The sequence below is a fragment of the Bartonella occidentalis genome (assembly GCF_037070875.1).
Taxonomy (GTDB): Bacteria; Pseudomonadota; Alphaproteobacteria; order Rhizobiales; family Rhizobiaceae; genus Bartonella.
This window is the reverse complement of record NZ_JAYMZJ010000001.1, coordinates 420,951-478,621: the sequence shown is the minus strand read 5'-3', so window position 1 is coordinate 478,621 and position 57,671 is coordinate 420,951. Positions and strand designations below refer to the sequence as shown.

Sequence of the window (57,671 nt, the reverse complement as noted above, 5' to 3'; positions counted from 1 at the left end):
CATCACGACGGGATGCAACACCAGCACGTGCTAACCTTTTAGCAATCCGTTCACTTTCATTATTTTTATTCATTTGCTTTTCACACCAATCTCTTACAGTACGTTCAGCAAATTTTTCACATATACCATACCGCTTATTATAAAAAGGGAAGTAACATAATCAGTTATCATTTTCTATCCTTTAGCAGCAATAATGTATCTGTTTACTTTCAAATTGATTTTAAATACTTTTTACAAAACAATAGCATTACTTCATTATAAAAGTGGAGTAACTTTACTTACCTCGCAGCATGCCGCTATAGATAAAAACCCTTGCTCTCTCTATTGTTCAGGAAAAAGGAAACATGACTCTGACTCCCATGGAAATAGCTCTTTTAGAAGCGCAACTGGCTCAAAAAAAAGGCGAGGTTCCCGTAGGCGCAGTTATCACACGTGAGAAAACAATTATTGCACGTGCTGGTAATTATATAAAGTCCGCATATGATCCTACAGGGCATGCAGAAATGCGTGTTATCCGTATGGCTTGCGAAACATTCCAAAGCGAAAGGCTTCCTGATTGCAATATTTATGTAACACTTGAGCCTTGTGCTATGTGTGCTGCAGCTATTTCATTCACACGTATACGACGTCTCTACTATGCAACAGGTGATCCCAAAGGAGGAGCCGTTGAACATGGACCACGTCTTTATAAGCAATCAACCTGTCATCATAGGCCTGATGTCTATTCTGGTTTTAAGGAACAAGAAGCAGCTCAACTGCTTAAAGATTTTTTTGCACAAAAGCGATATTAAGAATAATTCCTCTGCTTACACACAGCTATCCACCAATTATATTAGTCTTTTTCAAAAAGACCTCCTACCCCTTTTACAACCCTCTTTTTGCAGCACTTTTTCTTTCACGCTCCTTTAATGCTTCATCTTTACCGCGTTGCCCAATAGGTGCAGTCCTAGCTGGCTGACGATAATTTAAAGGCGGCTCAATGAGGAAGGACTTCTTCTTTACACTTCGTTCTTTCTGAAGACGCAAATACTCCTGTCTATGTTTTGCATTTAACCGTACAAAACCCTTTGGATCATTATTACCAGTATACTCATTAACTGAGAGGGATTTTTTTGATACAACAGAAACTCTGCTATTTCTCAGATAACGCCTTCGTGTTGCTGTGCCACTAAAAACTCTATACCCTGTTACATCTTTCTGAGGCTGTGGCAAAGTTATGTGCGAACCCAGTTTAGGTAACACCAGTTTTGGATGAGATTTCATAACAAACTGATCATGATTGTTTTTAGATCTTAGTGAAACAGCGTTAGCAATATCTCTCAAAAACTGTATCGAAACTGCTCTTCCTGTACCATAGGTGGGTGCAGACAAACTACATCCGGTTAAAATAGAACATACACCTAAAATGCTTATCGAAAATATTTTTAACTCACGCTTTTCCACTGCTCATCCATTTTCCAAAATATATGGCTGATTGTTTCCGCGATTCATTAAAAACCAGCCCCACGTAAAAACACCCCCCCATAAACAAAGCAATGGGACTTGTGGTGGGTAGGTACCATAAAAAGCTATACTCATCAATGAAAGAATTTAAATAACAACAATGATATTTAACAACTCTACATTTCTTCCTCTGATAAAAAACTTTTAAATCTTGCCGAGTATTTTTAATTCCTGTAAAGCGGCTGCATCACGAGCAGATACATCAGGAAACTCTGGATCGCTACCAACATCCTGTGTATAACGCCACGATCGAGCACACTTTGTCCCCAAGGCCTTATCTGGATACACACCAACTCCTTCAACATCACTTAGAGTAAAAGCATCTAAAGGCGGTACATCCCGGGAAATTGTTAAAGCACTTGTAATACAAATCTCTGCCATATCCAAGTTATCCAACGCTTCCAGTAAAACTGGATTAGAAATAAAAACGATAGGCGCTGCTTCCAAAGACGATCCAATATGCTTATTAGCTCGCTCAAGCTCTAAAGCACCCGTCACAACTTTACGAATCTGCCGAACTTTTTTCCAACGTTCTGCCAAAGGTTCGTTGAGCCATTCTTTTCGCACAGGATAAAATTGTTCCAAATGCACCGAATGACATTCTGGATAGCGCTCCAACCAAGCTTCTTCCATTGTGAAAGGCAACATAGGAGCAAGCCATGTTACCATTCTATCAAAAACTTCACGTATCACCTGCAAAGAAGCCTTACGCTTTTTTGATGAAGGAGCATCACAATAAAGAGAATCCTTACGAATATCGAAATAAAATGCAGATAACTCAGTAATTGAAAAATCTAGTAACGCGCGCATAATCTTTTTAAAATCAAACTCGTTATAAGCTTTACCAATCAACTGATCGAGTTCAAAAATCCGATGTAATATAAATTTTTCAAGATCTGGCAGTTCACAGTAAGAAACTTCTTCTCCCTCATCGTGCGCTAAAGTTCCAAGCATCCAACGAACTGCATTACGCAATTTACGATATGAATCCACATTTGTCTGAAGAATTTTTTTTCCTAAACGCTGATCTTCCCAATAATCAGTTGTCATAACCCAGAGACGAAAAATATCAGCACCAGATGTTTTAATAATCTCTTGTGGAACAACTGTATTCCCTAAGGACTTAGACATTTTCTTGCCATTTTCATCTAAAGTAAAGCCATGTGTAATCACTGCCTTATAAGGTGCACAAGCACGCGTACCACAACTTTCCAAAAGAGAAGACTGAAACCAACCACGATGTTGATCAGACCCTTCAAAATAAACATCAGCAGGCCATTTTAAATCATCCCGATCTTCTAAGACAAAACTATGACTTGCTCCAGAATCAAACCACACATCAAGAATATCACGAACCTGAACCCAGGGTTCATGAGCACGTTCGCCTAAAAAACGTTCACGCGCTCCTTCAGCAAACCATGCATCTGCTCCTTCTGCTTCAAAAGCTTGTAAAATACGCTCATTTACTTGCTCATCTTTGAGAATAGTACCATCCTCATCCACGAAAATACAAATCGGAACACCCCAAGCACGTTGGCGAGAAAGAACCCAATCAGGGCGATCTGCAATCATAGAAGCTAGACGGTTTTGGCCAGAAGCAGGTACAAAATGCGTCACAGAAACAGCTTCCAAAGCTCGTCTGCGTAAAGTTGAGCCATCTCCAAGATCTTTATCCATAAAAATAAACCATTGTGGTGTATTACGGAAAATGACTGGTTTTTTTGAACGCCAACTGTGGGGATAGGGATGTCTTAAACGACCACGTGCAAATAACCTATCTGCTTCAATCAAAGCGTTAATAACCTCTTTATTGGCATCACCCATTTTTCCATTATCATCGATAACACGTACAGCTCCTTCTTTACGATCTGGACCAAATCCAGGAACATCTTTTGTATAAAAACCAGCATCATCAACCGGAAAAGGTATAGTTGAATCAATACCTTCTCGTTCTAACATAGGCTTATATGCATTCCAAATTTCAAAGTCTTCACGCCCATGGCTGGGTGCAGTATGAACAAAACCTGTACCAGCACTATCTGTTACGTGCGAGCCATCAAGCATCGCAATCTTATAATTATAACCTCCAGCTAAACCTTTTAATGGATGAGAAAGAAAAAGAGCTTTTAATTCATCAGCAGAAATAACACGCAAGTGCTTTAACACAAGCTTTGCTTTTTCTGCACAACTCAGCGCTAACGCGTCAGCAAAGAGAAGCTTTTCTCCAACTTGAGGACCAAAATCATTCTCTGTACTTTCAACAGAATAAACACTATATGAAATCTGCGAAGAATAACTCACTGCACGATTACTAGGAATTGTCCATGGAGTCGTCGTCCAAATCACAACATAGGCATCATAGAGATCATCAGAACTTGCTTTTAAAATAGGAAACTTGACCCAGATGACTTCTGATTCATGATCGTGATATTCAATCTCTGCTTCTGCCAAAGCTGTACGCTCAACAACAGACCACATAACAGGCTTTGAACCTCGATACATCTGATCTGACATCGAAAATTTCATCAATTCACCTGCAATGCGTGCTTCTGTATGAAAATCCATTGTAGTGTAAGGATTATCGAAATTTCCAATAACACCAAGCCGCTTAAACTCTTCACTTTGAACATTTATCCAATGTTGTGCAAATTCACGGCATTCTTGGCGAAATTCATTAAGGGGTACATCATCCTTACTTTTTCCTTGTGCACGATATTTTTCTTCGATTTTCCACTCGATCGGCAATCCATGACAGTCCCAGCCAGGAACATAATTTGCATTAAAACCACGCATTTGGAATGAACGAATAATCACATCCTTTAAAACTTTATTTAAAGCATGCCCCACATGAATATGGCCATTTGCATAAGGCGGACCATCGTGAAGAATGTAAGGTGGGCGGTCTTTCGCTTGCTGACGTAATTTATCATAAAGCCCTATACTTTTCCACTGTGCTAACAATTCAAGTTCTTTTTGTGGCAGACCTGCACGCATAGGAAAATTTGTTTGTGGTAAATAAAGAGTTTTCGAATAATCTGTTGTTTCATTTTTCACAGTCATTGTGAAATCTTCCCGTCCACTTTTATGATTTAATTTTTGCATAACTTTCTTGAACTCTGCAACTCTAGTTTTTACCTATAGGGGAAAACTGAGCTATCATTTTAAGCAGCGATCAAGAAAACATATCAGTACGTTTATGGACTTATCATGAAACTATTAAAAAAGAAAATACCAAAGTGATCTCGTCAAAAATAAAGGCTCCGCATTTATCGGAGCCTCTTGGGGATTTTATCTTATTACAAATTAGAATTTGTAAGCTACGCCCACACGGAAATCATTTGTTTTGTAGTTAATTTCCAATTTTTCTTTTGCAAATTTCTTTTTACCAAAGTCAGAGTAACGATATTCTGCACGCAAGATAACATTGTCAACAACCGCAAAGTCAATACCACCACCAAGAGTATAACCAACCATTGTTTTTGTCTCATCCGCTAAATTTTTAGAGGAAAGAACTTTTCCCTCTGATTCCTGAAATGACAATGAGACAGTATCTTGGAGCTGCGTATAAGCAATTCCGCCAGCAACATAAGGCATAATGCGATCAGCAGCAAAACCAATACGCACCCTTGTGGTTCCAGCCCAATTCTGTTTTAAAGTATGACTTAGATCTTTAACTCTATTCTCTTGAGCAAGACCAAAAGAAAGAACCATACTCCTAATTTGTTCTACACCGTATGAGCTATCACCTCTGTTATCAGCATTCTGTGCATTTTGCATAGCACGCCCAGCTCCATGAGATGCACCATGTGGATGAGGACTAGGTGAACCAGCACTATGTGGATGAGCATGAGATCCACCTCCATTAGATCCACCTCCATTAGATCCACCCCCATTAGATCCACCCCCATTAGATCCACCCCCATGAGATACACCTCCATTAGATCCACCCCCATACGAATGATAATTATATCCAGCCCCATTAACACCATGTGATCCTGCACCGTGTCCAGCTACAGTTGCTGGCGGTTTTGCTGGTGCTGCTGCTGGTGCTAGTGCTGCTGCTGGTGCTGCTGCTGCTGGTGCTGCCGACCTGCGCGTTCTCCCAATTACATTTTCAATTTCAGAATTATGAGATGTATCTAGAATGACCGTTTTTGTATGCTTTTTTCCAGACCAAATAAAATCCGTATCGATCCCCAAAAAGAAATTATCTCCAAGATCAACATTAGAGCCTGCATAAAGACCACCTACAAAACCTGAAAGCTTAGGCAACAAATCTTTATTTAGCGGTACAGTAGTATCCCCATCAATAATATTCATATCAACTTTACTTGAAAAACCACCAGCCTGAGCACCCAAATAGAAGCCCGCCCACGTAAAAGTAGGAACTACAACAGCTGATGGAGAAACAGTCGGTGCTGGCTGATTAGGAATCATCACATCGGCTGCCTGCGCTGTAGAAGCAGAAATTAAAGCAAAAATAGACGCTTTTACTAAACATTTCGTGTTCATAAATTATCTCCAAATATCCAAAACGACGCCAATATAAGATATCTTAATTGAAATATCTGTAGTAAAAATATCACACTCACAAAAAATAAAGACCCCGTAAAAAACGGAGTCTCTTGATAATTTAATTTTTGCTAATTATTCTTTGCTGTTTTAAAATTTGTAAGCTACACCAACACGGAAATCATTGGTTTTGTAAGAAACTTCGTATTTATCGTTCGAGAATTTCTTTTTACCAAAGTCAGAGTAACGATATTCTGCACGCAAAATAACATTATCAACAATCGCAAAATCAACACCAGCACCAAGAGTATAACCAACTAATGATTTTGTTTCATCAGAAACAGCACCAGAAGCGATCACTTCACCATCATCCCCAGCTTTTTTTACTGCTATCGAATCAACACCTTTGAGTTGTGTATAAGCAACACCCCCAGCAACATACGGCAAAAGGCGATCAGCAGCAAAACCAATACGAACACGTGTAGCACCAGACCACTTTTCTTTTAAACCCAAACTATCAGTGCGCAAATCATTTTGTGCAACTTCTTTTCCATTTACAACGGTGATGTGAGAATCCGCTAGAATCTTCTTAACAGGCTCTACATCGCCAACTGCAATCACTGTTGGTTTAAAGGCTTTACTATCATCTTTATCAGCCCAAACGATATCTGTATCAACACCCAAAATAAGGCCATTGTTAAGATCAACGTTGGAACCTGCATACAAACCACCCATAAAGCCTGATAGCTTAGGCAAAAACTCTTTATCAATAGCGGATTTGTCGCCACCATTAAGAACATCGGCTTTAGTTTTACCAGAAAAACTACCAATCTGGCCACCAAGGTAAAAACCTGTCCAAGAGAAAGTGGGAGCAACAATAACTGGTGCTGCTGCTACGGATTCACGAGAGACAATAACATCTGCTGCCTGCACTGCAGAAGCCGAAACCAAAGCAATAACAGACGTCGTCACTAAACATTTTATATTCATAGATTTGCTCCTAATTAATTATGCGCGCACTTTATATGAAACAGCAAAAAAAATCTGTAGCAAAAATGATACAAATTAAAAAATAACCCCCCTATAGTAAAATATTTTCACGATTTATTGCTATGAAATAGTTATTAGCTCTACATGTATATAAATCATTAACCTTATTTAGACTTAGCTTTTACATGTTTCTTTTTACAAAAATCCGTTATAACTACTAAAGGCTCTATCAAAGACAGAGCCTTTCATAATTTAAACTTATGATATCTTAAAATTTGTACGCTATACCAACACGGAAATCATTCGTTTTGTAAGATATATCATAAGTATCCTTATAATCCTGATCATTATCAGCAGCATCCCTGAAATTCTTTTTACCAAAATCTGAGTAACGATATTCTGCACGCAAAATAACCCTATCAGAGACCGCAAAATCAACACCAGCACCAAAAGTATAACCAACCAAGAGCTCTGTAGCATCAGACACAACACCAGAAAAAAGTACATTATTCCCACCAGCTTTTCTTACTGACAGCGCGTAAACATTTTCGAATTGTGTATAAGCAACACCCCCAGAAACATAAGGTAAAATGCGACCAGAACCAAAACCGAGACGTAAACGTGTAGCACCAGACCACTTTTCTTTCACAGTGAAACCCTTAGTTAAGATATCATTTCCCTCGATCCCATCTGATCCCTGGAAGGCAATCCCAGAGCTTTCTAGCAGAAGCCCAACAGAATTTATATCATCTTGATCTGCAATCGTTACATCCACACTTTTACTGTTATCTTTATCAGCTCGAACAATATCTGTATCAACACCCAAAATAATGTTATTGCCAAGATCAATGTTAAAACCAGCATAAAAACCACTCATAAAGCCTGATAGTTTAGGAAAAAGATCTTTACCAACAGAAAATTTATCATCACCATTAAGAGTATCGATTTTAGTTTCACCAGAAAAACCGCCAATCTGGGCACCAAAATAAAGACCTGACCAAGAGAGAGGTGGAGCAATAACAACTGGCGATACTGCCAAAGATTCACTAGAAACGGTAGCATCTGTTGATGCCTGTACTGCAGAAATTGAAGCCAAAGCAATAACAGACGTCGTCGCTAAACACTTTATATTCATAAATTTATTTCCCCAATTAACTTTTATGCAGTCTGATTTATATAATTACGCAAAAATTCGTTGTATAAATGTTGCAATATATAAACAACATATTACTGAAGGCTCTACCAAAGACGGAGCCTATCATAATTTAAACTTATGATATCTTAAAATTTGTACGCTATACCAACACGGAAATCATTGGTTTTGTAAGAAATACCATAAGTATCCTTATAATCCTGATCATTATCAGTGGTACCTCTAAAGTTCTTTTTACCAAAATCCGAATAACGATATTCTGCACGCAAAATAACATTATCAACAATTGCAAAATCAACACCAGCACCAAGAGTATAACCAAGCAACCACTTTGTGTCATCAGACAGGGTAGAAACAGCTGTATCACCCATATCCTTCTCTGATACCGTGTGAACACTTCTGAGTTGTGTATAAGCAACACCCCCAGCAACATAAGGCAAAAAGCGATCAGCAGCAAAACCAATACGGACACGTGTAGCACCAGACCACTTTTCTTTTAAACTGAGACTCTCACGTAGTGCAATATTTGCTGCTACTTCTTTTCCAACCCTAGAAACAAGAAAACCTTTTTGCAACCGCGTATCAGAATCTACATTGTCACCTGCAATCACTGTTACTTTTTTACTGTTATCTTCATCAGCCCAAACAATATCCGTATCAACACCTAAAATAAGACCATTGTTAAGATCAACGTTGGAACCTGCATACAAACCACCTATAAAGCCAGATAGTTTAGGAAAAGACTCTTTATCAAAAGCAGATTTGTCACCACCACTAAGAACATCGACTTTAGTATTACCAGAAAAACTACCAATCTGGCCACCAAGGTAAAAACCTGTCCAAGAGAAAGTGGGGGCAACAATAACTGGTGCTGCTGCTACGGATTTACGAGAAACAATAACATCTGATGCCTGCACTGCAGAAGCTGAAACCAAAGCAATAACAGACGTCATCACTAAACATTTTATATCCATAATTTGCTCCTAAATAACTTTTGCACAATCCCATATAACTATGCAAAAAAGATCTGTAGCAAAAACGATACAAATATAAAAATAAAAAACACTCTACAGCGAAATCTTTTTGTAACTTATCGCTATATTGCTCTACATATACAGGGGTTATTGCTTTATTTAAATTTAGACTTCATCTTTACATATCTCTTTTTATAAAAACTTATAATTTTGTACAAACACTATCATCTCTAATAAAACTCCTGAAGACAGAGCCTATTAATAATTAAGTTTACAATACTTTAAAACTTGTAAGCTACACCAACGCGAAAATCATTGGTTTTGTACGAAACCTCATATTTATCCTTCCCAAATTTCTTTTTACCAAAATCCGAGTAACGGTATTCTGCACGCACCATAACATTATCGGTTATCGCAAAATCAACACCAGCACCAAGAGTATAACCAACCAATGACTTTGTTTCATCAGAAACAGTACCAGAAGCGATTATTTGATAATTCTCATCTTTTCCTGCTATTGATACCGTGTGAACACTTCTAAGTTGTGTGTAAGCAATACCCCCAGCAACATAGGGCAAAAAGCGATCAGCAGCAAAACCAATACGAACACGTGTAGCACCAGTCCACTTTTCTTTAACTGAATAACCATCAGTGCGTCTATCGCCTTCTCCGACTTCCACGCCATCCTTAATTTTAATTCCAGCATCTATAAGCATATAATGGGTATTAGCTATTTGAACGGCAGTCTTAATAGTTGTTGTTTCAAGCTTTTTAATCTCTTTATTAGCCCAAATAATATCTGTATCAACACCCATAACAAGGCCATTGCCAAAATCAACATTGGAACCTGCATATAAACCACCCACAAAACCCGACAATTCAGGTAAGTGAACTTCATGAACAGAGGTTGTGTTGTCACCATCAAGAACATCCATTCTAGTTTTACTAGAAAAGCCACCTATTTGGCCACCAAGGTATAAACCTGTCCAAGAAAAAGTAGGGATAGTAATAATTGGTGCAACCGATACAGATTCACGAGAAACGATAACATCTGCTGCTTGCACTGCAGAAGCCGAAATCGTAATAATAACAGAAGTTGTTATTAAATATTTTATACCCATAAATTTGCTCCTAACAATACGAGACGCACTTGGTTTTATGTGGATTAGCAAAAGATCACTGCAACTGATACAAACATAAAAAATAAAAGCTTATACAAAATCTTTTAGCAAGTTAGAAAGTTATTGCCGTATTAAAACTTTTTAGCTCCACGCATTGGAAACTATTAGCTTTATTCAAATTTCGACTTATTTTCCACATGCCTCTTTTTATAAAAACCTGAACAACAGCGTTATAAATTTTGTTATCATGTGATAGTGTATTACTAAGGCTCGACCCAAGGATAGAGCCTATAGTAATTTATGTTTTATACCTTAAAATTTATAAGCTACACCAACACGAAAATCATTGGTTTTATAAGAAAAATCATATTTATCATTCACAAATTTCTTTTTACCAAAATCCGAGTAACGATATTCTGCACGCACGATAGCATGATCGGTCATTGCAAAATCAATACCGGCACCAAGCGTATAACCAACCAATGACTTTGTTTCATCAGATATGGTACCAGAAGCAATTACTTTATTCGTATCTTTATCTGCTATCGATACTGAGCCAACCCCTTGAAGCTGTGTATAAGCAACACCCCCAGCAATATATGGCAATATGCGATCAGCAGCAAAACCAATACGGACACGTGTAGCACCAGACCATTTTTCTTTAAAGTTCAAACTGCTAGTTCGTGTATCATCAAGTTTGATTTGAGCTCTTTCTTGAACTTTAATTCCATGCTCTCTTAGTAACCCATTAAGGTGAGCGATCTGCTCTTGCTTAATTTTGCGTGTTTTAGACGTTTTACTGTCGCTTTTATTAGCCCAAGCAATATCCGTATCAACACCTAAGACAAAACCATTGCCCAAATCAACATTGGAACCTGCATACAAACCACCGATAAAGCCTGACATTTTGGGTACAAAATTTTTATGAATAGGAACTTTCTTACCACTGCGAAGATTATCCATTTCACTTTTGCTAGAAAAGCTACCAATCTGGCCACCAAGGTAAAAACCTGTCCAAGAAAAAGTGGGAGCAGCAACAACTGTTGCAGTTGCAGTGGCTACAGGTTCGTGGGTAACGATAACATCTGCTGCTTGCGCTGTAGAAACTGAAACAAGAGCAAAAGCAGATGCTGTTATTAACCATTTCATATTCATTAAATTTATCTCCATAGCTGATATTTGAACACGCAGGCTCATATAGAGCTCCCTCTCTATATGTCTGTAGTAAAAATGATACACTCGCAAAAACAAACACTCTGTTTAAGTTTAAGTACCCACCATTTGCTTTTATGCTGCAGTAAATTCAAATTCGTAAACTATGGCTAAAGTAAAAATCATCTCTCCTACCATTTAATACACTCTGATTTTGCTTAATCTAAAATTTAGGCAACAATACTCTGCATAAAAAGTAGTACTTTTAAGCACTATTCGAACGTGTAATATCAACACTAAATGTAAATGAAGTATCGTTATCTTTATAATTGCGACAAAAACTATTTTTTACCTACCCCGATTCCCCATATCACAATTTAAAAAACATGTTAAAAAACATGATATCGCGACGTGCCCAGCACACAAAAAATCGCAACAACTAAAAATACAAACATACAAAATCTCCTCCCTAAAACTCTTAAATGATCCAAATAATTCCTCTTCACACTTTACCAACTATCAAAAAACAAAACCGCACATCCAAACACTGCTCTCTTTGCTTGTTAACAATACATCTGGCTTCTTATAAAGAAATTTTTCCGTCTGCTTCTTACTCTAAAAGCTCCTGGACTTTTTTTGTTTTTAGTCAAAGATGACACAGGTACCAATTTAACAACTGATCTCCACTTATTAGTATCAATGTAAGAAAACTTCACTCGAATAGCTCCAGTCAAATAACTACTTACTTCTTTACTAAAAAAAGAATTTCTAGAAGAAAGCTCTTCGGGCACTTGAACAATCATAAGATCAAATCCCTGAGCCTCAGAAACTGAAGCAAAAGCAAAAGTTGCAACCAAATATTTCATGTACATAGATATATCTCCATATCAATTATCCGTAATGTATTCTACATAGCGGTCACGTTTTAAATTTCTATAGAGAAGTGAAAATTATACATGATAAAAAAAATCTATTTAAAAACAGATTCTTGTTATAATTTTCTTGTTAAAAATTGGAATTTTTAAGCTACACCAATCAAAAAAATTGCTAATATTGCGATTAATAAAATACAATACGCAATAAACTGTAAAATCTACTTCAATGAGGGAATACAAGCTTATCTCTTTTAGCAAAAAGACTTTATCTTGCTATTTTCCAAAGCAATCCTTGCAATATTTTAGTACTAAGTTGTTCGTACAGCATTTATTTCCCATATTTTATCTCGCTGACAGACCCTGTAAAATTATTAATTAATTTGTTTTTGTTTAACTTTAAAACAAAAATAATTACAGACACATAAACAGCACATTCAAAAATGTGCTGTTTGTTGTGCTACCTTTAAATTACAGCATCCATTACAAAAAATTTTATATAGATGGCAGCAAATAAATTAAACAAAAATACAAAATAACCAACACCCTACGCAAACACACTGTTTAGTTACGTTAACAATAGTTCCTGCTTTAGTTTTAACAGCAATTTTTTATTCAGCTGTGCGCAAAAATATCAACCTCTGGCCATCCTAAAAGATCGAGTTTTGCCCTCATAGGCAAAAATTGAAAACATGCTTTCGCAACATTTTCACGCTCTTCACGTCTTAAACGTTCTTCAAATATATCTTTCAAACGATGCAAATATAAAACATCTGATGCAGCATATTCAATTTGTGCGCGTGACAAAGTTTCTGCTGCCCAATCAGAAGATTGTTGCTGTTTAGAAATATTTACATTCAACAATTCACTACAAATTTCCTTTAATCCATGACGATCTGTATAAGTACGAGTGAGTTTTGAAGCAATTTTTGTACAAAAAACAGCCTCCGGCATAACACCAAACGTATGCGCTAAAATAGCAAGATCAAAGCGTCCAAAATGGAATATTTTGGTGACAGCTTGATCCTCAAGCAATTTTACCAAATTGGGAGCACTCTTCTGCCCTTTTTCAATCTGTATAACATCGGCAGTACCATCTCCAGAAGAAAGCTGTACAACACATAAACGATCACGATGTGGTTGTAACCCTAAAGTTTCAGTATCAATTGCAACCGCATCAACTTTATAATTATCTAGATTTGGTAAATCACCTCGATGAACACGAATCTCCGTCATCTATTCTCCTATTTCTTTTCTGCTAAATTTGCAAGGATACGCGCCCAAGACCGCTGTCCCTTATGAAATGATTTTAGATTATACTTTTCATTAGGAGAGTGAATACGGTCATCATCTAACGCAAATCCAACCAAAACGGTTTCCATACCAAGAATTGACTGAAAGTCTCCAACAACTGGGATCGAACCGCCCATGGCAGTTAATAAAGCTGGGTTGCTCCACTCTTTTGATAACGCATCCTTCGCTGCCCTAATAAAAGGTGAATCATAAGGAAGCTGAATCGCTGGAGAAGCACCATGCTCTTTAAATGCGACTTTACAGTCTGCTGGAATTAAGCTGCACACATAATCACGAAAAACTTGACGTATTTTTTCCGGATCTTGCTTATGCACTAAGCGAAAAGAAACTTTTGCACTTGCTTGAGAAGCAATAACTGTTTTAAACCCCTCCCCCTCATAGCCACCACTAATACCATTGATTTCTGCTGTAGGACGAGCCCATATTTGTTCTAAAATACTCCGCCCCTTCTCGCCGGCGGGAATAGAAAGACCCACAGGATCTAAAAACGTTTCAGCATTACACTCAAGCTCATTCCATGATTGCAAAATATGTGGAGGTGTTTCTTCTACCCCATCATAAAACCCAGGAAGTGTCACCCGACCATTGTTGTCATGAAGCCCTGCTAAAATCTTAGCTAAAATACGAATAGGGTTAGCGGCAGCTCCTCCAAAAGAACCAGAATGTAAGTCACGATTAGCCGCTGTAATAGTAACCTCTTCTCCTAAAACGCCCCGAAGACCAACAGCAATTGACGGCGTATTTGCATCCCACATTGCTGTATCACAAACCAACGCGCAATCAGTTTTCAATTCATCAATATTTGCTTTTAAAAAAGGAACCAGAGAAGGAGATCCGCTCTCTTCTTCTCCTTCAAATAAAACGGTCACCTTAACAGGAAGTTTTCCTGTTTCCTTTTTAAAGGCACGACATGCTTCAATGAAAGTCATAAGCTGACCTTTATCATCTGAAGCACCGCGAGCATAAATAACCTTCTCTCCACCTTTCTCTTTTAAAGAAGGCTCAAATGGATCGTCTTCCCATAAATTTAGTGGATCAACTGGTTGCACATCATAATGTCCATAAAAAAGCACATGCAAACAATCCTCTGATGCTCCTGGATGATGCCCAACAACCATTGGATGGCCAGGAGTATCACGACGTGAAGCATTAAAGCCTATACTTTTTAAATCTTCCACCAACCAATCAGCTGTTTCACGACATATATCCTTATAAGAAGGATCTGTCGAAATTGATTGGAAACGTAAAAGAGAAAAAAGGCGTTCAAGGCTCTTTTCTATGTTATCATCAAGATGTGTCAGTACTTTATTCAGCATAAAACCCTCTTAAGCCGCGCATAATTGCATATGTGACTTTAAGCCTCTTGTCCAATTTTGCAAGACATCTTATTCATTTTTGACACTGTGGACAGTAAAAACTCGAGCGCCCTGATTGCAAAATACGCACAATGGGCACTTCACATTGCAAACATTTTTTTCCTTCTCGTCCATAAACCGAAAAAGCATGTTGAAAATAACCAAGAGAACCATCAACGTGCTTATAATCCCGTAAAGAAGATCCACCAGATAAAATCGCTTCAGCAATCACATTACGTATATTCTGTGCTAAAGAATCCGCAAACTCACGTGCATGTACAGTTTCCAAGGCTAATGTTGATGCGCTGCGCTGCGGAGACAAGCGACTGCGCCAAAGTGCTTCGCAAACATAAATATTTCCGAGACCTGCAACAATAGACTGATCAAGCAAAACTCCTTTAAGAGATATTTTCTTGTTAATAAAGGCCTTTTGTAAATAACTACCAGAAAATGCATGACTCATAGGTTCAAGACCTAGCTTCTTTAAAAGTGGATGCTCATAAAGCTTTTTTGTATCTACTAAAAGCATAAATCCAAAACGACGAGAATCATTATAAGTAAGGCGATAAATTTTGCCATTCCTTGCCTGAACATCCATTATAAAGTGATCATGCGCGACCAATTTACCTGCAAGAGAGCACTCCTTCTTCAAAGTTTTATCTTCTATCCGCCACGATCCCGACATTCCTAAATGACTTAAAATTGTTTCATCTTGCGAAAGATGAAACAATAAATATTTTGCGCGTCGACCAAGTTCTAAAATAACCCTTCCCACAAGCCGCTCAGAAAATGCTTCTGGAAAAGGAAACCGCAAATTTTGACGATTAAGTGTAACAGACATAATCTTTGCACTAGTCAAGACTGGTTTAAGTCCACAGCGAACCGTTTCTACCTCAGGAAGCTCAGGCATCTATTTCCCTATGATTTAAGCATTTACAAACAACGTATTGTTGAAAGCACAAAATATTAAGCCCACTCACCTTTACGAAATACAGGAACTCTCGTGCCTGCCTGTGTAATACCATCTATATTTATTTCACCTGATCCAATCATCCAATCAATATGAATCATACTTTTATTCCCACCACGTGCTGTAATTTCTTCTTCTGTCAACGATGATCCATTTATAAAGCACTGAGAATAACATTGCCCTAAAGCAATATGACATGCAGCATTTTCATCAAATAATGTATTATAAAAGAGAAAACCGCTCTTAGAAATTGGTGAAGAATGCGGAACAAGAGCAACTTCACCTAACCGACTTGCACCATCATCACTTTGCAAAATCTGTTGCAAAACTTTCTGATTTGTCGAAGCGCGTGCATCAATAATGCGCCCCGCTTCAAAACACATTTCAATGTCATGGATTAGTGCTCCCTGGTAAGAAAGTGGCTTCGTTGAACGAACAAAACCTTCAATTTTATGAGCATGAGGAGTAGTGAACACTTCTTCTGTTGGAATATTAGGATTGCACACAACTCCATTTTTAGCAATTGATGCACCACCATGCCATTCATGATCATCTGCTAAACCAACTGTTAAATCTGTACCTGATCCTGTAAAATGCAAAGCAGAAAAACGTTGTTCATTAAGCCAAGATGACCGTTGTTTTAAAGTTGCATTATGTATATTCCATGCGCTCACTGGATCATCTTCTGTAACACGTGAAGCAGCAAAAATTGCATCAGCTAATTTCTTAACCGCTTCATTAAGTGATAATGAAGGAAACATCGCTGCAGCCCACGCTGCTGTTGGATAAGCAACAATTGACCAGTTTATGAAAAAGTCCGATATTTTTTTAAGAGCGGGTCGATAAGCCACTGAAGTGGCTTTATTCAAACACGCCATTTTATTCAAATCTTGATTGGAAAGCAGTAAAGGATCATCACCAACAATAGCTAAACGAGCAGCTCCATTTTCAAAAGCCTTCGCCATTCCCTCATACAGCCAAGAAGGTGCACAATTAAAACTGGCAGGGTGCGCATTTTCAAAGCGCGTAAGCAATAATAAATCATCACTAAACAACGGTGTAACCACACCAGCTCCAGCCTTATAAGCATGATATGCAATATGCCGAACCAAAGGTAAAGCTGAAACTGGAGCAGTCAAAACAAGATCTTGCCCTTCTTGTAGATTAACCCCCACTTTTACCGCAACTTCTGCAAGATGACTCAGCAGTTCAGGTGAAACCGCCTCATAAACATCACAGTACATTACCAATACCTCTTTCCATAACAAAGAATTATCGACTTCTATACCGTTCTTCTAACATTGCAACAATTGCATTTAATTGATCTGATGAAGGTATAGCATACGCTATAACTGGTTTCATTTCCCCTTTATAACCTGTACGATCAGGTGCATATTTAGGAATAGGAATCTTATCAAGTTGAGCAACAACAGAAGGCGTAGCATGCTCTGTATTTTTTTGTACGGTATTTATTGCAAGAGGTAAGTTTTGTTTTATTTCCCTACTTGCTAAACTTGTATCCATAAAACTGGGAGAACTTCCTGAGCGCTCTTGGGCATAAGCAAAAGCAACATCATAAGGACGATTGTTGGCAGGAACCAGACGAGATCCATCACGCGCGCGCCTTTCATAAAAGGCATTACCTCCCGCTACACGTACATAATGCATATTTTTATAAGGAAAAGATAAACCCGCTGTATGAAAAAACATAGCATCTTTAACTTTCTTATCCCGCTTACCACGTAAAACAGCATCAGCTGCCTCTTTAACACGGGCAACAGAAGCAGGCTCAGTCATAGGACGCGTTAAAACACCGGGAGCAAATTGTTTATGCTGACCAACAACACCACAAATCGTCTTTGGATAAGCACTTGAATTCACACGATTCATCACAACTGTTCCAACTGCAATCATTCCTTCACGGCTTGTACGATTTGATTCAAAATACATTGCTCGCATAAGACATTGACGCTCTGTTAGTGGATAAGCCACTGTTTTCATTTTTTTGTTATCATTTACTTTTCTAAAGTCGAAATGATTTGAAGCACACCCCCCAATAATTAATGACGCTACACAGCAAGTAACAAAAACAATCCAACGATCTTTTCTCATTTTATGCAACATATTTCCATGATTTTGAAATATTTTAAATTCAAAATTTAAATAAATTTTAAATATACAATTAACTATCATCCACTCATACATTTTTAATATCAGGATAATATCCAAGACATTTATGCGAAAAAAAATAAAAAACTCTTAATTAAAAATACAACTCATTTCGCAAATGTACAAATTTTGTTAAGCACAATGAACTAACTTAATGCGACATCTAAAAATTTCTGATATGTACAGCTAGAATGTAAAATCACTCTCCCTAGTCAATATAAAGCAAAATCACGTATTTTATTAAAAAATTGGATACAGAAACTGCAAGCGTTTGTATTGGATTTACCAATAAAAATATCTTTTTCACTGCAAATTTTAAAAATGATTAGAAATAAGCTCCCTTACTGACTAAAATATAATCGGGAACACTATCCCATATCCAAATATGCCATACCAAAATCAAAAAATTCTCAATATTAGCTTTTCAAAACCTCTTTTCTTCTTCACTCATTGCACATAAATGCCACATTCATATCCTCTTTTTTTGCTTGTAGTTAAAAGGTATAAAATCTTTTACTTTCGGTGATAAAATTATTTGCATACGTCTAAAATTACAGCTTTTTAGTTCGTTTTCTTTTCCTCTACGCCAACCTTGTATGTAAGATCATCGCGAGGACGATCAAAAGACATATGATAACCTGTTATGATATAATGCAGCGTTTCAGCAATATTGGTAACATGATCACCAATTCGTTCAATATTTTTTAGACAAAAAAGTAAATGCGTGCAAACTGTAATACTGTCCACATCTTCCGTCATATAGGTTAAAATCTCACGAAAAAGAGAAGTATACAAAGCATCAATTTTATCATCACGTTCGCGTATCGCATCAATATGATGTAATAAGCGACTCGTATAAGCATTCAAGACTTCCCTTAATTGATTGAGTGCCAAAGCTGTAATTTTTTCAAACCCAGAATAAAAAGCTGCAGATTGGCGTATCTCTGAAATAGCACCCATCCGCTTAGCAATGTTTTTAGCCATATCTCCAATCCGCTCAAGATCAGAAGAAATGCGAATGGCACCAACTATTTCACGTAAATCAACAGCCATCGGTTGGCGCCTACAAATAATTGTAATCGCTTTTTCATCTATGTCGCGTTCTGCTTCATCCAAAAATAAATCATCAGCAATCACTGTAGTGGCGAGCTGAAGATCATTACACACTATTGATGCTACAGCTCGTTCAATCATGCTTTCAGCATGACCACCCATTTCCATAATCTTTTTTTCTAAATATTTTAATTCTGCATCATAAGAACGAACAGTATGGTTCATAGACATATCCTATACTCCTCAACGTAGCTACCCAAAACGCCCTGTAATATAATCTTGCGTACGCTGTTCTTTTGGTGAGGTGAACATCATTTCAGTTTTACCAACTTCCACCAAATGTCCCAAATGAAACATAGCAGTATATTGAGAAACACGCGCAGCCTGCTGCATTGAATGCGTTACAATGACGATTGTATAATCTTTTCGTAGCTCATCAATAAGCTCTTCGATACGCGCCGTTGCGACTGGATCAAGAGCAGAACAGGGCTCATCCATCAAAATAACTTCAGGGCTCACTGCAATAGCGCGGGCAATACATAAGCGCTGTTGCTGTCCGCCCGATAAACTGGTTCCTGCCTCATGAAGACGATCTTTTACTTCTTCAAATAAACCTGCCTGCCTCAAACTTCTTTCAACCATATCATGCAACTCAGCACGCGATTTAGCTAAACCGTGAAGACGTGGCCCATAAGCAACATTCTCAAAAATGGATTTTGGAAAAGGGCTAGGCTTCTGAAAGACCATACCAACACGTGCACGCAATTCTACGACATCAATCCGTGAATTATAAATATCATCCCCATCTAGGGTAATAAGACCTGTTATTTTGACTCCTCCAATCATATCATTCATACGATTAAAACAACGCAAAAAAGTTGATTTTCCGCAACCTGAAGGACCAATCAAAGCAGTGACTTGATGTTCCGGTATATCAAGAGTAATACCATGAAGTGCTTCCTTCTCTCCATAAAAGACCTTTACATCCTGGCCTCGCATTTTAATCTTCATTGTCAAACTTACCTTACTTGAAGACACAAATTTTATAGAAATGTTACTAATGCCGTTCAAATCGTCGTCGCAAAAAAACAGCAAAAATATTCATAACAACAAGAAAAATCATTAATACAAGAATAGCGCCTGATGCCTTTTCAACAAAAGCGCGTTCAGCTTCACCTGCCCACATAAAAATTTGAATAGGTAAAGCTGTAGCTGGATCCATTGGTGTAACAGGAATATTCGCAACAAAAGCAACCATTCCAATTAAAAGCAGAGGAGCAGTCTCACCTAGTGCCTGAGCCATACCAATAATCGCTCCAGTCAAAATACCAGGCGCAGCTAAAGGAACAACATGATGAAAAACCATCTGTGTTTTAGATGCCCCCAATCCTAAAGCTGCCATGCGAATAGAAGGAGGAACAGCTCGCAAAGCAGAACGTGTCGCAATAATAATCGTTGGTAAAGTCATAAGAGCCAATACAAGTCCACCAACCAAAGATGCTGAACGAGGTAACCCAAAAAAATTAATAAAAATGGAAAGTCCTAAGAGACCAAATACAATTGAAGGAACAGCTGCAAGATTATTGATATTAACTTCAATAAAATCTGTAAATTTATTTTTGCATGAATATTCTTCAAGATAAAGAGCCGTTGCTATCCCTATTGGTAACGAAACCAATAAAACTATCAGCATCATGTAAAAAGAGCCTATTATTGCAACGCCTAACCCCGCAACCTCAGCACGACTTGAATCACCAAATGTAAAAAAACCAACATTAAATGCTTTATAAAGTGTACCATCATAAGCCAAACGTCTCATCCACTCCACTTGACGATTAGAAATTTTGCGGTTTTTTTCTGCTACATGCAAATCAATTTGCCCTTTATAGGCGGAATCAATGTCTGCTGCTGCCAAGACTGTAACCTTTTGCGTTGTTCCAATTAGCTTCGGATTCTTTGTCACCATTTCACGCAATTGAACGCGTACACTACTGGAAAACATGCGGTTCACATCCCGCAATAATGTCTGATCATTTTTATCTAAATCAAGCCTTTTCACTAAAGCATTACGTACAAGAAGCGGATAATTCGCAGTTATTAACACTTGTGGATTTATCTTACGTTGACCACTCGGATCAATTACTTCTTCATCCAAATAAACCGATAATGTCATTTTGCTTTGAAAAAAAGCTGGATATCCCTGACTGATGACAGACCAGAAAAGAGAAAATAAAAAAAATAAACCAATAAAAATAGCAATCAAACCATATGCGCGAAAACGACGTTCAGCCCAGTATCGACGTTTGAGGCCAATATTGCGACGATTCAAAAGAAAAGCCTCTCTCATTCGTATTGTTCCCGATATTTACGCACAATGTAAAGAGCAAGGATATTCATCAAAAGAGTGAAAATAAAAAGTGTCATACCCAAAGCGAAAGCTACAAGAGTCTGTGGAGAATTAAATTCAAAATCACCAGTCAATTGATTAACAATCTTAACTGTCATTGTGGTCATTGCCTCAAATGGATTAAAAGTTAAATTTGCGGCGACACCTGCTGCCAAAACTACGATCATTGTCTCCCCAATTGCGCGCGATGCTGTCAACAACACTGCCCCTATAATTCCTGGAAGTGCTGCCGGTATAACTACCTTTTTAATTGTTTCTGACTGTGTTGCTCCTAAACCATAAGATCCTTCGCGCAAAAAACGTGGAACAGCCATAATAACATCATCAGACAAAGAAGAAACAAAAGGAATCAACATAATTCCCATCACAGATCCAGCTGTCAAAACACTCTGAGCCATTATAAAACCAACACCACCAGAAAGAGAAACAGAGAGATCACGTAAAAATGGGCCTACAACCATCAAAGCAAAAAAACCATACACAATGGTTGGAATACCAGAAAGCACTTCCAACAATGGCTTTACAACTGATCGCACTTGAGCAGAAGCATATTCCGCCATATAAAGAGCTGAAAATAACCCTATTGGAACAGCAAAAAGCATTGCTACAAACGCAATATAAAGTGTGCCAGCAAGAAGTGGTATTAAGCCAAATTGTCCCACTTCGTCTCCTGAACCGCTGGCTGAAAAACGCGGATCCCAAACCGTTCCCCAAAAAAAGTCCGAAAATGATACAAACTGAAAAAAATTTATCGTCTGAAAAAGCATAGAAAGCGCAATGCCTATTGTCGTCAAAACCGCAATTATAGATGCACAAACCAACCCAATAACAATCAAACATTCAACTTTATTACGTGCACGCTGACGTGGAGCAACTTGTATAACCCCCAAAATAAAGCTACACAGCGAAATTATAAAGAATAAACTATAACCAATAAATTGTAGCTTTTTAGAAGAAGAATACCATAACTGTGCTATTCTTAACACATCATTTGGAACCTCCTTAAGAAAAATAAACCCTTTCGCGAACAATTGCATTCGCACCTCTCCGTATGAAGCGGTAGCAATATCTCCTTCAAAATGATGAATAATTTTAACTAAATCGCGGATAGTTTCAAAAATAAAGTCAAAATTCATGACTTCTGTTGTGCGTGCCATATAGGTCTTAACTTCTTGCGAAGCACTATATTCTAGATAAATTTCACTCCCGCCATCCCACAAAATTAAAAACACAGCAGCTGGGATAACAGTCACCAAAAATGTCCACCAACCATAATGAGATGCACGAGAATGCATCTTACATTGTGCATATTCCAAATAGCGTGCTCGCATATAAGAAATATAAAAACCAACAAAACCAAAAACTAATAGTAAAAAAATAACGAAAAAAACGTGCATATTATTTTTCAATTTTCGCAAAAATCAACATAGAAAACTTCTACACTGCAAATTCAGGCAATTATTTTAAAGTCATCATACGACCAGAAGCAAAAGCAGAACGTTGCGCCTGTCTCTCCTTTTCAGACGCAACAACCAAACCATATTCAGCCAATGGGCTATCGGAACCGATCATCTGATCAGAAAGAAAAAAGTTAACATATTCCCGTAAGCCTGAAATTATATCTAAGTGCGCTTTTTTAACATAGAAAAAAAGTGGACGGAAAATTGGATATTTGCCACTAGAAATTGTTTCAACAGTTGGTGTAAAGTTGTTAATATCTGCTACCTTTAGCTTATCAGCGTTATTTTCATAAAAAGACAAACTAAAAACACCAACCCCTGTTTTGTTAGAAATTAGACGTGCAAAAGTTTCAGAATAATCACCATCAATATTCACAACTTTTCCATCTCTACGTACAGCAACACAAGCAGCATTAATTTCTTTATCATCCATACCCAAAGATTTCATAACTTCAACTGCTCCACTAGCCTTACATCCCACAGCGAGCAACTTTTCTTCAAAAACTTCACGCGTTCCATGCTTCTCTCCAGGAATATAAGCTGCTATCGTCCAATCAGGAAGCACATTACTCACTTCATTCCACTTTGAAATTTTATTTGGCTGCAGTTTTCCATTGACAACAATTTGAGCAGCTAGAGCTCTATAGACATCCACTGGCTGCAATTTCCAATCAGGACCATTTATGTTTGTTGCAAAAACAATGCCATCATACCCGATGAGTATTTCTTCAACATCTTTCACACCAGCGTCAAAACAAGCCTGTAATTCATTTGGCTTCATTGCTCGCGAAGCGTTAACTATGTCAATTTCTCTTTGTCCAATGCCATGGCAAAATTCCTTAATCCCGGCACCTGAACCACCTGATTCGATAACCGGAATCTTAAAATTAGGGTAAACTTCTCCGAATATCTCAGCAACAATTTTTTGATAAGGTAAAACTGTAGATGAACCAGCAATCCGAATTTGATCACGTGCATTCGCGATATTGACGGATGATAGAACTGCAACAACCAGTCCCATTCCAACTGATAACAATCTGCCCATTCACAAACTCCTGACAATGTAAATCAAAACCTTTTATTCTCTTATACGATACCCCGAGTTCTCACTCATGCTTTTAGCATGAAAAATATAAAAAAGCGATGTTCACAATTTTCTGATAAGGCTATGTTTTAGCTCTTTTCCAAACAAATTTAATTTGAACGTTTAAATTCAATGATATCCCAGAAAAGATCAGCAATATCCACGCCACCAAAGCGTTTAATTTCACGAATTCCAGTGGGAGATGTAACATTAATTTCTGTTATATAATCTCCAATCACATCAATTCCTACAAGAACAAGACCGCGTTCTCGCAAAATTGAACCAATGCGTTCACAAATTTCATAATCACGTTTTGTTAAATCAACATTTTCTGCTCGACCTCCAACATGCATATTAGAGCGGACATCCATTTTTGCCGAAATCCGATTAATAGCTCCAACAGGCCTCCCATCAAGCAACATAATCCGTTTATCTCCCTCTTGCACCTCATTCAAATAACGCTGAATAATAAAAGGTTCACGATAAATTTGTGTAAACATCTCCAAAAGTGATGCCAAATTGCGATCATCTTTTTTCAAATGAAAAACACCTGCTCCCCCATTGCCATAAAGTGGTTTCAGAATAATATCACCAAACGCAGCTCTAAAAGCTGTTATTTCTTGAATATCTTTCGTAATTAACGTTTCTGGCATCAAATCAGAAAATTCAGTAACAAAAATTTTTTCTGGACTATTGCGCACCCATACTGGATCATTCACAACAAGCGTCTTAGGATGAATGCGCTCTAACAAATGAGTCGCAGTAATGTAATTTAAATCAAAAGGAGGGTCTTGGCGTAAAAGAATCACATCCATATCCGTTAACTCTGTGTGTACAGGTTCGCCTAACTGATAATGGTGTCCTTCTTCGTCACGTACTATCAATGGCTCTAATTTTGCAGTTACACAACCATCGCGCATCGATAAACGATCTGGTGTATAATGGAAAAGTGAATGTCCACGTTCTTGCGCGGACAAAGCAAGTGCAAATGTAGTATCTCCATGAATGAGAATTGTTGAAATATGATCCATCTGAATAGCAATTTTCATAAATAAAAACCTTTCTATAACTGAAAGCGAGCTGTCGACTATCCAATACGCCACAAACTTAATAAATAATAAATGAACTGTGACAAGAGAAAACCTATGATACAAGAATCTACTACAAAATTAAGCAATGAGGAAATTGAACGCTACGCACGGCATGTCATTTTGCCTGAAATTGGAGGGATGGGACAACAAAAACTCAAAGCTGCACGAGTTCTTGTCATCGGTGCAGGTGGCCTTGGTGCTCCTGTTCTAACCTATCTAGCTGCAGCAGGCGTTGGCACCCTTGGTATTGTTGATGATGACGTCGTTTCGCTTTCTAATTTACAACGCCAAGTTATTCATAAAACAAGCACAATTAACCAATGCAAAACCGACAGTGCTAAAGCTACTATAAAAGCCATAAACCCTCATGTTACAGTTGAAACACACAGCTTACGTTTAAATAAAAGCAATGTAGATAACTTATTAAACGCCTATCACATCATTGTTGATGGCAGTGATAATTTTACTACACGTTATCTGCTTGCTGATCACGCCGCCCAATGTGTAAAACCTTTAATAAGTGGTGCTGTGGAACGCTTCAATGGCTCACTAACAGTCTTCATGCCTTATAAAGACAATAATCCTCATTATCGCGATTTATTCCCTACTCCTCCAGCTTCTGGCACTATCCCAACATGTGCTGAAGCAGGAATCATTGGCGCTTTACCTGGAGTCATTGGAACACTACAAGCAATGGAAGCTATTAAACTTATCACAAACATTGGTGAACCCTTAGTCGGAAAAATGCTCCTCTATAATGGATTGTCAGCGCAATTTAATATCATTACCTACAAGCGATCAGATTACAATGCGAATGTGGAAGCCATCAAGGCTTGCGTATAAGAATTTTGCGGACAAGAAAAAATACGATTAACAGAACCATATTCAACCATTTCTCCATTGTGCATCACAATCACTTCATGTGCCAGTGCTTTAATAACCTTCAAATTATGACTAATAACCAGATAACCCAAATGATATTTGCGTTGTAAACAGTGTAAAAGGTCAATGATTTGCGCTTGTACACTGACATCAAGAGAAGACGTCGGTTCATCAAGCATAATGAAGCGCGGCTTGAGGATGATTGCACGTGCAAGGGCAATCCTCTGCCTCTGCCCACCAGAAAACTCATGCGGATAACGATGACGGCTAGAAGGATCGAGATCAACTTCACGCAAAGCCTCAATAACGCATTCGTCGCGTTCAGAATAAGAAATCTGTGGTTTATGAATTGATAACCCCTCAGCAATAATTTCACCCACAGACATACGCGGAGAAAGTGAACTTAAAGGATTTTGGAAAACAATCTGAATATAACGACGCAAGGGACGCATCTTCCTAAAAGTAAAATCACTAATATCAATATCATCAAAAATGATTTGACCCTTGGAAGATAACATCCGTATCAGCGCAAGTCCTAGTGTTGTTTTCCCGGATCCAGATTCACCAACAACACCAAGTGTTTGCCCAACGCGAATTGTAATATCTATATCCTGGACAGCCTTTACATAATCTACTGTCTGTCTCAATAAACCTTTTTTAATTGGGAACCAAACACGGATTTTCTTACCTTGCATCAAAATAGGTGCACTGTCATCAGCTTGAAGGGGATGGCCTTTAGGTTCTGCTTCTAACAACTGTTTCGTGTAGGATTGTTGAGGATTTGTGAATAATTCATGTGTTGAACCACTTTCAACGATTTTTCCTTTTCTCATAACATAGACACGATCCGCAATACGGCGTACAAGAGTTAAATCATGGGTAATAAAAAGCATTGACATATTATTGCGTTTTTTAAGCCGCACTAAGAGCTCAAGAATTTTCGCTTGAACGGTCACATCGAGAGCTGTTGTCGGCTCATCAGCAATCAATAACCTTGGGCTATTAGCAAGAGCCATCGCAATCATGACCCGTTGTTGTTGTCCACCTGACAATTGATGAGGAAATGAGCTTAAACGTTTTTGCGGCTCATGAATTTCAACTTGTGTCAATAAATCAATAACACGCGTACGCAATAATTGGTCTGATATGCCTGTATGCATTTTGAGAACTTCACCTATTTGGCGTTCTACATTATGTAAAGGATTAAGAGCAGTCATCGGCTCTTGAAAAATCATAGCAATATCTTTACCACGAACTTTCCGTAAATCTTCTTCTTTTTGCTTTAATAAATCCGTACCGTTAAAGAAAATTTCGCCTGATTGATCCAATCTCTTCAAAAAAGGTAATAACTGCAAAATAGACAGCGCTGTCACCGATTTTCCAGAACCAGATTCCCCCACAAGAGCAATAATTTCCCCTTCTTTAATCTCGAAAGAAATTTGTTCAATGATATATTTTTTTTCTTCCGCTTGACGAAATGCAACTGAAAGATTGCGAACCGAAAGTAAATTTGTCATTATGATATCTTTCGAGGGTCAAAAGCATCTCGCGCAGCTTCCCCAATAAATGCTAGCAATGATAACATAACAGCAATAACAACAAACCCGGTAATACCAATCCAAGGAGCGTTTAAATTAATAGTGGCTTGTCGCATCAATTCACCCAAAGAAGCATACCCAGGAGGAAGACCAAATCCCAAATAATCAAGTGATGTAAGTAATGAAACTCCTGATGTTAATAAAAAAGGCATATAAGTTAGAGCAGCAACCATAGCATTTGGTAATAAGTGTCTTACCATAATAATACCATTAGGGACTCCTAAGGCGCGTGCAGCAGTGACATAAGTAAAATTACGTGCACGCAAAAATTCTGCTCGCACCACACCAACCAATGTTACCCATTGAAAAAGAATCATAACTCCCAGTAATACCCAAAATCCTTGAGCCAAAACCGCTGCCATAATAATAACTAAATAAAGTGATGGTACAGAAGACCATATTTCGATTACGCGCTGAAAGATTAAATCAACCCAACCCCCAAAATAGCCCTGTATAGCTCCTATTATAACACCAATAATGGTGGAAATGACTGTTAAAAAAATACTAAAAATTATCGATACTCGAAAACCATATAAAACTCGTGCAAAGATATCACGTGTCAGATCGTCTGTCCCAAGCCAATTCCACCGACTTATTGTACACTCCGGATCAGCGCTTCCCTGTGTGTAATTGACACAACGTTCCTCTTTACTTTGAATCCAAAAAGGGGGAGCCAACGCTACAGTTTTATTACCTACTATCGTATTATAAGAATAATGCACCAGCGGCCATAATGCCCAACCATGTTTCGCAATCTCACTTTGAATGAAAGGATCACGAAAATCTGCTATAGCTAAATTTCCACCAAACTTTTCATCAGAGTAATCAAAAAAAATAGGGAAAAGAAACTCTCCTTTATAAGAGGCAACAATTGGGCGATCATTTGCAATAAACTCTGCTGAAAAAGAACAAAAACATAAAAATAAAAAAATCCATAATGACCACCAACCACGTCGATTTTGTTTAAAATTGTGCCAACGACGCGCATTCAATGAAGAAAAATATAGGTCTTGCCGCAACTTAGAATTATGTGAGCTATCTTGTCTTGCTTCTTGCATCACAAATCCTTTTTATCAAAATCAATACGTGGATCAATTATCATATAAATGATATCGGAAATAAGGCTGATAATCAGACCAATTAGCGAAAAAATATAAAGGGAAGCAAAAACAACAGAATAGTCACGATTAACAATAGATGTATAACTCAAAAGCCCTATACCATCTAATGAATAGAGCATTTCAATCAATAGCGATCCGCTAAAAAATGATGCCATAAAAGTTGTAGAAAAACTGGCAATAATAATTAAAATTGCATTGCGAAAAACATGACGATACAGAATTGATCGCTCGCTTAAACCCTTAGCTCGTGCTGTGATTACATACTGCTGACGAATTTCTTCTAAAAAACAATTTCTTGTTAACAAAGTCGTTGTAGCAAAAGAAGAAATAATCATTGTCGTTAATGGAAGAATTAAATGGTAAAGGTAATCTAATATTTTACCACCGAGGGATAATTGATCAAAATTATCGGATGTTAAATGGCTTAACGGAAACCAATTTAAAAAAGATCCTCCAGCAAAGAAAACCATTAAAAAAATACCAAAGAGAAAACTTGGAATGGCATAGCCAATAATGATAAAAGCACTTGTCCATATATCAAAGGCTTCCCCCTCTTTAAGAGCTTTACGGATTCCCAGCGGTATAGAAATAGAGTAAGAAATCAGTAATTGCCAAAACCCAAGTGAAAGAGAGACAGGTAAAGCATTCTTAATAAGCTCAATAACTGAACAGCCCTGTATATAAGAATCTCCAAAATCAAAACGTAAATAACGACCTATCATTGTCAAATAACGCTCTAAGGGTGGTTTATCAAACCCAAATTGCTTTTCAAGTTTGGCAATAAATTCTGGATCTAATCCTTGCGCACCCCGATATTTAAAGACTTTAGAAGAAGATTCAACATGAGCGCCATCTAAAATAACATCAGAAGAAAGTCCAAGATCGCTCTCGCCCCCTATTCTTCCTAAAGCATCGCCTCCTGTCCCTTGTAACTGAGCAATGATATTTTCAATAGGCCCACCGGGCGTAAATTGAACAATAATAAACGTTACCGTTAAGATACCAATCAATGTCGGTATCATGAGTAAAAGACGCCGAAAAATATAGGCTGCCATTCTTGACTTTCACCTTCCAGAACAACTGCACCGAATCAATCTTAAGTAATGCATCAATAACGATCACTCATAGAGTGCATAAAGGTTTTTAAATAAAATAATTAAATCTAAATTGCAAATATTATGCTTTCAAAAAATAAGTTCCTATAGCATAATTTAGCCTGGATTGCCTTTTTTATTGCTATTGCTCGTTGGCAAGGTAACTGGATTATCAGACAAACTGCGTAAATAAAGTAAAAGATCAGCTCGATCTTGATTATTTTCAATACCACGAAAAGACATTATTGTCCCTGGAAATACTTCACGCGGAGCTTGCAAAAAACGATCCAAAGTCACAAAATCCCATTTCTGATCAGAATTCTCACGAAACACCCGTGAATAAGGAAAATCTGCTACATTTGCTAAAGGGCGATTAACTATCTCCCAAAGAGATGGACCAACGCGGCGAGAACCATTGCGTTCAGAGGTATGACATATAGCACAATGACGAAAAATTTTACGTCCATTTTCAAGACTTGCCTGTTGAAGACGCTCATTCAATGATAAAGAACTTTCAAGCGTCTGCTGCTTCTCTTTATTATTTGTACCCTTATGAGAATGTGTCACCAATGCAAAATTATTATAAACCATATCACTGATTGTGGAAATTCCCATCCAAATGATCAGCAAAAATAAGCAAGCACAAAAAAAACAAGCGATTATTAAACGATTCATGATAAACTTTAAACATTCGTATTTTCGTGACTGCTTTTAGTTTAAGCTTTTTCCTTAGAATATACAACATTATAAACATATCACACAACAGTATTAGGACTTTTGCGATGACGATTGAACCAATTATTTTCATTCCCTCTCGTATAGGCTCAACTCGATTACCCAAAAAAGCTTTGGCTGAAATTGCTGGAAAACCAATGATTGTTCGCGTTGCTGAACAAGCAAAAAAAGCTGCATTAGGACGTGTTATCGTTGCAACAGATCATAATGATATTGCCAAAGCCGTTACAGCTTACGGACACGAATGTATTATAACAGGCAGCCATCATAAATCTGGATCTGATCGCATTTATGAGGCTTTGACTAAGATTGATCCTGAACGACACTACAATGCCATTTTGAATATACAAGGTGATTTGCCAACGATAACCCCCGATGAAATCATCAGCTCTTTGCGACCTTTAGAAAATAGCTTAACTGATATTGCAACCTTGGGTGCAAAAATAGTTGAGGACGATGAAAAAATAGATCCGAATATCGTAAAAATTATTGGTACACCGCTTTCTCAAAACCGCCTCCGCGCACTCTATTTCACACGCGCAACAGCACCTTATGGAGACGGTTCTTTTTACCATCATATTGGTATATATGCCTATCAACGCAAAGCACTTGAAAAATTTGTAGCTCTCCAACCATCTACACTTGAAAAACGCGAAAGTCTTGAACAATTACGGGCATTAGAATACAATATGCGGATTGATGTAGAAATAATTGACACAATTCCTTTAGGGGTAGATACACAACGTGATCTTGATAAAGTACGTAAAGTTTTAGCATGAAAACAATTCAAAAAAACCAATAAAATCTCTTTTCAAAGAGAATACGGTGCTAATTTTCATATTGCTTGCTCCAATATGTTTCCTAATATGGGCGCCATTCCTTCCTACCACTTTTGAAAACTCACTTAGCTTAGTTGAAAATGGGAAAGCTGATCTTACTATGGTTCTTGTTGAAAACACTCTTTCTGGATGTGTTGCCGATATTCATTACCTTTTACCACAGCCATCTCTCTATATGTTGATGAATACTTTTTACCTATCCGTTTCCAATTAATAATCCTACCTAGCGTTACAGATGAAAAAACTGAAACCGTACACAGAGCCACCCTCACGCTTTCGCACAACGCCGTAAAATCATACTTAACAATGGCTAGAGCTCTGTAATTCCTGCTGATACAGCTAGAGCCATAAAATTTATTAAAAAAATAAGAAGCCTTAACACCTTTGTTCGCCGCAAAACTTCATGATCTTGATATTCTTGAACAAAATGTTGAAGTTAGCCCCCATAATATTACCCGTTTTATTATCCTTTCACGCTCTCAACGGCATGTTTCCAAACCTCAAAACGGTGCAACAATTATCATTGGCCTTCTTTCTCGAGTTTGCAATGTTCCCGCAACCCTTTATAAAGCTATGGGAAAACTTACAACAAATGATATCAATATTGAAAAAACTAGAAAACTACCAAATTGGTGGAAACTTCAACGCAACACAATTTTTCTTCGATATCGAAGACATCCTGAATACTCAATGGCAAGACTCGCCTTGGAACAAGTCTTAACCAAATAAACTTAGTCAAATTATTATCTTCTTATCCCCAATTACTTGGTCAAGTACAAAACTCTTGTTCCCTATCGAAGATATAAAAAATAGAATGTCACTCTCATAAGAATGAGATAAATTCTCAGATATGATACAAAATTAAGTTTTTTAAAAAAATTTGTGATCATTTTTCTCATATTTTTTGCTTCTCAGCTTGATTTTTCATTTTAAATCGACAATATGGGTGTGGGAGGTTGATAATGGACGAACCGCTCGCCAATTGGGTCAGGTCTGGAAAGAAGCAGCCCTAACGAGTTTTGGTACGGGTCATTATATCAACCTCCTATCTTGCTGGATAAATCATATCTTTATTGTTGTTCAGTAGAGTACTTGCGATCTTCCCGGTACAATCTTACATATGCAAATAGCAAGGCTTTAGTTGTCTTTAAGAACATTCTCTGTTCTGCTAAAAATAAATTTATTGAGAAAAAGTCCTTTTATATTTAGAGTGCAATGTAACGTGTGATCTCCGTATTATCAAAATGTACTTAAAAAGCCTCAAAATTGGAATTGTTAATGAAAAATATGCCGGTAGAAATGACCTATCGCGTTCTTGCTCGCAAATATAGGCCTCAAAATTTCTCTGACCTCATTGGTCAAGAGGCAATGGTGCGTACCCTTACTAACGCCTTTCAAACAGGACGTATTGCACAGGCCTGGATTCTCACAGGGATCCGCGGAGTAGGAAAAACCACAACAGCACGCATTTTAGCACGTGCTCTCAACTATAAAACAAAAGATATTGACCAACCAACAACCGTGTTAAGCGAACTTGGTGAACATTGTAAGCAAATTATTGAAGGATGCCATCTTGATGTTATAGAAATGGATGCTGCTTCACATACAGGTATTGATGATATTCGTGAAATTATTGAACAAATACGTTACCGTCCCGTCTCTGCACGTTATAAAGTTTATATTATTGATGAAGTGCACATGCTCTCAACACAAGCATTTAACGGCTTATTGAAAACGCTTGAAGAGCCACCACCGCATGTAAAATTTATTTTTGCAACGACAGAGATTCGAAAAGTTCCTATTACGATCCTTTCACGTTGCCAGCGTTTTGACTTACAACGTATTGAATCAGCAGTTCTGGTAAATCATTTGTATCAAATTGCTAAACGTGAAAATGTAGAAGTGGAAGATAAAGCACTTTTCATGATCGCCCGTGCTGCTGAAGGCTCTGCACGTGATGCATTATCTATTTTTGATCAAGCAATTTCTCATAGCAGTGGCAATGTTAGTGCCATCGCAGTGCGTACAATGTTAGGATTAGCTGATCAAGCACGCATTATTGATCTTTTTGAATTCATTATGAAGGGCGATGTTGTCAATGCATTACGTGAATTACGCAGTCAATATAACGCTGGAGCTCATCCCCTTACTATATTAACAGAATTAGCTGATTTTAATCATCTGGTTACCCGTTTACGTTTTACGCCAGAAATAGCAGAAAATTTTTCGCTTACCGAAGATGAGCGCTTAAGAAGTTTGGATTTTTCACAAAAGCTTTCTGTTCCTATTTTATCCAGAAATTGGCAAATGTTACTTAAAGGCTTGCAGGAAATTAATCAAACAACTCGCCCAATTCAAGCTGCCGAAATGTTATTGATTCGTCTGACTCATACTGCCAATCTTCCAACTCTTGATGAAGCTTTAAAAAAACTTACGCAAGAAAAAGTACCTCTCACGACCGTCTCAAACTTTTCTCATAAAGAATCTACAAATGCCGATAATAAGGCAACATCAACAGGGTCAATTGCAGATTCCCATTCTTCGCAAAGCACTTTAAACACGCCTACACACCAATCAGACTTAAAAGAATCTTCGGAAAATCAATTAACGAGTATCTCACAACCAAAAGATTCACTAAAGATTCAAACTCCTGAAGACATAAACGCTTCTGGAACCACAAAGGCTCTTAGAGCTCCTCAGTCTATTGACATTTCTGAAGATATTATAAATTTACCACATATTTTAACACATACAACAGAGGAAGCTTCTGAGGACAAAAACATAGCTATTAATTCATTGCATGATATTGTTAAATTAGCTGAACAGCATAATGAAATACCTTTTAAACTGTTTGTTAAAGAATTTGTTCGTCCCGTTCTTTTTGAACCAAAGCATATTACTTTGAGACTCACTGAAAATGCTCCACGTTCACTTGCTCGTGATATAGAGAAAATGTTATTTCAGTGGACCGGAAAATGCTGGACTGTATCCTTGGTTAATGAGGGAGGAGGATCAACCTTAAAGGAAGAAAGTGACGCTGCGGAAAAAATTCTTTTTGCCAATGCACAAACAGATCCTAATGTCGCAAAGATCCTCGATTATTTCCCAGAATCAAAAATTACTGATGTTCGTCTCAATAAACAAGAAAACGATCTTGATTTATTGCCAGACGCCTTTAAGAATAAAAGCCTCAACAATAAATAAGGATGCCTACTTCAATGCATAATATGATGAGCATAATGAAAAAAACAAAAGAAATGCAAAAAAAAATGCAACAAATTCAAGAAGAAATAGCTGGTCTGCAAATAACTGGTACTTCTGGAGGCGGGCTCGTCAGTGTTACCTTAAATGGCCAAAATATTATAACAGCAATCAATATTGATCCTTCATTAATTAATCCTGAAGAAGCTGAAATTCTTGAAGATCTGATTATAGCGGCCTATAATGAAGCCAAAGCGAAAATTGAAATGGCTGTAGCCGAAAAAACCAAAAGAATAACAGCTGGATTATCGCTCCCGGGTTTCAACTCTTCACTCTAGTGAATCTGGATATTATTTAATTCTCGGAACAACAATATGGCTAAGCACATTGCAGGACCCGAAATTGAACGTCTCATTCAACTTTTAGCGAGAATACCAGGTCTTGGCCCACGTTCGGCACGCCGTGCCGCTCTTCACCTCATCAAAAAAAAAGAAATATTATTAGAGCCTTTGGGTGCAGCAATACAAACCGCTATAGATAAAGTCGGCATTTGTTGTGTTTGCGGAAATGTAGATACAACTGATCCTTGTTCGATTTGTACAGATCCCCGGCGTGATAATACAACCATTATTGTTGTTGAGGATATTGCTGATCTCTGGGCTCTTGAACGTGCAAGAACTTTGGCAGCGCGTTATCACGTATTAGGCGGACGACTGTCTCCATTAGATGGGATCGGCCCTGATGAACTCAATATTGCTTCTTTAATACAGCGTGTGGCAACAAATTCGATTACAGAGCTTATTTTAGCCGTTAACGCCACCATTGAAGGACAAACAACAGCACATTACATCACTGATCAGCTTTCCAATTTTTCAGTTAAAATTACCCGCCTTGCCCACGGAGTCCCAGTAGGAGGTGAACTGGATTATCTTGATGATGGAACCTTAGCTGCAGCTTTGCAAGCGAGAACAAATTTTTAAAACTATTTTCGCTTAAGGGCTTTCTTGTTTATTATTTTTCTTAATTTATAGAAAGGCATTCAAGAAAAAACTTTTTTCCTACGTGATTTTTATCACAGTATTTAGCATGTTTGCTTATATTCACCTAAGCTTACAGTTTAGATCTATATAGAAACGCGGCTTTTCATAAAAACATGACAAGAAAGCTCTTTGAGTAACTTATAAATACACTATGCATAGGATTTTTACTCTATCCCAAGATCTATAACCCTTTTATATAAACACACTTCTCAAAATTGTTATTGTTTAAAACGCCAGTATTAGAATCCGCACAGTTATTTTAGATAGTTAGAACTCTCTTCTCCTATCATATTTTCATATTACACTTGTCATTTCGCTGTCAGCTAATTCTTTGAACTGCCTTACAAATTCGGTCAATAAAGTTTTCGGAGAGTTATTTAGCTATTGTTTTAATTACTCTTATTCTTAATGCAGATCCTGCAAAAGCAGTAGAATTAATTACTTTGATCGCACTCCTTTAGAAGTTTTGATCATTTTATTTTTATCCTTTTTCCATTAACCTCCGAACTTATCTTTTAGCAAATAAACGTATCTGCTAATATGTTGTTTATGGTTATTCCGTAGCTTTTAGTAACAACCGCACCTATAATACACTTTTATAAGTACTCAAATTGCAAAAATTGCCAAATTGGTACACATGTTGATGTTGGCCGGTATTATTCCATTTGTTAAAATCATTTATCACTAATTAATAAAAACATATTTGTATGTACATATTTTTTACGGTTTGTTATTATCGTGATATTTAAAGCACAGTAAGATAGTTTTATTTTTTCAATGTAGTTTCAAACCCTTCAAAGGATGGCGATATTACAGCAACTCTTGCAACAGTTGGATACAAAATTTTTTCTGTTATTCTACACAAAATTGAATATATTGTATCTTATCTATCGTGAGAATTGCTAAACTTCTCATCAAATTAGTTTCAAATTCATAATGATTTGTAACGACAGAGCATAATATTTAAGCCATTAAGCTATCAAGCAACTGTGCTATTTTTTGCATATAATCAAAATCAAATTTTCACACAAGACCAATGAAAGAAATATGTCATTATTGAAAATAACAGATGTAATCTTATAGCTAGCTCCTTCCAGACTATAATCTTACTAACTAATCGCAATAAAACATCATGAAAATAAAATTAGAATCTACCAGATTAACTAAAGAATATTGTATTTCTACAAAAAATTTGGTCATAGTTTACTGTATTCATTTCTTTCTATAGACAAACACTGATAAGAATAATATGCAAAGATGCATTGAATATTGATTACTTATGATCAAACATTTCAAAAAACGATGTTGCTTATTAAAGTTGAAATTTTCTAAAAATATTTAACATGCACCAACAAAATATAAAGAACTAAAAGCACAATAAACTTTTTGTTTATCGTCATTATTCAATTCAATGAGAGTATTTTTATGCTTATCCTTGCCATAGATACTGCTTCAATTTATTGTGCTGTAGCGCTTGTTCGCGATAAATCTGTTATTGCCCGTATCAACGAACGCATGAATAAAGGACATGCTGAAAAACTCATTGGATACATCACTCAAATAACTGATCAAGCCAATATTACTTTGGATCAAGTAAATCGTATTGCTGTAAATGTTGGACCTGGATCATTTACTGGTATACGTATAGGTGTTGCAACAGCAAGAGCTTTAGCACTAGCGCTAGAAATACCAACTGTCGGAGTTAGCACACTCGAAGCATTAGCAGCACAAATAACCAGTAAAAATATTTTATCTAAAATTACCGTTGTCATTGAAGCTGGTAGGGATATGTTTTTTCATCAAAATTTCAATGGAGATCTCACACCTTTAGGAGAACCTAGCTTAACAACAATTGAAAATATCATTGAAAATTTACCACGACAAACTCAGCTAATTGGCTCAGCAGCTGGTATCATTGCCGACCATATTAAAAGCAATAAAATAAACCTAAAAATAGCGCCAGATCAAATTGTATGTGAAGCAGCTGATATTGTAAGTTATGCTCATCTTGCTGCCAGAAAACAACCGCAAGATCCACCACGTCCGCTCTATTTACGCGATGCTGACGTAAAGCAACAAACTGGTTTTATTTTACCACGCAAAAAGTAATGAACAAATTTTCATTGGCAAAAAAGCATTTTAGGGTTGCTCCACTACAAGAGAATGATAGTGCCCTCATTCAACATATTCATCAGTGTTGTTTTACCCCTGCTTGGGAAAAACAAGCATTTGATAATTTTCTGAAAGATCACTCTATCTTTGGATATAAAGCTTATCTTATTGACAAACCAGAGCAAATTTTAGGCTTTTGCCTGTACCGCCTTATTCTCGATGAAGCAGAAATCATCACAATTGCTGTTCACCCTCATTACCGCCGACAAAGAATTGGTTACTTACTTCTTGATAGTACACTTCATCATCTTCACCATAAACGCGCTATAAAATTATTTTTAGAGGTAGAAGAAACAAATATTTCTGCCTTGAACCTTTATCAACGCTTTGATTTTCAAAAAATTTCCAAACGTCTTGCCTATTACCAGTCAAAAAACAGTCGTATAGATGCAATCATTATGCAAAAAACTTTTCAGCAAACAGATTGAGATTTATGTAAAAAAAGTTTAGATAGGTGCTATGAAACAAACAAATCCTAAAAATCTTCTGTCCACTACTCCTAAGAAAGTTTTTATAAAAACTTATGGATGCCAAATGAATGTTTATGACAGTCAACGGATGACTGATAGCCTTAGTTCACAGGGATATGTCACTACACAAACACCAAATGATGCTGACCTTATTCTTGTTAATACCTGTCATATTCGTGAAAAAGCAGCAGAGAAGCTCTATTCTGACCTTGGTCGCTTGCGGATAATGCGTCAAAAACGCACACCTGATAAACCTTTGACGATCGGTGTAACTGGTTGTGTTGCACAAGCGGAGGGAAATGAAATCTTACGCCGTGCACCAACAGTGGATCTTGTCATTGGTCCGCAAATGTATCACCGCTTGCCAAGCTTGTTAAAACAAGCCGAACAGGGAGAAAAAGTTGTCGAAACCGATTATGCTGTCGAAGATAAGTTTGCTCATTTACCACCTCATAATAAGCGTGCTGTAAGACAACGAGGTGTCAGTGCATTTTTAACAGTACAAGAAGGTTGTGATAAATTTTGTACTTTCTGTGTTGTTCCTTACACGCGAGGTGCTGAAGTATCTCGATCCGTAGAACAAATTACAGAAGAAGCACGACAACTTATTGAAGCTGGCGTTAAAGAAATTACACTTCTTGGACAAAATGTAAATGGTTGGCATGGGCAAAATGCAAACGGGGAAACTTGGCGTCTTGGACACCTTCTTCATCATCTCGCTAAACTTGATGGCTTAAAACGCCTACGCTATACAACAAGTCATCCACGCGATATGGACGATAGCCTTATTGCCGCACACAGAGATCTTGATATATTGATGCCTTACCTGCATCTCCCTGTACAATCGGGTTCAGATCGTATTCTAAAGGCTATGAACCGTCAACATAACGGTGTTCACTATCTTCACCTCATCGAAAAAATTCGTACAGCACGACCTGATATTGCTTTTTCAGGCGATTTTATTGTAGGATTTCCAGGAGAAACAGACGAAGATTTTGAAGAGACCATTACACTTGTTAAGCAAGTGCAATACAGTTCAGCCTACTCTTTTAAATATTCACCTCGACCTGGAACGATTGGTGCAACAATGAAAAATCACATTGACGAAACCGTCAAAGATGCGCGGCTTCAACGTTTACAAGCTTTACTCCTTGAACAACAACATGCGTTTTTGAACTCTAAAATTGGTGAAACGACCCATGTTCTTATCGAAAAGGCTGGTCGTCAACCTGGGCAAATGATAGGTCGCTCACCTTGGCTTTTACCTGTTGTGGTGGATACAGAAGCCTCTACAGGTACCATGATGGCAATTCATATTAAAAATGCAGGGTCAAATAGCTTTGTCGGTGAAACAGCGAATGCATAAATACACTTCTAACGCCTTATTCAAAACATAAATTTTAGAGAATCATTCTTTTTTTTAAAAGTGATTATAACTACAGCTTACGCTCTATGACAAATATATTGCTTTTAAAAGGTTATCTAAAAATTTTACAACGCTCAGTAAATATGGGAGAATAGGTTGGAGACTTCAACCAACAAAGTAAAATACATTAAAGGGGGAATAGGCACTTGCCCTGAAGATGCTAGTATCTTTAAAAAAGCGGGTGTATCGGATGCTAACCATGTTGTTTTTATTTTTGAAAACAATAGATATGCAAAAACAGTATTTGGTAAATTTGACGAAAACCTTGCTTATATTGAGAAAAAACTCGGACTGCGTATTCATCCACGTGGCAATGAAATTTCGATCTGTGGAAAAGTTACTGCCACAAAACGTGCAAAATATGTGTTACAACAGCTTTATGAACTCGCCAAAACACATCAAGAGCTCACTTTATCGGATACAGAAGGAGCAATTGCCATGGCAAATTTGCTACAAGAACAGCAAGAATCGCCAATAACAACTCAGCCTGTAAAAAAACATATACCAGCACAGTTGAGTACTCATAAAAAAATAATTCATGCTCGAACCTTAACCCAAGATACTTACATACGCGCAATGGAGCGTAGTGAACTTGTTTTTGGTGTAGGGCCAGCAGGAACAGGCAAAACATATCTTGCTGTTGCTCATGCTGCAATGCTTCTAGAACGTGGTATCATTGAACGAATTATCCTCTCACGCCCTGCGGTTGAAGCTGGAGAACATCTTGGCTTTCTACCCGGTGACCTTAAAGAAAAAGTCGATCCATATTTACGACCACTTTATGATGCCATCTATGACATGATGCCAATAGAGAAAGTAGAACGCATTTTAGCTTCTGGGATCATGGAAATTGCTCCTCTTGCTTTTATGCGTGGACGAACACTTTCCCATGCAGCTGTCATTCTTGATGAGGCACAGAATACTACACCCATGCAGATGAAAATGTTTCTCACACGCCTTGGAGAAGGAACACGAATGATCGTCACGGGAGATGTAAGTCAAATTGATTTGCCTGCAGGAAAGAAATCAGGTCTAATCGAAGCAATGCGCATTCTTGCAAACATAGAGAATATTGCAATCGTCCGTTTTGACGAAAAAGATGTTGTTCGTCATCCCCTTGTTGCTGCTATTGTCCGTGCTTATGATCACGATTCTAATGTACAAAACCCAAAATGCCATTCTCATACATCTCATCAAAAAAACGTCTTCTATTCATCATGATTACTATTGATATCACTGTTAAAAGCTCTGGATGGTGTGATAAGAAAATACTTTATAATATCACTGAAAAAGCATTGACCGCTACAATGCACCATCTTTCATTAGACAATATTATCAGCGAAATTAGTCTGCTTTTTACTGACGACAAACATATGGCACAAATTAATGAACAGTGGCGCAATAAAAACGAGTCCACTAATGTTTTATCCTTTCCTGCATTTCCGCTTAAAGCTGGGCATCCTCCTGGATCCATGCTTGGTGACATTATTATTGCGAGAGAAACTGTTATGCTTGAAGCAACAAAAGAAGGAAAATCATTTCATGATCACTTGACGCATATGATTATTCATGGTGTCCTTCACCTTCTTGGTTATGATCATGAAACAAACTATGAAGCTTTCCAAATGGAAGAGCTCGAAAGAGAAATCCTTAGCAAGCTTTCCATAAAAGATCCTTATGCTGAATTGTCTTAAAAATGATAAAAATTAGCTTTTTAAATCAATCTTACATTACTACAATTTCGGTAGTTTATGCATCTGTTATCAAAGGGAATTAGAAGATTTAAGAATCATGACAGATAAAGTTGATGCACGAAATAACAATCAAACATCTCATAATATTGAAGAGCGTTCCTCTCAACAGGCAAATTGTACAGGAAAACATTCCTTAATGAATCATTTATTTTCATTCTTACGGGGTCGTAATTGTAATACATCACTGCGTGATGATCTTACCGTTGCACTTGCTACGAACAATGAAAAAGATACAGCTCTTTTTTCACCTGAAGAACGGATTATGCTTCATAATATCTTACGCTTGCGCGAAGCGCGCGTTGATGATGTAATGATTCCACGTTCTGAAATTGAAGCATTAGAAATAAGTACCCCTCTTGGAGAGGCTCTTAAATGTTTCGCAAAAATCGGTCATTCTCGTATACCTGTTTATGCTGAAACTTTAGATGATCCGCGAGGAATGATTCATATCCGTGATATTCTTAATTATGTGACTTACTTTATTACTAAGTCTGCTCAAACTAATCAGATATCTGATTTTCTTCAGTTAAATCACGCAGATTTGCATACTCCAATTGGTGAACTAAACCTAATTCGAACAGTTCTCTTTGTTCCTGGATCCATGATGGCCAATAAATTGCTAACACGTATGCAAGCTACAAGAACACAAATGGCTTTGGTTATTGATGAGCATGGTGGCACAGACGGCTTAGTTTCTATGGAAGATATTGTCGAATTAGTCGTTGGCGATATAGAAGATGAACATGATAATGTTGATAACGCCATTGTGAAAGAACTCAATAATACATGGCTTGTTGACGCAAGAACAGAATTAAAAGATGTTGAAAAAGCTCTTGGCTCTGATTTTGCAGTAGCGCAATACTATGATGAAGTTGATACAGTTGGCGGTTTAATTGTTTCTATTCTTGATCGAATTCCTGCAAAAGGTGAAGTGGTTGAAGCCGTGCCAGGTTATCGATTCCGTATTTTAGAAGCTGATAAACGTCGAATTAAGAGATTACGCATTTTCCGTCTCTCAGAAAATGAAAATTTTGAGTAAAATGCCATTCTTAAAGAACAGTCAAGTATTTTTAAATAATTTCATGTTTTTCCTGCATTCCATTACCTATTGGAAACGGCAGATATTGGTAGTTTTGTGTGGTGCATTTACATCTATCGCCCTTCCTCCCTTTTATTTGACACCTATTTGTTTTTTGACTTTCCCTGTCTTTATTGTTTTTCTTGACAAGATAAAAACCATTCAAAATAACAAGAAACGCCTTCTTTCTTATGCTTTAAGCTGTGGACTTTTTGGTTTTGGTTATTTTATTTGCGGTCTTTGGTGGTTAAGCAATGCTCTATTAGTAGACTCAGCTACTTTTGGTTGGGCAGTACCATTTGCTCTTATTGGTCCTCCTATCTATCTTTCCCTGTATTGGTTTTTTGCTGGTTTTATTGTGGGTTTACTGTGGACAGAGGGAATAGCACGCTTCTTTGTTTTGGCTTTTGCGCTGGGATTGGCAGAGTGGTTACGCTCTATTTTATTCACAGGATTTCCGTGGAATTCTCTTGGCTATACAGCTATGCCAACCCCGATGTTTATGCAATTAGATGCAATCGTAGGACTTTACGGAATGAATATTCTTTCTGTTTTAGTCTACAGTCTACCCACTGTTATATTAACAAATGAAAAAAAAAAGTTTGCACTCTCTCTTTGTTTATCGCTCATATGCATCCAAAGTGGTTTTGGGTTTTACCGTCTCAATACTGCGCCTAATACATCTGACTATCAAAACAGCAATTATTGGGTTCGCATTGTCCAGCCTTCTATTCAACAAAGTCAAAAATTGAATAATGCTACAACCCAAGAGATATTAGCAACTCATATGGATCTAAGTGCAACACCAATAGTAAATCACAATCGGAAACCTAACTTTATCATATGGCCAGAAGCATCCCTTCCTTACATTCTCAATGATTCACCCGCTCTTGCAAAACATATTGCTTCTCTTCTCAACCCCAAACAATGGGCTATTATCGGAGCTGTGCGCACAAATTATGATCCTCTGAATACTCAAACACAGTATTTTAATACAATTGCAGTTATTAATGCAAAAGGTGATATTCTTAACACTTCCGATAAACTTCATCTCGTTCCTTTTGGTGAATATCTTCCTTATAAAAACTTGTTAAATAAAATTGGACTGCGTATCATTTCTGATCATATTGGTGGATATAGTACTGGGAATGTGCGCAAAACTGTCGTTCTGCCAAATGGATTTTCTTATCTTCCATTGGTTTGTTATGAAATTATATTTCCCAATGAAATGACTTTTCAAGGTTCTTTTCCTCAAGCAATCATTAATGTTACAAATGATGCATGGTTTGGCGTAACACCTGGCCCATATCAACATCTTCAGCAAGCACAACTGCGTACAATTGAACTGGGAATCCCCCTCATACGAGCTGCTAATAGCGGAATATCAGCTGTTGTTGATTCTTATGGACGAATTGTTGCATCCCTGAAACAAAATGCTGTTGGTGTTCTTGATTCGCCAATTCCATCACCAGTTATCCCTATATGGAACAATGAATACAGAACATTCTCTACTTTTATCTTGTTCATTCTTATGCTAATGTGCCGTGTTGGTTTTGGTTCTACAAAACAGCTTCAATGATCAAGTACCCATGTACTACGGTATGATATCATGTTACACATATCAGTAAACATTGGGAAAAATATTACATATTACCTTAATTATATGATAAACTAACATCACGTAAATTTGATGTTAGTTTGGAAATAAAGCGCTGGAAGTAAAGAGTTGCATTATGACCGAGACTAAAAGAAAACCCGATCCTATAGATATTTATGTCGGAACTCGTATTCGTTTACGCCGTAATATTTTAGGACTCACTCAGGAAAAGCTGGGAGAAAAACTGGGCATCACTTTTCAACAAATCCAGAAATATGAAAAAGGTACAAACCGTATTGGGGCGAGTCGGCTTCAGGCAATTGCAGAAATTATGGATGTGCCCGTTTCTTATTTTTTTGACAAAGGCATTACAACCCAACATGTAGAAGGCTTTGCTGAAAGCGATAGCAATTTTATGGATTTTTGCTCCAGCAATGAAGGCATCCAACTAATGAGAGCCTTCACTAATATATCTGATGCTAAGGTGCGTCGAAAAATCATTGATTTAGCAAAAGCACTTTCTGAAGAAGAAGATCTTGCCGATAAGCTATAAAATAAAATTATATCCTTTCTCTCTATCATCTTCATAAATCAGCATTGACGATTTGCCGTGATATTGGCAAATAGAGGCGACTTTTAGTGAGTGTTGATTGTCTTTTTTGAAGGAGTTCCTATGCCGCATCAAGATTATCTTTTTACCAGTGAATCGGTATCGGAAGGACACCCTGACAAAATCTGTGATCGTATTTCCGATGAGATCGTTGATATGGTCTACAAAGAAGCTCAAAAAACTGGTACTGATTTATGGTTAGTACGGGTTGCTTGTGAAACTTTAGTCAGTGTCAATCGTGTTGTCATTGCTGGTGAAGTACGTGTTCCTGATACGCTATTAAAAAGAAATAAAAATAAAGAATTTATTTATGATGAAACTGGTTTTCCTCTCATTAATCCTACTCGTTTTCGCGCAGTAGCGCGTAGAGCTATTAGAGAAATAGGCTATGAACAAATAGGCTTTCATTGGAAAACCGTTAAAATTGACGTTTTCTTACGCCCCCAATCAACTGATATTGCACAAGGGGTTGATAATGCTATAGATCGGCATGGTGAAGAAGGAGCAGGTGATCAGGGTATTATGTTCGGATATGCTTGCCGAGAAACACCGGATCTCATGCCTGCACCAATTTATTATGCACATAAAATCTTAAAACTTCTTTCCGAAGCTCGCCATAAAAAAGAAGGCGAAACAGGGAAATTAGGGCCAGATGCTAAAAGCCAAATAACAGTACGGTATCGCAATGGGAAACCTATAGAAGTCACATCTATAGTTCTTTCGACGCAACATTTGGATGAAAATTGGGATTCTCATAAAGTCCGCACAGTTGTTGAACCTTATATTCGTCAGGCTTTGCATGATATTCCCATCTCTGATCAATGCAGTTGGTACATTAACCCAACAGGAAAATTTGTTATCGGTGGTCCAAGAAGTGATGCAGGGCTAACAGGGCGCAAAATTATCGTTGATACTTACGGAGGCGCCGCACCTCATGGTGGAGGAGCCTTTTCAGGAAAAGATACAACAAAAGTTGACCGTTCTGCAGCTTATGCTGCACGATATCTCGCTAAAAATATTGTTGCAGCTGATTTAGCGGAACGCTGTACTATCCAACTATCCTATGCAATTGGTGTTGCGCAACCTTTATCCATTTATATTAATCTCCATGGAACAGGAAAAGTTGATGAAAGTGTTATTGAAGCTGCAATTCGCAAAGTAATGGATCTTTCACCAACAGGAATTAGAAAACATCTTGGCCTCAACAAACCTATTTATACAAAAACAGCTGCTTATGGTCATTTTGGACGTAAACCAAAGCGTGATGGTTCATTTTCATGGGAAAAAACCGATCTCATTAAAATGCTTAAAACAATGATTAGAATACCATGATGACTGTACATAACACACGTATGAGTGAAGCTTTTTTTGGCCGCCGAAAAGGAAAACGGTTAAGAAAAGCTCAACATGCACGTATAAAAACACTTCTTCCAACTTTTAACATTGATCTAAATAACCCTACACCTTCAGATTTAACGTGCTTATTCTCCAGCAAAGTAAAAGAAGTCAGGCTCGAAATTGGCTTTGGTGGAGGTGAACATTTACTCCATGAAATGGAGCATTATCCACAAACTGGTTTTATTGGCGTAGAGCCCTTCATCAATGGAATAGCAAAATTGTTAATGTCTATTGAACAACATCAGCATTATAAAGATCATCTTCGCCTTTATAATGATGACGCTACACGCCTTCTTGATTGGTTACCGAACGCGTCACTTGATGGAATAGATCTTTTCTATCCTGATCCATGGCCTAAAAAAAAGCACTGGAAACGACGATTTATTAACATAAAAAATCTTAACCGTTTTGCTCGCGTTCTTAAAACAGGTAAAAAGTTTCGTTTTGCCAGTGACGTAGGCAGTTACGTGAATTGGACCCTATACCATTGTATACACCATCACAGCTTTGAGTGGGAAGCAGATAAGCCTGAGGATTGGCAAAATTCTTATCCGTTATGGTCAGGCACTCGCTATGAAGCAAAAGCTCTGCGTGAAGGTAAAACACCTGCCTATCTTACTTTTATCAAGAAATAGATGATACACACTTTTATGACAAACAACTTGAAAAATTTTAAATTTAAAGGTATTAATCGGTAAATTCTTGGTCTTATGATAAAGAGTGGGTCGTTTGAATCCGCTCTTTTTTAATGTCATAAAGTTACTAGAACCAACTTAAATAAAATGGATAAGTGAAACTAAAAAATGAACAATATTGACGAACCACGTCTATTTGAAGAAAATGGCGTTGAAGCACAGGTTGCTACCCTTGTCACACCATTGCTTAGGCCTTTAGGTTTTCGTTTGGTTCGTGTCAAGCTCCTTGGCTTAAATGGTTTAACGCTTCAGATTATGGCCGAGCGTGCTGATAGCTCCATGACAATAGAAGATTGCGAAACTATTAGTCGGACTGTTTCCCCCCTTCTTGATGTACAAAATGTTATTGAACGTAAGTATCATTTAGAAATTTCATCTCCTGGAATTGATCGCCCATTGGTGAGAAAATCTGACTTTTTTCATTGGCAAGGACATATTGCAAAAGTTGAAACGAAAATCACAATTGATGGGCGCAGAAAATTTCGTGGAACACTGTCAAATGTTACGCAGGACGGCTTTACTTTAAACATAGATAAAGCCGCTTGTGGAGAAAGCGTATATATTTCTATTCCTTTTGATAACATCACCGATGCACATTTAATTCTTACCGATGAGCTTATCCGCGATGCGTTGAAAAAAAATAAAGACTTAAATCAACAATTAATTTGTGAAGATAGTTCTAACATCTCAAAACAGTCACCAAATTATAGGAATTAATATCACTGAGATTATGCTTATCCTGTAGCACAAAAAAGGAGAAAATCGATGGCTATAAGCGCTAACAGGCTTGAAATTCTGCAAATTGCGGATGCTGTTGCACGTGAAAAGTCAATTGACCGTAAAATTGTTATTTCTGCAATGGCTGATGCTATCCAGAAAGCAGCGCGTTCTCGTTATGGTCAAGAAACCAATATCCGTGCTGAGATCAATTCCAAAACAGGTGAAATTAAATTACAACGTCTGCTTAAAATTGTTGATGTTGTTGAAGATTATACAACTGAAATTACCTTAGCTGACGCGCTTAAACGTCAAGCAGATGCAAAAATTGGTGATTTTTTACCTGACCTTTTGCCACCGATGGATTTTGGCCGTATCGCAGCGCAATCAGCTAAACAGGTTATTGTACAAAAAGTACGTGATGCAGAGCGTGATCAGCAATACGAAGAATTTAAAAATAAAATTGGTGAAATTATTTCCGGAACGGTAAAACGTGTGGAATACGGTAATGTTATTGTTGATCTAGGACGTGGCGAAGCTATCGTTCGACGCGATGAATTAATTCCACGTGAATCTTTCCGCTATGGAGATCGTATTCGTGCCTTTGTCAGCGATGTACATCGTGAATCTCGAGGTCCGCAGATTTTCCTGTCGCGTACACATCCTCAATTCATGGTCAAACTTTTTACCATGGAAGTTCCAGAAATCTACGATGGTATTATAGAAATCAAATCCGTTTCTCGTGATCCAGGTTCACGTGCTAAAATTGCTGTTGTCTCACGCGATGGTTCAATTGATCCTGTCGGAGCATGTGTTGGAATGCGAGGAAGTCGTGTTCAAGCTGTTGTTGCAGAGCTACAAGGCGAAAAAATTGATATTATTCCTTGGTCACCTGATGCTGCAACATTTATTGTCAATGCCTTGCAACCCGCTGAAGTTTCTAAAGTTGTTCTTGATGAAGATGCAGAACGTATCGAAGTCGTCGTGCCTGATGATCAACTCAGTCTTGCTATTGGCCGGCGTGGACAAAATGTTCGTTTAGCTTCACAATTAACAGGATGGAATATCGATATTTTAACGGAACAAGAAGAGTCTGAAAACCGTCAAAAAGAATTTACCGAACGCAGCAAGCTGTTTATGGAATCTTTAGACGTTGATGAAATGATCGGACAAGTTATAGCGTCAGAGGGCTTTTCCTCCATTGAAGAAGTTGCCTATATTTCTCTCGAAGAAATTGCTTCCATTGATGGTTTTGATCGTGAAACTGCTGCAGAAATTCAAAGCCGTGCGCGCGAATATCTAGAACGTAAAGAAAAAGACCTCGATGAAAAACGCAAAAAGCTCGGTGTTTCTGACGAATTGCGAACACTTCCTGGAATGACAAGTGCAATGTTAGTTGCTGTTGGAGAAGATGGTGTAAAAACAATGGAAGACTTTGCAGGTTATGCAGTTGATGATTTAGCTGGCTGGAGAGAACGTAAAGAAGGTCAAACACAAAATTTTTCTGGTATACTAACTCCATTTGATATTACACGGGCAGATGCAGAGGCTATGATTTTAGCCGCCCGTGTAAAAGCAGGATGGATAGATCAAACTGATCTTTCTTTAGAAAATACTGCAGAAAATGAAAAAGTAGATAATGTGGATGTGGATACACTTTAAATGAATGAACGAACCTGCATTGTGACAAAAAAAAATGCTTCAGCAAAAATGCTGATTCGTTTTGTTATTGATCCCAATAATCAAATTGTTCCTGATCTCAAATCTAACTTACCTGGACGGGGCGTATGGGTTTCCGCCCAGCATTCTATCATTGAGGAAGCAATTAAACGACAATCTTTTAGAAAAAGTTTTAAAACAGATGTTGAAGTCGCATCAGATCTTGCGCATATTGTGGATGCACTCTTGTTAAAGGCTGCTCTTGGAAGCCTTTCCATGATGCGAAAAGCAGGTGCCATTGTCACGGGGGCAACAAAAGTTGATGCAGCTATCCGCTCTGGTCAAGTAGCTCTCGTACTTCATGCAAAGGGAGCTACAGAAGATGGAAAACGAAAAATTTCACAAGCCATTCATGCAATACAACAACAAATAGGCCAAAATATAAAAACCATATCTTTATTTACCAGTGATGAAATGAAAGCTGTTTTTGGAGCTAATCCTGTAATACATGCAGCCTTATTGAACACGAGAGCTTCAGAAGGATTTCTCAAAGCAATACAAAAACTGATTGCCTATCGTGATGACAAGCACAGTAAGCCCAGCGAAATGACGGCAAAAGTCGTGAAGGAAATACAATGAGTGAAAATAATAACGACAAAACAACAGTCAAGAGGACGCTTACTTTAAAACGTTCCGTCCTAGAAACGAGTACGGTCAAACAAAATTTTAGTCATGGCCGTACAAAGGCTGTGGTTGTCGAAACAAAGAGACGCAAAATTACACGACCTGATGAAAAAGCTGAAATATCGCAGCCAATTACTAAGCCACATGTAGCCACTCAACGCTCTAAACCGAGATTTGAAGACGCAATGCCAAGTGAATCTATTATACAAAGTAATCTTTCATCAACCGAAATGAAAGCGAGATTTCGTGCGTTAGAAGAAGCTAATATCCAAGAAAAAATAATGCGTGAAAAAGCTAAAGAACAAGAAAGACTGACTAAAGAGCGTGAAGAACGCTTGCAACAAGAAGCTGAAGAAGAAAAAATACATCAGAAAAATGCAAGCCCTACAATAGAAACTCCATCTTTTTCTACTACTACTACTACGCCTCTAATAAAACCAGAACCTGTAGATATTCCTATAACACCCAAAAATACAACTGCAGCTGAAAAACGCAAAAATGATGACAATGAAGATGACGACAGACATAACCGGCGTGCTAGCTCTACTAAATCAGAAGTGCGTGCACCCAAAGTTATAAAAGGTTCTGATGAAAGACGTCGTGGTAAACTTACTCTCAATAGTGCACTAGATGACGAAGGTAATTCACGTGGACGCTCGATGGCTGCAATGCGCCGCAGACAGGAAAAGTTTAAACGTGCTCAAAACCAAGAGCCAAGAGAGAAAATTTCTCGAGAAGTTATCCTTCCCGAAACCATTACGATTCAAGAACTTGCGCAGCGTATGACTGAACGCTCTGTTGATGTGATTAAATTCTTGATGAAACAGGGACAAATGATGAAACCTGGTGATATTATTGATGCAGATGTTGCTGAACTTATCGCCGTTGAATTTGGTCACACTGTTAAACGTATCTTAGAATCTGACATAGAAGAAGGTATCTTTAATATAACAGATAACCCTCAAAAAATGCAGCAACGCCCACCAGTTGTAACCATTATGGGGCATGTTGATCACGGAAAAACTTCTCTTCTCGATGCTATCAGAAAAGCGAATGTTGTTTCTGGTGAAACAGGTGGTATTACACAACATATTGGTGCTTATCAAGTAGAGCAAAACGGTCAAAAAATTACCTTTATCGATACACCTGGACATGCTGCCTTCACAGCTATGCGTGCTCGGGGAGCTCGCGTTACAGATATTGCCGTTCTAGTTGTAGCTGCTGATGATAGTGTTATGCCTCAGACAATTGAATCAATTAATCATGCCAAAGCTGCTGGTGTACCTATTATTGTTGCTATCAATAAAATTGATAAACCGGCTGCCGATGCTCAAAAAGTACGCACAGAACTTTTGCACCACGAAGTATTCGTTGAAAGCATGGGTGGAGATACTTTGGAAGTGGAAGTTTCTGCTAAAACAAGGCAAAATCTCGATAAACTTCTCGAAGCTATTCTGCTTCAAGCAGAAATTCTTGATCTAAAAGCTGATCCAAAACGAACAGCAGAAGGTGTTGTCATTGAAGCAAAATTAGATAGGGGGCGTGGATCTGTTGCGACAGTTCTTATCCAAAAAGGTACACTACATCCTTCTGATATTATTGTTGCCGGCAATGAATGGGGGCGTGTACGTGCACTGATTGATGACCATGGTCGCTATATAAAAGAAGCCGTTCCCTCTACCCCAATTGAAATTTTAGGGATGCAAGGAACACCACAAGCTGGTGACCGTTTTGCTGTTGTTACTCATGAAGCAAAAGCACGAGAAATCGCTGAATATCGTCAACGATTAGCACGAGATAAAGCTGTAGCTCGACAAACTGGTTCTCGAGGCTCTCTTGAACAGATGATGACGAAATTACAAACCACTGGTGTCAAAGAATTTCCTCTTATTATTAAAGGTGATGTACAGGGATCTATTGAAGCAATCGCTTCGGCATTAGAAAAATTAGGAAATGAAGAAGTGCGCGCGCGCGTTGTACATTCTGGTGCGGGAGGTATCACTGAAAGTGATATTTCTCTTGCTGAAGCCTCCAATTCTGCTGTAATCGGTTTTAATGTTCGAGCTAATAAACAGGCACGTACTTCAGCTAAAACACAAGGAATTGAAATTCGCTATTATAACATCATTTATGATCTTGTTGATGACATAAAAGCCGCCATGTCAGGACTACTCTCACCAGAGCAGCGTGAAACTTTCCTTGGTAATGCTGAAATTTTGGAAGTCTTTAACATTACAAAAACTGGAAAAGTTGCTGGATGCCGTGTTACAGAAGGTAAAATAGAACGGGGAGCAGGTGTTCGCCTTATTCGTGATAATATTGTCATTCATGAAGGAAAACTTAAAACGCTCAAACGCTTTAAAGATGAAGTCAATGAAGTACAAAGTGGTCAAGAATGTGGGATGGCATTCGAAAATTATGAAGACATACGTGCAGGAGATATCATTGAAACCTTCCGCGTTGAACATATTAATCGCACATTATAATAAATTAATCTAATAACTTTTTCTCTCCATAAAATGGGAAAAGTTATTAGATTTTGATGCAATGCCTCTATTATTTCTTATACTTTCAAGTAATCAAAGAACGAGGGGAATTGTGATTAAAGGTAACAGCTTTCATGAAAAATGTAAATCCATCACAACGACAGCTAAGAGTAGGAGAGCAAGTACGCCATGCAATAGCTCATGCGTTGCAACGAGGTATTTTACTTCACGATGTATTGAAAAATGTTGTAATTTCTATCTCTGAAGTACGTATGTCTCCAGATTTAAAAATTGCTACTTGTTTTGTTGCTCCTCTCAGCACTCTTAATAATGCTTCTAATGTTGATGTTGTTAATGTTTTAAATAAACATAGCCGTTTTATCCGTGGAGAAATAAGCCGTTCGTTGCGACAAATGAAATACATGCCTGAATTGCGTTTTCGGCTTGATAATAGTTTTGATAATTTTTCAAAAATTGATGCCCTCCTCCGTTCACCTGAAGTAGCACGTGATTTGCATTATAATAACGAACGTGAAGATTAAATAACATGGCAGGACAACGCAAAAGAAAAGGCCGTTTTATTTCTGGCTGGGTGGTATTTGATAAACCAAAAGGAATGAGATCAACGGAAGCTGTCTCAAAAATCAAATGGCTCTTTAATGCGCAAAAAGCAGGGCATGCAGGCACGCTTGATCCGCTTGCTTCAGGTCTTCTACCAATTGCGTTGGGTGAGGCAACCAAAACCGTTCCCTATGTTATGAGAGGAACAAAAACATATCGCTTTCATATCGTTTGGGGAGAAGAGCGCTTAACAGATGATTTAGAGGGTGAAGTTACTAAAATATCTTCTAAACGTCCAACAAAAGAAGAAGTGCTCGCTCTTCTCCCTAAGTATACAGGTGTTATTTTACAAACACCTCCACAATTTTCAGCAATCAAAATTTCTGGTAACCGTGCCTATGATTTAGCACGTGAAGGTGAAGCGGTTGAGATTCCTCCACGCCAAGTAGAAATAGAAACTTTCAAATTAATCGAAACCGTTACAAGAGAGCGTAGTGTCTTTGAAATAACATGTGGGAAGGGAACTTATGTGCGTTCTTTAGCACGTGATATGGGACGTGATCTTGGTTGTTATGGACATATTGCTGACTTAAGACGCATCATGGTAGCGCCTTTTTGTGAAGATGATCTGATTACATGGAACGAACTAAAAGATGCAGTATTAGATAAAAATGATGATGTCCTTCCTAAAAAAGATTTCACAAAACTTGATCAATTATTAATTGAAACAGGTGCTGCACTGGATTGTCTTTCGCATTATACTCTTAGCGAAATTCAAGCACAGCGAGTAATAATGGGGGATTCTGTTCTTCTTTATGATCACAACGCACCCATCGATGAAGATGAAGTTTGCGTAACTTATAAAGGTCAACTTCTTGCCCTAGGAACTCTTAACAAAAGCCTATTTAGACCAAAGCGAATTTTTACAATTTAAAATAATAAGCTGCTACCCACCAAAAAATATTTTCTCATACTAATTATTAAATACAATAAGATTATTCCTCTGACTTTTACATTCAATTCCTATTATTCAGGTAAATGGTTAGCAGATGGTTTTAAATGCATTTCATTGACCTGTGGTATTGTTTGCCTCTCAATCATACGGTGTACTCTTATACCATTAGGGTCACAATTTAAGCGATGCAGATGTTTATTCACTTCTGCATCTGCTTTTGTACGACGATGATTATGGCGTAAATAATCTACCCATGTTGGCATGTGATAAGCTTCTGTCCAACATTCAGGCCTTTCAAGATTACGTAAAAGAACCCATTGACGAGCACCATCACGCAAACGAATATGGCGACGACGTGTCATTACCTTTAAAAACTCTTCAAGATCATTTTCATGAATTTGGTAATCAATCATAATCATAATAGGACCGCTTCGTGCTTTCAAATCGAGCAACAACTCTGGTTCTCTAAAGTGATCAAGCGGATCAAGATCTATTTGAGGAATCTCTTGAATTTTAAACTTTATCCCTACAAGAGCTCCAAAAACCAAAAATAAAGCACAAGCACTTAAAGCAACCGATGGAGAATAACCATCTGCTAATGCTCCCCAAATTGCACTTCCAATAGCCATACCGCCAAAAGATGCAGTCTGATATAGCGCTAAAGTACGCGCAACAACCCAACGCGGTGTAGAAAGCTGTACAGATGTATTAAATAGTGATAACGCTAGAACCCAGCACAAACCTGCAGGAAATAAGACAATATGACTTACAATCAATGAGCGACTAAAAGCTAAAAAAAAGCAAGAAACAGCAAAACCTATAAATGCACTTATAATGATCTTTTCTGAACTAAAATAACGCCGTATACGTGAATTAATAACACCAGCTACAATTGCTCCTAAACCAAAACAACCAAGCAATGTACCATAAAGAAGTGCACTTCCCTTAAAAATGTTATGTGCAACAATTGGTAATAGTGCTAAAATTGAAATTGCACCAACACCAAAAAGAAATGCTCTAACCATAATACTAAGAAGATTAGGAGACATCATAACATAACGCAAACCATCTGCGACAGCTCCTAAAAATCTTTCCCGTGGCAATGTATTATTTTTATAATTCGGTTTCCAAAAAAACAACGCGCAAATTAAAAGAATATAACTTACCGCATTGAACAAAAAAGCTGCTGTAGCACCTAAAGTGGCAATGATAAAACCACCGATAGCAGGGCCTATACTACGCATTGAGTTAAAGCCAACACTATTTAAGCTAACGGCAGCAGGAATATTTTCTCTGCTTACAATATCCCCCATAGTTGCCTGCCACGAGGGATTGTAAAAAGCGTTTCCGCATCCAATCAAAAACGTAAAGCACAGCAAAAGCCCAGGTGTTATAAATCCTATATAGGATAAAATCACCAAACTCAGTGATAAAATCATTAATATAATCTGCGAACACAACATAATTTTACGCCGATTAAAATTGTCAGCTAATGCTCCTGCCATTAGAGAAAACATAAAAAGTGGTAATACTGTAGCACTTTGAACGAGCCCAACCATAGAATGCGAAGAGCTAATCAATTCCATCAGCCATCCTGCCCCTACAGTCTGTATAAGTCCCCCTAAATTAGAAACAAGAGTAGCTGACCATAAATTACGAAATGTCGAATTACTAAAAAGTTTTAATGTTGAAATGCTCTGCACTTTTTGCCTCCAAATCGGCACCCTATCACTTTCGTTACCATAAACACGCTACGCAAAGCAGTAATCTTTGTATCAAAAGGATCCATAATTCTTTAAAAATCTCTCATATAACATTCTTAAAATCAATATTTCAAAGCAAAACCATTTATTGAAGAAGATTTTCAAGATACCTTCAAGGGCTAGCATTTTAACCTTTTTTCTTATATAAATATTAATGCAGGCTAAAGCCTTTAGCTTTTCTTGTGCCCTCGTAAGCCCTTGCTGAACGACATCTTGGCTAGGGATGTTTTTTGTTTGTTCGTTTTTTTGAAAGGATAATACGATGTCGATTACGGCTGAACGTAAACAAGCTCTTATCGCGGAATACGCAAATAAAGTTGGTGATACAGGATCACCAGAAGTACAGGTTGCTGTGCTTTCTGAACGTATCTCTAATTTAACTAATCATTTTAAATCTCATAAAAATGATAACCATTCTCGTCGTGGTCTTTTAAAAATGGTATCTCAACGCCGTCGCCTTCTCGATTACCTTAAAGGAATTGACCAAAATCGCTATCAAGTACTTATTGGAAAATTAGGTTTACGTCGCTAAAAGAGAAATGGGAGGGAGGATAACATTTTTATAAAAATCCACCTAATTTATTCCGGCTTGCTGTTTTGAGTTAAAAACTTTAAAAACAATGAATAACCGTCATGGGACAGGATTACTGGATACTTGCATTTTAATTGCAATTTATTCTTTTTTGCATATAAAGGACAGAAGTATCTTGTTGTCCTCCCCATGGCTTTAAAATATGCTACACAAAACTTGAATGTGAGCAGTGGCCATTAAGGATAAAAAATGTTCAAAACGCACAAGATAGAAATTGAATGGGCCGGTCGGCCACTCACCCTTGAAACAGGGAAAATAGCGCGTCAAGCTGATGGTGCAGTTATTGCGACCTACGGTGAGACTATTGTCTTAGCAACTGTCGTGTCGGCAAAAAACCCCAAACCAGATCAAGATTTTTTTCCACTCACTGTTAATTATCAAGAAAAAGCCTATGCTGTTGGTAGAATCCCCGGTGGCTACTTTAAACGTGAGAGCCGACCTAGTGAAAACGAAACTTTAATTTCACGTTTGATAGATCGTCCGATTCGCCCTCTCTTTGCTGATGGGTATAAAAATGATACGCAAATTATCGTCTCTGTTATACAACATGATCTCGAAAATAACCCTGATATCCTCGCCATGATTGCGTCTTCTGCCGCATTAACCATATCCGGTGTTCCTTTTATGGGACCCATTGCTGGTGCTCGCATTGGCTACTGTAACGGACAATACATTCTTAATCCTAATATTGATGAAATGCCCGAATCAAAACTTGATCTTATCGTTGCTGGAACAGAAAGTGCAGTATTGATGGTTGAATCAGAGGCACAAGAATTGCCTGAAGACATCATGTTGGGTGCTGTTATGTTTGGGCATCAAAGTTTTCAACCCGTTATTGATGCCATCATTAAACTTGCAGAAGTTGCTGCAAAAGATCCACGCGATTTTGTTCCTGAAGATCTATTTGATCTTGAAAAAGCTATGTTAGAAATGGCTGAACAGGACATACGAAAAGCGTATACAATTACTGATAAACAAGAACGCTATACTGCTATTGATACTATAAAAACAGAAGTTATAAACAAATTTATGCCAGAAACAGCAGAGGACTGTAAATTTAGTGTAGATCAAATTGCAACCGTTTTTAAGCAGTTACAAGCAAAAATTGTTCGTTGGAACATCCTTGACACGGGTAAACGCATTGATGGACGCGACCTCTTAACAGTACGCCCAATCCAGTCAGAAGTTGGCATTTTGCCCCGAACACACGGATCGGCACTCTTTACCCGTGGAGAAACACAAGCAGTTGTTATTGCAACATTGGGAACTGGTGAAGATGAGCAATATGTCGACTCTTTAACGGGTATGTATAGAGAAACATTCCTACTCCATTACAATTTTCCGCCATTTTCGGTGGGGGAAAC

General features: G+C 37.7%; 50 protein-coding genes, 1 other RNA gene and 1 pseudogene (2 of these 52 cut by a window edge). 26 read left to right on the top strand and 26 right to left on the bottom strand.

The annotated features are described in order from the left end of the window. Positions 1–73, bottom strand: partial view of a pseudouridine synthase gene (locus WCP78_RS02040; RefSeq protein ID WP_336278846.1) — the 5' portion only. It extends 1,313 nt beyond the left edge of the window; the window shows 73 of its 1,386 coding nt (coding positions 1–73); it begins with the start codon at positions 71–73; its stop codon lies beyond the left edge, outside the window. Positions 74–344: 271 nt separating this feature from the next. On the opposite strand from WCP78_RS02040, the gene WCP78_RS02035 reads away from it, so the two are divergent. After that, positions 345–791 carry a nucleoside deaminase gene (locus WCP78_RS02035; protein ID WP_336278845.1) on the top strand — a complete coding sequence of 149 codons (447 nt, stop codon included), beginning with the start codon at positions 345–347 and terminating at the stop codon, positions 789–791. Positions 792–864: 73 nt separating this feature from the next. Here WCP78_RS02035 and WCP78_RS02030 read toward each other — a convergent pair whose 3' ends face one another. The 20 genes from WCP78_RS02030 to gshB form a co-directional block, all read right to left on the bottom strand. After that, positions 865–1,443, bottom strand: a complete 579-nt coding sequence (locus WCP78_RS02030; protein WP_336278844.1) for a hypothetical protein — start codon at positions 1,441–1,443, stop codon at positions 865–867. A 204-nt stretch (positions 1,444–1,647) separates the two neighbouring features. Continuing rightward, positions 1,648–4,563 carry an isoleucine--tRNA ligase gene (ileS, locus tag WCP78_RS02025; protein ID WP_336278843.1) on the bottom strand — a complete coding sequence of 972 codons (2,916 nt, stop codon included), beginning with the start codon at positions 4,561–4,563 and terminating at the stop codon, positions 1,648–1,650. Between the two features lie 243 nt (positions 4,564–4,806). After that, on the bottom strand, positions 4,807–6,015 hold the full coding sequence (locus tag WCP78_RS02020) for an outer membrane protein (RefSeq protein WP_336278842.1): 1,209 nt from the start codon (positions 6,013–6,015) through the stop codon (positions 4,807–4,809). Between the two features lie 150 nt (positions 6,016–6,165). Then, entirely contained in the window at positions 6,166–7,005 is an 840-nt protein-coding gene (locus WCP78_RS02015; protein ID WP_336278841.1) for an outer membrane protein, read from the bottom strand. 268 nt (positions 7,006–7,273) lie between these two features. After that, complete coding sequence (locus WCP78_RS02010) at positions 7,274–8,140, bottom strand: outer membrane protein (RefSeq protein WP_336278840.1); 867 nt, start codon at positions 8,138–8,140, stop codon at positions 7,274–7,276. Positions 8,141–8,286: 146 nt separating this feature from the next. After that, the gene (locus tag WCP78_RS02005) at positions 8,287–9,132 is read right to left on the bottom strand and encodes an outer membrane protein (protein WP_336278839.1); all 846 of its coding nucleotides are present in this window, start codon (positions 9,130–9,132) and stop codon (positions 8,287–8,289) included. A gap of 281 nt (positions 9,133–9,413) precedes the next feature. Next, a complete protein-coding gene (locus WCP78_RS02000; protein ID WP_336278838.1) occupies positions 9,414–10,253 on the bottom strand; it encodes an outer membrane protein in 840 nt (279 codons plus the stop codon). Between the two features lie 312 nt (positions 10,254–10,565). Then, entirely contained in the window at positions 10,566–11,408 is an 843-nt protein-coding gene (locus WCP78_RS01995) for an outer membrane protein (RefSeq protein ID WP_336279113.1), read from the bottom strand. 560 nt (positions 11,409–11,968) lie between these two features. Then, the gene (locus tag WCP78_RS01990; protein ID WP_336278837.1) at positions 11,969–12,271 is read right to left on the bottom strand and encodes a hypothetical protein; all 303 of its coding nucleotides are present in this window, start codon (positions 12,269–12,271) and stop codon (positions 11,969–11,971) included. A 621-nt stretch (positions 12,272–12,892) separates the two neighbouring features. After that, the gene (locus tag WCP78_RS01985) at positions 12,893–13,513 is read right to left on the bottom strand and encodes a ribonuclease D (RefSeq protein WP_336278836.1); all 621 of its coding nucleotides are present in this window, start codon (positions 13,511–13,513) and stop codon (positions 12,893–12,895) included. An 8-nt stretch (positions 13,514–13,521) separates the two neighbouring features. Next, on the bottom strand, positions 13,522–14,907 hold the full coding sequence (locus tag WCP78_RS01980) for a dipeptidase (protein WP_336278835.1): 1,386 nt from the start codon (positions 14,905–14,907) through the stop codon (positions 13,522–13,524). Positions 14,908–14,980: 73 nt separating this feature from the next. Then, the gene (gene mutM / locus WCP78_RS01975) at positions 14,981–15,856 is read right to left on the bottom strand and encodes a bifunctional DNA-formamidopyrimidine glycosylase/DNA-(apurinic or apyrimidinic site) lyase (protein WP_336278834.1); all 876 of its coding nucleotides are present in this window, start codon (positions 15,854–15,856) and stop codon (positions 14,981–14,983) included. A gap of 56 nt (positions 15,857–15,912) precedes the next feature. Further along, entirely contained in the window at positions 15,913–17,160 is a 1,248-nt protein-coding gene (locus WCP78_RS01970) for an aminopeptidase (RefSeq protein WP_336278833.1), read from the bottom strand. A gap of 28 nt (positions 17,161–17,188) precedes the next feature. Continuing rightward, positions 17,189–18,028 (bottom strand): cell wall hydrolase, encoded by an 840-nt coding sequence (locus WCP78_RS01965; protein WP_336278832.1) that lies wholly within the window; start codon positions 18,026–18,028, stop codon positions 17,189–17,191. A gap of 618 nt (positions 18,029–18,646) precedes the next feature. Further along, entirely contained in the window at positions 18,647–19,369 is a 723-nt protein-coding gene (phoU, locus tag WCP78_RS01960) for a phosphate signaling complex protein PhoU (RefSeq protein WP_336278831.1), read from the bottom strand. 21 nt (positions 19,370–19,390) lie between these two features. Continuing rightward, positions 19,391–20,149, bottom strand: coding sequence for a phosphate ABC transporter ATP-binding protein PstB (gene pstB / locus WCP78_RS01955; protein WP_336278830.1), 759 nt, complete (start codon positions 20,147–20,149; stop codon positions 19,391–19,393). A 46-nt stretch (positions 20,150–20,195) separates the two neighbouring features. Further along, positions 20,196–21,485 carry a phosphate ABC transporter permease PstA gene (pstA, locus tag WCP78_RS01950; protein WP_336278829.1) on the bottom strand — a complete coding sequence of 430 codons (1,290 nt, stop codon included), beginning with the start codon at positions 21,483–21,485 and terminating at the stop codon, positions 20,196–20,198. Continuing rightward, positions 21,482–22,942, bottom strand: a complete 1,461-nt coding sequence (pstC, locus tag WCP78_RS01945; protein WP_336278828.1) for a phosphate ABC transporter permease subunit PstC — start codon at positions 22,940–22,942, stop codon at positions 21,482–21,484. Before pstC ends, pstA begins: the two co-directional genes overlap by 4 nt. Positions 22,943–23,003: 61 nt before the next feature. Then, positions 23,004–24,050, bottom strand: coding sequence for a PstS family phosphate ABC transporter substrate-binding protein (locus WCP78_RS01940; RefSeq protein WP_336278827.1), 1,047 nt, complete (start codon positions 24,048–24,050; stop codon positions 23,004–23,006). A 149-nt stretch (positions 24,051–24,199) separates the two neighbouring features. After that, positions 24,200–25,138, bottom strand: a complete 939-nt coding sequence (gene gshB / locus WCP78_RS01935; protein WP_336278826.1) for a glutathione synthase — start codon at positions 25,136–25,138, stop codon at positions 24,200–24,202. A gap of 96 nt (positions 25,139–25,234) precedes the next feature. Between gshB and WCP78_RS01930 the strand changes: the two genes are divergently transcribed. After that, complete coding sequence (locus WCP78_RS01930) at positions 25,235–26,023, top strand: molybdopterin-synthase adenylyltransferase MoeB (RefSeq protein WP_336278825.1); 789 nt, start codon at positions 25,235–25,237, stop codon at positions 26,021–26,023. Here WCP78_RS01930 and WCP78_RS01925 read toward each other — a convergent pair. The 4 genes from WCP78_RS01925 to WCP78_RS01910 form a co-directional block, all read right to left on the bottom strand. Continuing rightward, positions 25,984–27,579 carry an ABC transporter ATP-binding protein gene (locus WCP78_RS01925; RefSeq protein WP_336278824.1) on the bottom strand — a complete coding sequence of 532 codons (1,596 nt, stop codon included), beginning with the start codon at positions 27,577–27,579 and terminating at the stop codon, positions 25,984–25,986. The two genes, WCP78_RS01930 and WCP78_RS01925, sit on opposite strands and share 40 nt — an antisense overlap. Continuing rightward, a complete protein-coding gene (locus WCP78_RS01920) occupies positions 27,579–28,718 on the bottom strand; it encodes an ABC transporter permease (protein WP_336278823.1) in 1,140 nt (379 codons plus the stop codon). Before WCP78_RS01920 ends, WCP78_RS01925 begins: the two co-directional genes overlap by 1 nt. Next, on the bottom strand, positions 28,718–29,836 hold the full coding sequence (locus WCP78_RS01915; RefSeq protein ID WP_336278822.1) for a microcin C ABC transporter permease YejB: 1,119 nt from the start codon (positions 29,834–29,836) through the stop codon (positions 28,718–28,720). The genes WCP78_RS01920 and WCP78_RS01915 overlap by 1 nt, the downstream gene beginning before the upstream one ends. Positions 29,837–29,992: 156 nt before the next feature. Beyond that, positions 29,993–30,550, bottom strand: a complete 558-nt coding sequence (locus WCP78_RS01910) for a c-type cytochrome (protein WP_336278821.1) — start codon at positions 30,548–30,550, stop codon at positions 29,993–29,995. Between the two features lie 107 nt (positions 30,551–30,657). Here WCP78_RS01910 and WCP78_RS01905 point away from each other — a divergent pair, with 107 nt between their 5' ends. The 22 genes and pseudogenes from WCP78_RS01905 (at position 30,658) to truB (ending at position 53,931) form a co-directional block, all read left to right on the top strand. Further along, positions 30,658–31,389 (top strand): 3-deoxy-manno-octulosonate cytidylyltransferase, encoded by a 732-nt coding sequence (locus tag WCP78_RS01905; protein ID WP_336278820.1) that lies wholly within the window; start codon positions 30,658–30,660, stop codon positions 31,387–31,389. A gap of 24 nt (positions 31,390–31,413) precedes the next feature. Then, positions 31,414–32,166, top strand: a pseudogene (locus WCP78_RS01900) (prephenate dehydratase domain-containing protein); the annotation flags it as partial. 234 nt (positions 32,167–32,400) lie between these two features. Further along, an RNA gene (gene ffs / locus WCP78_RS01895) (signal recognition particle sRNA small type) lies at positions 32,401–32,498 on the top strand. Between the two features lie 229 nt (positions 32,499–32,727). Beyond that, positions 32,728–34,653, top strand: a complete 1,926-nt coding sequence (locus tag WCP78_RS01890; protein ID WP_336278819.1) for a DNA polymerase III subunit gamma/tau — start codon at positions 32,728–32,730, stop codon at positions 34,651–34,653. 14 nt (positions 34,654–34,667) lie between these two features. Further along, the gene (locus WCP78_RS01885) at positions 34,668–34,988 is read left to right on the top strand and encodes a YbaB/EbfC family nucleoid-associated protein (RefSeq protein ID WP_336278818.1); all 321 of its coding nucleotides are present in this window, start codon (positions 34,668–34,670) and stop codon (positions 34,986–34,988) included. Positions 34,989–35,024: 36 nt separating this feature from the next. After that, on the top strand, positions 35,025–35,630 hold the full coding sequence (gene recR / locus WCP78_RS01880; protein WP_336278817.1) for a recombination mediator RecR: 606 nt from the start codon (positions 35,025–35,027) through the stop codon (positions 35,628–35,630). A gap of 1,485 nt (positions 35,631–37,115) precedes the next feature. Next, entirely contained in the window at positions 37,116–37,799 is a 684-nt protein-coding gene (tsaB, locus tag WCP78_RS01875) for a tRNA (adenosine(37)-N6)-threonylcarbamoyltransferase complex dimerization subunit type 1 TsaB (RefSeq protein WP_336278816.1), read from the top strand. Next, the gene (gene rimI / locus WCP78_RS01870; protein WP_336278815.1) at positions 37,799–38,290 is read left to right on the top strand and encodes a ribosomal protein S18-alanine N-acetyltransferase; all 492 of its coding nucleotides are present in this window, start codon (positions 37,799–37,801) and stop codon (positions 38,288–38,290) included. The genes tsaB and rimI overlap by 1 nt, the downstream gene beginning before the upstream one ends. Positions 38,291–38,321: 31 nt before the next feature. Continuing rightward, positions 38,322–39,698: a tRNA (N6-isopentenyl adenosine(37)-C2)-methylthiotransferase MiaB gene (miaB, locus tag WCP78_RS01865; RefSeq protein ID WP_336278814.1), complete on the top strand. Its 1,377-nt coding sequence runs from the start codon at positions 38,322–38,324 to the stop codon at positions 39,696–39,698. 156 nt (positions 39,699–39,854) lie between these two features. After that, a complete protein-coding gene (locus WCP78_RS01860; protein WP_336278813.1) occupies positions 39,855–40,979 on the top strand; it encodes a PhoH family protein in 1,125 nt (374 codons plus the stop codon). Next, positions 40,976–41,452 (top strand): rRNA maturation RNase YbeY, encoded by a 477-nt coding sequence (ybeY, locus tag WCP78_RS01855; RefSeq protein ID WP_336278812.1) that lies wholly within the window; start codon positions 40,976–40,978, stop codon positions 41,450–41,452. Before WCP78_RS01860 ends, ybeY begins: the two co-directional genes overlap by 4 nt. A 97-nt stretch (positions 41,453–41,549) precedes the next feature. Next, positions 41,550–42,551: a hemolysin family protein gene (locus tag WCP78_RS01850; RefSeq protein ID WP_336278811.1), complete on the top strand. Its 1,002-nt coding sequence runs from the start codon at positions 41,550–41,552 to the stop codon at positions 42,549–42,551. Then, positions 42,535–44,169, top strand: coding sequence for an apolipoprotein N-acyltransferase (gene lnt, locus WCP78_RS01845; RefSeq protein ID WP_336278810.1), 1,635 nt, complete (start codon positions 42,535–42,537; stop codon positions 44,167–44,169). The genes WCP78_RS01850 and lnt overlap by 17 nt, the downstream gene beginning before the upstream one ends. Positions 44,170–44,323: 154 nt before the next feature. Then, positions 44,324–44,740 (top strand): helix-turn-helix domain-containing protein, encoded by a 417-nt coding sequence (locus WCP78_RS01840; RefSeq protein WP_336278809.1) that lies wholly within the window; start codon positions 44,324–44,326, stop codon positions 44,738–44,740. 120 nt (positions 44,741–44,860) lie between these two features. After that, entirely contained in the window at positions 44,861–46,129 is a 1,269-nt protein-coding gene (metK, locus tag WCP78_RS01835) for a methionine adenosyltransferase (protein WP_336278808.1), read from the top strand. After that, a complete protein-coding gene (locus WCP78_RS01830; protein WP_336279112.1) occupies positions 46,129–46,830 on the top strand; it encodes a tRNA (guanine(46)-N(7))-methyltransferase TrmB in 702 nt (233 codons plus the stop codon). Before metK ends, WCP78_RS01830 begins: the two co-directional genes overlap by 1 nt. Before the next feature lie 168 nt (positions 46,831–46,998). Continuing rightward, complete coding sequence (gene rimP / locus WCP78_RS01825) at positions 46,999–47,607, top strand: ribosome maturation factor RimP (RefSeq protein WP_336278807.1); 609 nt, start codon at positions 46,999–47,001, stop codon at positions 47,605–47,607. A gap of 48 nt (positions 47,608–47,655) precedes the next feature. Next, positions 47,656–49,269, top strand: coding sequence for a transcription termination factor NusA (gene nusA, locus WCP78_RS01820; protein ID WP_336278806.1), 1,614 nt, complete (start codon positions 47,656–47,658; stop codon positions 49,267–49,269). Next, the gene (locus tag WCP78_RS01815; protein WP_336278805.1) at positions 49,270–49,905 is read left to right on the top strand and encodes an RNA-binding protein; all 636 of its coding nucleotides are present in this window, start codon (positions 49,270–49,272) and stop codon (positions 49,903–49,905) included. It abuts the gene before it with no gap. Continuing rightward, positions 49,902–52,436 carry a translation initiation factor IF-2 gene (gene infB, locus WCP78_RS01810; protein WP_336278804.1) on the top strand — a complete coding sequence of 845 codons (2,535 nt, stop codon included), beginning with the start codon at positions 49,902–49,904 and terminating at the stop codon, positions 52,434–52,436. The genes WCP78_RS01815 and infB overlap by 4 nt, the downstream gene beginning before the upstream one ends. 134 nt (positions 52,437–52,570) lie before the next feature. Continuing rightward, positions 52,571–52,978 (top strand): 30S ribosome-binding factor RbfA, encoded by a 408-nt coding sequence (gene rbfA, locus WCP78_RS01805; RefSeq protein WP_336278803.1) that lies wholly within the window; start codon positions 52,571–52,573, stop codon positions 52,976–52,978. 5 nt (positions 52,979–52,983) lie between these two features. Then, positions 52,984–53,931: a tRNA pseudouridine(55) synthase TruB gene (gene truB, locus WCP78_RS01800; RefSeq protein ID WP_336278802.1), complete on the top strand. Its 948-nt coding sequence runs from the start codon at positions 52,984–52,986 to the stop codon at positions 53,929–53,931. Positions 53,932–54,023: 92 nt separating this feature from the next. On the opposite strand, the gene WCP78_RS01795 is transcribed toward truB, so the two are convergent. After that, positions 54,024–55,655: an MFS transporter gene (locus WCP78_RS01795; protein ID WP_336278801.1), complete on the bottom strand. Its 1,632-nt coding sequence runs from the start codon at positions 55,653–55,655 to the stop codon at positions 54,024–54,026. A gap of 322 nt (positions 55,656–55,977) precedes the next feature. Between WCP78_RS01795 and rpsO the strand changes: the two genes are divergently transcribed. Further along, positions 55,978–56,247: a 30S ribosomal protein S15 gene (rpsO, locus tag WCP78_RS01790; protein WP_336278800.1), complete on the top strand. Its 270-nt coding sequence runs from the start codon at positions 55,978–55,980 to the stop codon at positions 56,245–56,247. A 249-nt stretch (positions 56,248–56,496) separates the two neighbouring features. Further along, on the top strand, positions 56,497–57,671 hold the 5' portion of the coding sequence (gene pnp / locus WCP78_RS01785; protein ID WP_336278799.1) for a polyribonucleotide nucleotidyltransferase. It continues 1,027 nt past the right edge of the window; only the first 1,175 of its 2,202 coding nucleotides appear in the window; its start codon is at positions 56,497–56,499; its stop codon lies off the right edge, out of view.

Excerpts from the sequence above, each read along its gene's own strand:
- WCP78_RS02035 (WP_336278845.1), top strand. The coding sequence starts at position 345 with ATGACTCTGACTCCCATGGAAATAGCTCTTTTAGAAGCGCAACTGGCT.
- ileS (WP_336278843.1), bottom strand. The coding sequence starts at position 4,563 with ATGACTGTGAAAAATGAAACAACAGATTATTCGAAAACTCTTTATTTA.
- WCP78_RS02020 (WP_336278842.1), bottom strand. The coding sequence starts at position 6,015 with ATGAACACGAAATGTTTAGTAAAAGCGTCTATTTTTGCTTTAATTTCT.
- WCP78_RS02015 (WP_336278841.1), bottom strand. The coding sequence starts at position 7,005 with ATGAATATAAAATGTTTAGTGACGACGTCTGTTATTGCTTTGGTTTCG.
- WCP78_RS02010 (WP_336278840.1), bottom strand. The coding sequence starts at position 8,140 with ATGAATATAAAGTGTTTAGCGACGACGTCTGTTATTGCTTTGGCTTCA.
- WCP78_RS02005 (WP_336278839.1), bottom strand. The coding sequence starts at position 9,132 with ATGGATATAAAATGTTTAGTGATGACGTCTGTTATTGCTTTGGTTTCA.
- WCP78_RS02000 (WP_336278838.1), bottom strand. The coding sequence starts at position 10,253 with ATGGGTATAAAATATTTAATAACAACTTCTGTTATTATTACGATTTCG.
- WCP78_RS01995 (WP_336279113.1), bottom strand. The coding sequence starts at position 11,408 with ATGAATATGAAATGGTTAATAACAGCATCTGCTTTTGCTCTTGTTTCA.
- WCP78_RS01990 (WP_336278837.1), bottom strand. The coding sequence starts at position 12,271 with ATGAAATATTTGGTTGCAACTTTTGCTTTTGCTTCAGTTTCTGAGGCT.
- WCP78_RS01985 (WP_336278836.1), bottom strand. The coding sequence starts at position 13,513 with ATGACGGAGATTCGTGTTCATCGAGGTGATTTACCAAATCTAGATAAT.
- WCP78_RS01980 (WP_336278835.1), bottom strand. The coding sequence starts at position 14,907 with ATGCTGAATAAAGTACTGACACATCTTGATGATAACATAGAAAAGAGC.
- mutM (WP_336278834.1), bottom strand. The coding sequence starts at position 15,856 with ATGCCTGAGCTTCCTGAGGTAGAAACGGTTCGCTGTGGACTTAAACCA.
- WCP78_RS01970 (WP_336278833.1), bottom strand. The coding sequence starts at position 17,160 with ATGTACTGTGATGTTTATGAGGCGGTTTCACCTGAACTGCTGAGTCAT.
- WCP78_RS01965 (WP_336278832.1), bottom strand. The coding sequence starts at position 18,028 with ATGAGAAAAGATCGTTGGATTGTTTTTGTTACTTGCTGTGTAGCGTCA.
- phoU (WP_336278831.1), bottom strand. The coding sequence starts at position 19,369 with ATGTCTATGAACCATACTGTTCGTTCTTATGATGCAGAATTAAAATAT.
- pstB (WP_336278830.1), bottom strand. The coding sequence starts at position 20,149 with ATGAAGATTAAAATGCGAGGCCAGGATGTAAAGGTCTTTTATGGAGAG.
- pstA (WP_336278829.1), bottom strand. The coding sequence starts at position 21,485 with ATGAGAGAGGCTTTTCTTTTGAATCGTCGCAATATTGGCCTCAAACGT.
- pstC (WP_336278828.1), bottom strand. The coding sequence starts at position 22,942 with ATGCACGTTTTTTTCGTTATTTTTTTACTATTAGTTTTTGGTTTTGTT.
- WCP78_RS01940 (WP_336278827.1), bottom strand. The coding sequence starts at position 24,050 with ATGGGCAGATTGTTATCAGTTGGAATGGGACTGGTTGTTGCAGTTCTA.
- gshB (WP_336278826.1), bottom strand. The coding sequence starts at position 25,138 with ATGAAAATTGCTATTCAGATGGATCATATTTCAACAATTCTCATTCAT.
- WCP78_RS01930 (WP_336278825.1), top strand. The coding sequence starts at position 25,235 with ATGATACAAGAATCTACTACAAAATTAAGCAATGAGGAAATTGAACGC.
- WCP78_RS01925 (WP_336278824.1), bottom strand. The coding sequence starts at position 27,579 with ATGACAAATTTACTTTCGGTTCGCAATCTTTCAGTTGCATTTCGTCAA.
- WCP78_RS01920 (WP_336278823.1), bottom strand. The coding sequence starts at position 28,718 with ATGCAAGAAGCAAGACAAGATAGCTCACATAATTCTAAGTTGCGGCAA.
- WCP78_RS01915 (WP_336278822.1), bottom strand. The coding sequence starts at position 29,836 with ATGGCAGCCTATATTTTTCGGCGTCTTTTACTCATGATACCGACATTG.
- WCP78_RS01910 (WP_336278821.1), bottom strand. The coding sequence starts at position 30,550 with ATGAATCGTTTAATAATCGCTTGTTTTTTTTGTGCTTGCTTATTTTTG.
- WCP78_RS01905 (WP_336278820.1), top strand. The coding sequence starts at position 30,658 with ATGACGATTGAACCAATTATTTTCATTCCCTCTCGTATAGGCTCAACT.
- WCP78_RS01890 (WP_336278819.1), top strand. The coding sequence starts at position 32,728 with ATGAAAAATATGCCGGTAGAAATGACCTATCGCGTTCTTGCTCGCAAA.
- WCP78_RS01885 (WP_336278818.1), top strand. The coding sequence starts at position 34,668 with ATGCATAATATGATGAGCATAATGAAAAAAACAAAAGAAATGCAAAAA.
- recR (WP_336278817.1), top strand. The coding sequence starts at position 35,025 with ATGGCTAAGCACATTGCAGGACCCGAAATTGAACGTCTCATTCAACTT.
- tsaB (WP_336278816.1), top strand. The coding sequence starts at position 37,116 with ATGCTTATCCTTGCCATAGATACTGCTTCAATTTATTGTGCTGTAGCG.
- rimI (WP_336278815.1), top strand. The coding sequence starts at position 37,799 with ATGAACAAATTTTCATTGGCAAAAAAGCATTTTAGGGTTGCTCCACTA.
- miaB (WP_336278814.1), top strand. The coding sequence starts at position 38,322 with ATGAAACAAACAAATCCTAAAAATCTTCTGTCCACTACTCCTAAGAAA.
- ybeY (WP_336278812.1), top strand. The coding sequence starts at position 40,976 with ATGATTACTATTGATATCACTGTTAAAAGCTCTGGATGGTGTGATAAG.
- WCP78_RS01850 (WP_336278811.1), top strand. The coding sequence starts at position 41,550 with ATGACAGATAAAGTTGATGCACGAAATAACAATCAAACATCTCATAAT.
- lnt (WP_336278810.1), top strand. The coding sequence starts at position 42,535 with ATGAAAATTTTGAGTAAAATGCCATTCTTAAAGAACAGTCAAGTATTT.
- WCP78_RS01840 (WP_336278809.1), top strand. The coding sequence starts at position 44,324 with ATGACCGAGACTAAAAGAAAACCCGATCCTATAGATATTTATGTCGGA.
- metK (WP_336278808.1), top strand. The coding sequence starts at position 44,861 with ATGCCGCATCAAGATTATCTTTTTACCAGTGAATCGGTATCGGAAGGA.
- WCP78_RS01830 (WP_336279112.1), top strand. The coding sequence starts at position 46,129 with ATGACTGTACATAACACACGTATGAGTGAAGCTTTTTTTGGCCGCCGA.
- rimP (WP_336278807.1), top strand. The coding sequence starts at position 46,999 with ATGAACAATATTGACGAACCACGTCTATTTGAAGAAAATGGCGTTGAA.
- nusA (WP_336278806.1), top strand. The coding sequence starts at position 47,656 with ATGGCTATAAGCGCTAACAGGCTTGAAATTCTGCAAATTGCGGATGCT.
- WCP78_RS01815 (WP_336278805.1), top strand. The coding sequence starts at position 49,270 with ATGAATGAACGAACCTGCATTGTGACAAAAAAAAATGCTTCAGCAAAA.
- infB (WP_336278804.1), top strand. The coding sequence starts at position 49,902 with ATGAGTGAAAATAATAACGACAAAACAACAGTCAAGAGGACGCTTACT.
- rbfA (WP_336278803.1), top strand. The coding sequence starts at position 52,571 with ATGAAAAATGTAAATCCATCACAACGACAGCTAAGAGTAGGAGAGCAA.
- truB (WP_336278802.1), top strand. The coding sequence starts at position 52,984 with ATGGCAGGACAACGCAAAAGAAAAGGCCGTTTTATTTCTGGCTGGGTG.
- rpsO (WP_336278800.1), top strand. The coding sequence starts at position 55,978 with ATGTCGATTACGGCTGAACGTAAACAAGCTCTTATCGCGGAATACGCA.